The sequence below is a fragment of the Hathewaya histolytica genome, assembly GCF_901482605.1.
Lineage (GTDB): Bacteria > Bacillota > Clostridia > Clostridiales > Clostridiaceae > Hathewaya > Hathewaya histolytica.
This window is the reverse complement of sequence record NZ_LR590481.1, coordinates 2418597-2476267: the sequence shown is the minus strand read 5'-3', so window position 1 is coordinate 2476267 and position 57671 is coordinate 2418597. Positions and strand designations below refer to the sequence as shown.

Here is a 57671-nt window from a genome sequence, read left to right as displayed (position 1 = left end):
GTGTAGCGGTGAAATGCGTAGATATTAGGAAGAACACCAGTGGCGAAGGCGGCTTTCTGGACTGTAACTGACGCTGAGGCATGAAAGCGTGGGTAGCAAACAGGATTAGATACCCTGGTAGTCCACGCCGTAAACGATGGGTACTAGGTGTCGGGGTTTCAATACTCCGGTGCCGCAGTTAACACATTAAGTACCCCGCCTGGGGAGTACGATCGCAAGATTAAAACTCAAAGGAATTGACGGGGGCCCGCACAAGTAGCGGAGCATGTGGTTTAATTCGAAGCAACGCGAAGAACCTTACCTGGGCTTGACATCCCGAGAATCCTGTGGAAACATAGGAGTGCCCTTCGGGGAACTCGGTGACAGGTGGTGCATGGTTGTCGTCAGCTCGTGTCGTGAGATGTTGGGTTAAGTCCCGCAACGAGCGCAACCCTTGTTGTTAGTTGCTACCATTAAGTTGAGCACTCTAGCAAGACTGCCTGGGTAACCAGGAGGAAGGTGGGGATGACGTCAAATCATCATGCCCCTTATGTCCAGGGCTACACACGTGCTACAATGGTTGGTACAGAGAGAAGCAAGACCGTGAGGTGGAGCCAATCTCACAAAGCCAATCTCAGTTCGGATTGTAGGCTGCAACTCGCCTACATGAAGCTGGAGTTACTAGTAATCGCGAATCAGAATGTCGCGGTGAATGCGTTCCCGGGCCTTGTACACACCGCCCGTCACACCATGAGAGTTGGTAACACCCGAAGTCCGTGAGGTAACCGTAAGGAGCCAGCGGCCGAAGGTGGGATCGATGATTGGGGTGAAGTCGTAACAAGGTAGCCGTAGGAGAACCTGCGGCTGGATCACCTCCTTTCTAAGGAGAAATCGAGAAGGCTATCGCCTTTTCGTAGCGAGCACTTACTCTGTTTAATTTTGAGAGGTCAAACTCTTAAAACTATTAATAATTTAAAACTTTTGATTTTAAATTATCGAAAAATATGGGGGTATAGCTCAGCTGGGAGAGCACCTGCCTTGCACGCAGGGGGTCAAGGGTTCGAATCCCTTTATCTCCACCATATATGGGTCTATAGCTCAGCTGGTTAGAGCGCACGCCTGATAAGCGTGAGGTCGATGGTTCGAGTCCATTTAGACCCACCATTTTGTTCTTTGAAAATTGCACAATGAATAAATAAACTATAATTAACTGATTAATATAAATTAATTTAGTTACTCATGATAGGTCAAGTTAGAAAGGGCGCATGGCGAATGCCTTGGCACCAGGAGCCGAAGAAGGACGTGATAAGCTGCGATAAGCTGTGGGTAGCCGCACATAGGCTGTGATCCACAGATTTCCGAATGAGGAAACTCATATACCTAACGGTATATATCCTGAACTGAATACATAGGTTCAGGAGGGTAGACCCGGGGAACTGAAACATCTAAGTACCCGGAGGAAGAGAAAGAAAAATCGATTTTCTAAGTAGCGGCGAGCGAAAGGGAAAGAGCCCAAACCAGAAACTTGTTTCTGGGGTTGCGGACAGATCATAAACGTAGAGGCTATTGTAGTTGAAGTAAGCTGGAAAGCTTCACCATAGAAGGTAATAGTCCTGTAAACAAAACAAGAAGACTACAGATCTGATCCAGAGTACCACGAGACACGTGAAACCTTGTGGGAAGCAGGGAGGACCACCTCCCAAGGCTAAATACTACCTGGTGACCGATAGTGAAGAAGTACCGTAAGGGAAAGGTGAAAAGAACCCCGGGAGGGGAGTGAAATAGAACCTGAAACCGTGTGCCTACAATCGGTCGGAGCACTTTATATGTGTGACGGCGTACTTTTTGTAGAACGGGCCAACGAGTTACGATATGTAGCGAGGTTAAGCACTGAAGGTGTGGAGCCGAAGGGAAACCAAGTCTGAATAGGGCGAATTAGTTGCATGTCGTAGACCCGAAACCGAGTGATCTATCCATGGCCAGGATGAAGCGAAAGTAAAATTTCGTGGAGGTCCGAACCACGTTGGTGTTGAAAAACCATGGGATGAGCTGTGGATAGCGGAGAAATTCCAATCGAACTCGGAGATAGCTGGTTCTCCTCGAAATAGCTTTAGGGCTAGCGTCAGGTAATTAAGTAATGGAGGTAGAGCACTGAATGAGCTAGGGGGCTTCACCGCTTACCGAACTCTATCAAACTCCGAATGCCGTATACTTGTATCCTGGCAGTCAGACTGCGAATGATAAGATCCGTAGTCAAAAGGGAAAGAGCCCAGACCATCAGCTAAGGTCCCAAAGTGTAAGTTAAGTGGTAAAGGATGTGGGATTTCTAAGACAACTAGGATGTTGGCTTAGAAGCAGCCATTCATTTAAAGAGTGCGTAATAGCTCACTAGTCAAGAGATCCTGCGCCGAAAATGTCCGGGGCTAAAACTTACCACCGAAGCTATGGATGTACTATGTACATGGTAGAGGAGCTTTCTGCATTGGTTGAAGTCGTACCGAAAGGAGCGGTGGACGATGCAGAAGTGAGAATGTTGGCATGAGTAGCGAGAAATAGGTGAGAATCCTATTGGCCGAATATCTAAGGTTTCCTGAGGAAGGCTCGTCCTCTCAGGGTTAGTCGGGACCTAAGCCCAGGCCGAAAGGCGTAGGCGATGGACAATCGGTTGATATTCCGATACCGCCAAACTTCGTTTGACAAATGGGGTGACGCAGAAGGATAGGATATGCACACTGTTGGAGTGTGTGTTCAAGCACTTAGGCAGGCTAAGCAGGCAAATCCGTTTAGTCAATGCTGAGGTGTTACGAGGAGCGATTTTTTTCGCGAAGTATCTGATTCCACGCTGCCAAGAAAAGCCTCTATGGAGAAGTTTGGTGCCCGTACCGCAAACCGACACAGGTAGATGAGGAGAGAATCCTAAGGCCGGCGGAAGAATTGTTGTTAAGGAACTCGGCAAATTGACCCCGTAACTTCGGGAGAAGGGGTGCCTAGCGAAAGCTAGGCCGCAGTGAATAGGCCCAGGCAACTGTTTAACAAAAACACAGGTCTCTGCTAAAGCGTAAGCTGATGTATAGGGGCTGACGCCTGCCCGGTGCTGGAAGGTTAAGGGGATCTGTAAGCGTAAGCGAAGCAGTGAACTTAAGCCCCAGTAAACGGCGGCCGTAACTATAACGGTCCTAAGGTAGCGAAATTCCTTGTCGGGTAAGTTCCGACCCGCACGAATGGCGTAATGATCTGGGCACTGTCTCAACAACAAATCCGGTGAAATTGTAGTGCAAGTGAAGATGCTTGCTACCCGCAGTTGGACGGAAAGACCCCGTAGAGCTTTACTGTAGCTTAGCATTGAATTTCGGTATTGTCTGTACAGGATAGGTGGGAGACTTGGAAATACCTTCGTCAGGGGGTATGGAGTCATCCTTGGGATACCACCCTGACAGTACTGGAATTCTAACGAAAGGCCATGAATCTGGTCGTCGGACATTGTTAGGTGGGCAGTTTGACTGGGGCGGTCGCCTCCGAAAGTGTAACGGAGGCGCCCAAAGGTTCCCTCAGCGCGGTCGGAAATCGCGCGTAGAGTGCAAAGGCAGAAGGGAGCCTGACTGCGACACATACAAGTGGAGCAGGGACGAAAGTCGGGCTTAGTGATCCGGTGGTACCTCGTGGGAGGGCCATCGCTTAACGGATAAAAGCTACCTCGGGGATAACAGGCTGATCTCCCCCAAGAGTCCACATCGACGGGGAGGTTTGGCACCTCGATGTCGGCTCGTCGCATCCTGGAGCTGAAGTCGGTTCCAAGGGTTGGGCTGTTCGCCCATTAAAGCGGCACGCGAGCTGGGTTCAGAACGTCGTGAGACAGTTCGGTCCCTATCCGCTGCGGGCGCAGGAAATTTGAGAGGAGCTGTCCTTAGTACGAGAGGACCGGGATGGACTGACCTCTGGTGCACCAGTTGTCACGCCAGTGGCACAGCTGGGTAGCTATGTCGGGAAGGGATAAACACTGAAAGCATCTAAGTGTGAAGCCCACCTCAAGATTAGATTTCCCATGACGAAAGTCAGTAAGACTCCTTGAAGAACACAAGGTTGATAGGTGAGAGGTGTAAGTATGGTAACATGTGTAGCTGACTCATACTAATAAGTCGAGGACTTGACCAATATAGTTTTCATTGTGCAATTTTGAGAGAACAGTTCCTATAAAGAACAATTCTTTTATCAAAAAAATAGTTGACAAATTATTATGTTTAAAATATAATAATTTATGTCGAATAAATCCGGTGGTAATGGCGTAAAGGTAACACTCCTTCCCATACCGAACAGGCAAGTTAAGCTTTACAGCGCTGATGGTACTGCAGGGGAAGCCCTGTGGGAGAGTAAGACACTGCCGGGTAATATATACGGATCATTAGCTCAGTTGGTTAGAGCAACCGGCTCATAACCGGTAGGTCTGGGGTTCGAGTCCCTGATGATCCACCATATTTGGGGGTATAGCTCAGCTGGGAGAGCACCTGCCTTGCACGCAGGGGGTCAAGGGTTCGAATCCCTTTATCTCCACCAAAAAAAGTTATGATTTATCATAGCTTTTTTTATTTTTTGTCAATTTAGGCAGGAGTATATTTAATACCTAGAATAACTATTAATAAATAAATTTAATCACAATATATGCTAGGTATATTAATATTTTGTGGATAAGATGAATTTTAATGTGGATATTATTTATATTTAAGTTTTAATAATTTTATAAAGTAAAATCATATAGTAAGTAAGTTTTATAAGAAAATAAATATATATTAATTTTCTTATGGTGTATAATATGTTTTGTAGGATTGGAATATAAAATATAAGAGAGGAATTAAGCGATGAAGTATAGTGATATGGAATTTGGTAAAATTATAGAGAGAATAAATGAGTTATATAAAAAAAGTAAGCAGGAAGGGTTAACAGAAGAAGAGAAAATAGAGCAAAAAGATCTGAGAGAATATTATTTAAGTGTAATGAAAAACAATTTTAAATCACAACTATCTAAAGTTAAAAAGGTTCCTTCTAAAAATACAAATAAATTGAGGAACTAGGCATGAGGAAAAACTTTATAATAATATAAAAAATAACTCTTAAAAATACTAGATATAAATTTTTAAACACCTAAAGTTTAAGGGTGTTTTTTATATCTATTAATCTATTTATGAAATAATTTAAAGATAACTATACCTAGTGTATCAATATATATAAAGTAGGCCAAAATAAGAGTAAGATAGAGAAATATGAATATAACTTTATTAAATAGATTATCATAACAATATAATGAGTTTTAACAGTGATATAATAAAAAACGTTCCACAGAGGAATAGGAAACACGGTCAATACAACAAAATAAAAAAAGTGTTGACAAGATAAAAAACATCTGATAAGATGTAATAGTTGCTTGAAGAGAGCGACAAAAACGAAAGAAATTGGTCTTTGAAAATTAAACAGAGTAAGATAAAAGAACTCGCATTCTTTTGAGAAAAAGAAAAAACAATTCAAGTCAGTAAAATGCTTGAGCAAGTTGAAATCTCAATAGAAAATTGATAAGTGTAAGGAAACTCCTCAGCTAAGGCTGATGAGTAAAATACTGCACGAAACAGTTTCTAGCATTATTTTAAATTGAGAGTTTGATCCTGGCTCAGGACGAACGCTGGCGGCGTGCTTAACACATGCAAGTCGAGCGATGAAGTTCCCTTTGGGGAACGGATTAGCGGCGGACGGGTGAGTAACACGTGGGTAACCTGCCTCAAAGAGGGGGATAGCCTCCCGAAAGGGAGATTAATACCGCATAATATCTTTTTAATGCATGTTAGAAAGATTAAAGGAGCAATCCGCTTTGAGATGGACCCGCGGCGCATTAGCTAGTTGGTGAGGTAACGGCTCACCAAGGCGACGATGCGTAGCCGACCTGAGAGGGTGATCGGCCACATTGGGACTGAGACACGGCCCAGACTCCTACGGGAGGCAGCAGTGGGGAATATTGCGCAATGGGGGAAACCCTGACGCAGCAACGCCGCGTGAGTGATGAAGGTCTTCGGATCGTAAAGCTCTGTCTTCAGGGACGATAATGACGGTACCTGGGGAGGAAGCCACGGCTAACTACGTGCCAGCAGCCGCGGTAATACGTAGGTGGCAAGCGTTGTCCGGATTTATTGGGCGTAAAGCATGCGTAGGCGGATATTTAAGTGGGATGTGAAATCCCGGGGCTTAACCCCGGTGCTGCATTTCAAACTGGATATCTAGAGTGCAGGAGAGGAAAGCGGAATTCCTAGTGTAGCGGTGAAATGCGTAGATATTAGGAAGAACACCAGTGGCGAAGGCGGCTTTCTGGACTGTAACTGACGCTGAGGCATGAAAGCGTGGGTAGCAAACAGGATTAGATACCCTGGTAGTCCACGCCGTAAACGATGGGTACTAGGTGTCGGGGTTTCAATACTCCGGTGCCGCAGTTAACACATTAAGTACCCCGCCTGGGGAGTACGATCGCAAGATTAAAACTCAAAGGAATTGACGGGGGCCCGCACAAGTAGCGGAGCATGTGGTTTAATTCGAAGCAACGCGAAGAACCTTACCTGGGCTTGACATCCCGAGAATCCTGTGGAAACATAGGAGTGCCCTTCGGGGAACTCGGTGACAGGTGGTGCATGGTTGTCGTCAGCTCGTGTCGTGAGATGTTGGGTTAAGTCCCGCAACGAGCGCAACCCTTGTTGTTAGTTGCTACCATTAAGTTGAGCACTCTAGCAAGACTGCCTGGGTAACCAGGAGGAAGGTGGGGATGACGTCAAATCATCATGCCCCTTATGTCCAGGGCTACACACGTGCTACAATGGTTGGTACAGAGAGAAGCAAGACCGTGAGGTGGAGCCAATCTCACAAAGCCAATCTCAGTTCGGATTGTAGGCTGCAACTCGCCTACATGAAGCTGGAGTTACTAGTAATCGCGAATCAGAATGTCGCGGTGAATGCGTTCCCGGGCCTTGTACACACCGCCCGTCACACCATGAGAGTTGGTAACACCCGAAGTCCGTGAGGTAACCGTAAGGAGCCAGCGGCCGAAGGTGGGATCGATGATTGGGGTGAAGTCGTAACAAGGTAGCCGTAGGAGAACCTGCGGCTGGATCACCTCCTTTCTAAGGAGAAATCGAGAAGGCTATCGCCTTTTCGTAGCGAGCACTTACTCTGTTTAATTTTGAAGGACTAAAGTTCTTCAATTTTGTTCTTTGAAAATTGCACAATGAATAAATAAACTATAATTAACTGATTAATATAAATTAATTTAGTTACTCATGATAGGTCAAGTTAGAAAGGGCGCATGGCGAATGCCTTGGCACCAGGAGCCGAAGAAGGACGTGATAAGCTGCGATAAGCTGTGGGTAGCCGCACATAGGCTGTGATCCACAGATTTCCGAATGAGGAAACTCATATACCTAACGGTATATATCCTGAACTGAATACATAGGTTCAGGAGGGTAGACCCGGGGAACTGAAACATCTAAGTACCCGGAGGAAGAGAAAGAAAAATCGATTTTCTAAGTAGCGGCGAGCGAAAGGGAAAGAGCCCAAACCAGAAACTTGTTTCTGGGGTTGCGGACAGATCATAAACGTAGAGGCTATTGTAGTTGAAGTAAGCTGGAAAGCTTCACCATAGAAGGTAATAGTCCTGTAAACAAAACAAGAAGACTACAGATCTGATCCAGAGTACCACGAGACACGTGAAACCTTGTGGGAAGCAGGGAGGACCACCTCCCAAGGCTAAATACTACCTGGTGACCGATAGTGAAGAAGTACCGTGAGGGAAAGGTGAAAAGAACCCCGGGAGGGGAGTGAAATAGAACCTGAAACCGTGTGCCTACAATCGGTCGGAGCACTTTATATGTGTGACGGCGTACTTTTTGTAGAACGGGCCAACGAGTTACGATATGTAGCGAGGTTAAGCACTGAAGGTGTGGAGCCGAAGGGAAACCAAGTCTGAATAGGGCGAATTAGTTGCATGTCGTAGACCCGAAACCGAGTGATCTATCCATGGCCAGGATGAAGCGAAAGTAAAATTTCGTGGAGGTCCGAACCACGTTGGTGTTGAAAAACCATGGGATGAGCTGTGGATAGCGGAGAAATTCCAATCGAACTCGGAGATAGCTGGTTCTCCTCGAAATAGCTTTAGGGCTAGCGTCAGGTAATTAAGTAATGGAGGTAGAGCACTGAATGAGCTAGGGGGCTTCACCGCTTACCGAACTCTATCAAACTCCGAATGCCGTATACTTGTATCCTGGCAGTCAGACTGCGAATGATAAGATCCGTAGTCAAAAGGGAAAGAGCCCAGACCATCAGCTAAGGTCCCAAAGTGTAAGTTAAGTGGTAAAGGATGTGGGATTTCTAAGACAACTAGGATGTTGGCTTAGAAGCAGCCATTCATTTAAAGAGTGCGTAATAGCTCACTAGTCAAGAGATCCTGCGCCGAAAATGTCCGGGGCTAAAACTTACCACCGAAGCTATGGATGTACTATGTACATGGTAGAGGAGCTTTCTGCATTGGTTGAAGTCGTACCGAAAGGAGCGGTGGACGATGCAGAAGTGAGAATGTTGGCATGAGTAGCGAGAAATAGGTGAGAATCCTATTGGCCGAATATCTAAGGTTTCCTGAGGAAGGCTCGTCCTCTCAGGGTTAGTCGGGACCTAAGCCCAGGCCGAAAGGCGTAGGCGATGGACAATCGGTTGATATTCCGATACCGCCAAACTTCGTTTGACAAATGGGGTGACGCAGAAGGATAGGATATGCACACTGTTGGAGTGTGTGTTCAAGCACTTAGGCAGGCTAAGCAGGCAAATCCGTTTAGTCAATGCTGAGGTGTTACGAGGAGCGATTTTTTTCGCGAAGTATCTGATTCCACGCTGCCAAGAAAAGCCTCTATGGAGAAGTTTGGTGCCCGTACCGCAAACCGACACAGGTAGATGAGGAGAGAATCCTAAGGCCGGCGGAAGAATTGTTGTTAAGGAACTCGGCAAATTGACCCCGTAACTTCGGGAGAAGGGGTGCCTAGCGAAAGCTAGGCCGCAGTGAATAGGCCCAGGCAACTGTTTAACAAAAACACAGGTCTCTGCTAAAGCGTAAGCTGATGTATAGGGGCTGACGCCTGCCCGGTGCTGGAAGGTTAAGGGGATCTGTAAGCGTAAGCGAAGCAGTGAACTTAAGCCCCAGTAAACGGCGGCCGTAACTATAACGGTCCTAAGGTAGCGAAATTCCTTGTCGGGTAAGTTCCGACCCGCACGAATGGCGTAATGATCTGGGCACTGTCTCAACAACAAATCCGGTGAAATTGTAGTGCAAGTGAAGATGCTTGCTACCCGCAGTTGGACGGAAAGACCCCGTAGAGCTTTACTGTAGCTTAGCATTGAATTTCGGTATTGTCTGTACAGGATAGGTGGGAGACTTGGAAATACCTTCGTCAGGGGGTATGGAGTCATCCTTGGGATACCACCCTGACAGTACTGGAATTCTAACGAAAGGCCATGAATCTGGTCGTCGGACATTGTTAGGTGGGCAGTTTGACTGGGGCGGTCGCCTCCGAAAGTGTAACGGAGGCGCCCAAAGGTTCCCTCAGCGCGGTCGGAAATCGCGCGTAGAGTGCAAAGGCAGAAGGGAGCCTGACTGCGACACATACAAGTGGAGCAGGGACGAAAGTCGGGCTTAGTGATCCGGTGGTACCTCGTGGGAGGGCCATCGCTTAACGGATAAAAGCTACCTCGGGGATAACAGGCTGATCTCCCCCAAGAGTCCACATCGACGGGGAGGTTTGGCACCTCGATGTCGGCTCGTCGCATCCTGGAGCTGAAGTCGGTTCCAAGGGTTGGGCTGTTCGCCCATTAAAGCGGCACGCGAGCTGGGTTCAGAACGTCGTGAGACAGTTCGGTCCCTATCCGCTGCGGGCGCAGGAAATTTGAGAGGAGCTGTCCTTAGTACGAGAGGACCGGGATGGACTGACCTCTGGTGCACCAGTTGTCACGCCAGTGGCACAGCTGGGTAGCTATGTCGGGAAGGGATAAACACTGAAAGCATCTAAGTGTGAAGCCCACCTCAAGATTAGATTTCCCATGACGAAAGTCAGTAAGACTCCTTGAAGAACACAAGGTTGATAGGTGAGAGGTGTAAGTATGGTAACATGTGTAGCTGACTCATACTAATAAGTCGAGGACTTGACCAATATAGTTTTCATTGTGCAATTTTGAGAGAACAGTTCCTATAAAGAACAATTCTTTTATCAAAAAAATAGTTGACAAATTATTATGTTTAAAATATAATAATTTATGTCGAATAAATCCGGTGGTAATGGCGTAAAGGTAACACTCCTTCCCATACCGAACAGGCAAGTTAAGCTTTACAGCGCTGATGGTACTGCAGGGGAAGCCCTGTGGGAGAGTAAGACACTGCCGGGTAAATATTATTCCGAAGTAGCTCAATGGTGGAGCACTCGGCTGTTAACCGATAGGTTGGAGGTTCGAATCCTCTCTTCGGAGCCATATTTATTTTAAAATTGAATTTGATGTATATACCTAGTATTTAAATAATTTAAATACTAGGTTTTTTATATTTATGTTTATAATTTGTTGAATAAATTTACAATTAATCCTCTAATAATACAGTATAGTTGTTCTTATATATTACAGATAATAAAGACATATTTTAAATATTTTTGTTGGAGGTGAATTATAATGGCTAAAAAGGATCAACAAGCATCTTGGGAGAAAAAGAGGTATAAAGAAAAGCCTAAAAATGAAGTTCCACCTGTTCCTGAAATTCAAAACAAAAATAGAAAGTAATATGTAGTTAAAATTTGGAGGAATAATAATGTCAAAGTACTCTTTGGATATTTCAGGTAAGATAGATTTGAGCGACTATAGTATGATAGATGATTATATAAATGTAGTGGGAAATAATGATATACTTAAAATATCTATAGATAACTATGAAAAAGATGAAGTGGGAATAATATGTAGTATACTTGAAAATAAAGATTTTTCCATTGAGTCAAAAGGTAGTTCAAATAATGGTAAATATTATATTAGAGCAAGTAAGGAAATGTAATAAATGAAGTTATTATTTTTTATAAGTTAATAATTATATAGTTTTATATTAAAAAAGGGTGATATATTAATCTATTATATCATCCTTTTAAAAAAGTTTAGTTTGATATTTTATCTGTTTGTAAGGTGAAATAAAATTTAACGCCTAGGTTAGTATTTTCTATACCAAAGTTACTGTTATGAAATGAAAGAGTGTTTTTAACGATGGAAAGGCCTAGTCCTGTCCCCCCTAAGTATTTATTACGTGATTTATCTATTCTATAAAATTTTTCCCATATAAGATCTAACTCTTTTTCATCAATGGGATCACCTTCATTTTCTATATCTACTATTATTAGATGATCATTATTTTTCTCGTTATTTTTATTGAAGTAAGAAACCTTAATAAGTATAGTTGAGCTTTCATAAGAGTATTTTATAGCATTGTTTAATATATTATTTAAAACTCCTTCTAGCTTAAATTCGTCACCTAGTACTATGGTGTTTCTATCTATGCCAAATAATGTTTCTATTATTTTATCTTTATAAGTATTTTTATATTTTTTTTCCACCTTACATATTAAATCATATATTCTAAAAGGCCTTATATTAAGATCTATAAAACCAGATTCTAGCTTAGATAGTTCCAGCATATCAGTTACTAAATTGTTTAATTTTTTACTTTCGTCTATTATAACATCTATATAATATTTTTCATCTTCTTTATCTACAATACCATCTTTTAATCCTTCAGCATAACCTTCTATAAGGCTTATAGGAGTTTTTAATTCATGAGAAACCCCAGCAACAAAATCCTTTCTCATATTTTCTAGCTTTCTCTCATCTTCTATATCTTTTTTTAATTTATTATTAGCATCCTTAAGTTGATTTAATGTAGTATCTAACTTTTCTGATAAGAAATTTAGAGTATTTGCAAGATCACCTAATTCATCATTAGAATGTAAGTTACATTTTTCTGAGAAATCTAAATTTGACATTTTAGTTGCGATTTTATTTAAGGCTATTAGAGGATTTGAAATTATCTTTGAGTAAAAAAGAGACATAATAAAAATTAATATTATTACTATTAAATATGCATATATATAGTAAGTTTTAATAACTGATGAAGCTTCTCCAATGGGTTGGAGCGTGGACACAACAAAAATAATATCAATCAACTCATTATTAACAACTACTGGAGATACTACTACTAGATTATCTGTATTTAAAATGGGATTTTTAAATATAAAATTAACAGGTTTTTTATTTATGATTACATTAAAGTAGCTTTTTTCATAAGAAACCCAGTTTTTAATCGCCATAATTAGGACTTCATTACTATCTATATTTTTATTATAGGGAATTGATTTTCTTATATATTTTATAATCCCATTCTTATCTAAAATAGCTATTTGTGAGTTATTCTCATCCTCAAACTTATATGCATAGTTATACAATTCTTCATTAGAGCTTATATTTTCAGAATAAATTTTTTTAAAGTTTTCTACTTTTTTATTTAATCCTTTAGTTTTCTGTGTGTAGTAAAATTTCTCAAAGAATAAGCTTTGTGTAGCCATAAATATGGTTACAAGTGAAATTAAAAGTATGGAAGTAACTATGAAGAGTTTAAATTTTACACTTTTTTTATTCATTTTTAACACCAAACTTATAGCCAGATCCTCTAACAGTAGATATTAAATTAGATTTATGTTTTAATTTTTCTCTTAATCTCTTTATATGAGTATCCACAGTCCTAAGATCACCATAGTAGTCTATTCCCCATACATTATCCAGTAACATATTACGTGTAAGAACTAATTCTTTATTATTTATCATATATACTAAAAGATCAAATTCTTTTGGTGATAGTGTAATTTCTTCTCCATTAATTTTTACTTCTCTGGAATTTAAGTTAACAGTTAAATCATCAATTAATATATTACTATCATTACCACCTAAAGTTCCATTAACTCTTCTTAAAAGAGTTTTACACCTGGCAACTAAGACTTTAGGACTAAATGGTTTAGTAACATATTCATCTGCACCTAGTTCAAAGCCTAGGATTTTATCTTCGTCCTCACTTTTAGCTGTTAGAAATATTATAGGAATACTAGAGGTTTTTCTTATATGTTTACAGACTGTAAAACCATCCATATTAGGCATCATAATATCCAAAATTATTAAATTAGGAAACTCTTTATCTAATAAAGATAATGCTTCCTTTCCATCAGAAGCTTCAATGATTTCAAAGCCTTCTTTTTTAAAATAATCTCTCAAAAGTTTCCTCATCCTTATTTCATCTTCTACAATCATTATTTTAGGACTCAAAATATATTCACCTCCTGTAGTTTCTATTTTAAGTATATAATAAATAATATATAATAAAAAGCATAAGTTATAATTTGCCATTTGAATTGACAATAATTATTTCCTATATTAGAATAATACTTACTGTTATAACAAAAACTTGATGGGGAGGAGAAGGTATGATTAAGAAATTTACATCTTATTATAGGCCACATAAAAAGCTTTTCTTTTTAGATATTTTCTGTGCATTTTTAATAGCAATTCTTGATTTAATATTCCCTATGATAACTAGAAGGATATTACAAGATACACTGCCAAACAGAAATATAAGAGCACTGGTTATATTCTTGTTTATTTTAGTTATTATATATATTATAAAATATATATGTAGTTATTTTATAGAGTATTGGGGACATATTGTCGGTGTTAGAATCCAATATGATATGAGAAGGGATATATTTTCTCATCTTCAAAAGCTTCCTTTTAGTTATTTTGATAATCATAAAACTGGGCATATAATGTCTAGAATAATAAATGATTTAATGGAGATTTCAGAACTTGCACATCATGGTCCAGAAGATTTGTTTATATCTATAGTTATGATAGTAGGATCATTTATAGCTCTTTGTACTATAAATATAAATCTAACTCTTGTTATTTTTGCTTTTGTGCCTTTTATGGTTTGGTTCGCAATGAGTAAAAGGATAAAATTATCTAAGGCTTTTAAAGACGTTAGAGGTAAAGTAGCAGATGTTAATACCAGATTAGAAAATAGTATATCTGGTATTAGGGTGTCTAAATCCTTTGCAAATGAAGATTATGAAATGGAAAAGTTTGATGAGGGCAATCTTAAGTTTAAGAAATCTCGCTCTTTTGCGTATAAGTATATGGCAGAGTTTTACTCTGGAATAAGATTTTTAATTGATATTCTTCATGTTATAGTTATAGGCGCTGGAGGGTATTTTTATTTTGAGGGAAAAATAAATATGCCTGATATAGTTGCATATCTTTTATATATAAATTTCTTTATGCAACCTATAAGAAGACTTGCAATGTTTATGGAACAATATCAATCTGGAATGGCGGGATTTGGAAGATTTCTAGAATTAATGAACATAGAAGTAGAAGATAATGAAAAAGAAGGGGCCATAGAGCTTAGTAATGTAGAAGGAAATATAGAGTTTAAAGATGTATCTTTTAGTTATGGAGATAGTAAAGAGATCTTGAATAATCTAAATATTTATGTAGAAAAAGGAGAATCAGTGGCATTAGTTGGACCATCTGGTGGAGGAAAATCTACATTATGTCAACTTATACCTAGGTTTTATGAAGTAACTTCTGGTGATATATTTATTGATGGACATAATATAAAAGACCTAACACTGAAGTCTTTAAGAGAAAATATAGGATTTGTACAACAAGATGTATTTTTGTTTGCAGGCACTATAAATGAAAATATACTATATGGTAATCCTATGGCATCAGAAGAGGACATTATTAAGGCTGCAAAGAACGCAAATATTCATGAATTTATAATGTCATTACCAGAGAAATATAATACTTATGTAGGAGAAAGGGGTATAAAGCTTTCAGGAGGACAAAAACAAAGAATATCTATAGCAAGAGTATTTCTCAAAAATCCTCCAATACTAATATTAGATGAAGCAACTTCAGCTCTAGATAATGCAACTGAGCTGATGATACAAAAATCTTTAGAAGAACTATCTAAAGGAAGAACGACTTTAGTAGTAGCACATAGATTATCAACTATAAAGAATGCAGATAATATAATTGTTCTGACTAAAGAGGGTATATTAGAAAAAGGAAATCATGAAAAATTAATGAAAGAAAACGGAATTTATGCTAAACTATATAATGCACAGTTCAAAGGGTATATTCCCGATAATTTAGAGGAGTAAAATTTCTACCATGACCTTAATCTAAATTGCTATTTACTAAAAAATTCCAAAATGTTGCACAAATAAGAAGGAAAAAAATGGATTACATAGAATATTAATATTAAGTAGTAATATAAGTAATTTATTTTTTATAAAAGTTAATATAAATATCAATAGATGGGGGATCAAAATGATAAAGAGTAAAAACAGTTTAGAAGAATTACTAAAGGAGATGAAGAGCTTTACATATTATAAAGATAAGGATGAAATAGATGTCCAACTTAAAGAAAAAGATGGAGTTGCAATAAGATGCAATACACCAGGATATATAGAAATTAATATATTACAATATGATAAAGCAATCTCTTTCCTATACAGAGATAGGAAGTACATTAACCAATGTGTTTCCTTCTAAATTTAATAATTATACATAAAAGCATACTAAAGATTTAGTATGCTTTTATGTATAATTACTTACATTGTATAAGAAAGTAAAATTAAAATATTATAAGGGAGTGACGCATATATGCTTTGTGAAAGATGTAATAAGAATAGGGCAAACATTCATATTACTAAAATAGTAAATGGACATAAGTTAGAACAAAACCTTTGTGAAAAGTGTGCAAAGGAAGGTAGTGCCATAGGTTTTGGTAATGATTTAGAAGCTGAAAATTTATTTTCTTTTCCAAGTTTATTAGGCGGACTTGTTGATTATATAAGTAAAAGTCAAACAGCGCAATCACAATATAAGCAAGATTTGATATGTAAAAACTGTGGAACTTCATATAATGAATTTAAAAAAAATGGGTTATTAGGATGCAGTGTATGTTATGAGGAATTTTGTGATAACTTATTGCCTGTAGTGAAAAGAATTCAAGGTAATATAGAGCATGTGGGTAAATTACCGAAAAGTCAGGCAAAAGATATTGAAGATAGAAGGGTTTTGGTAAAATTAAAAGAAGACTTACAAAAATCTATAGCATTAGAAGAGTATGAAAAGGCGGCTGAGATAAGAGATAAAATAAGAAAAATAGAAAGAGAGGAATGGGAGGGATAATAAATGAAAAATTGGATAAAATCAGAAATAGAACAAGATGATATTATAATAAGTAGCAGGGTTAGATTAGCTAGAAATATAAAAGGAATACCATTTCCTCATAGATTGAATCCTTTAAAAAGTAAAGATATTATAGATAATATAGAAAATAACTTTAAGAAGGATGATTATAACTTTAATACAATAAAACTTTGGGAGAATAATGATTTTGATAATAGGATATATTTGGAAAAGCATCTAATTAGTAATAAACTTTTAGTCAATAAGGATAGAGCAGCTTTTATTACTAACAGTGATGAAACCATAAGTATAATGATAAATGAAGAAGATCATATAAGAATCCAAGCCATAAGTTCAGGTTTTAATCTCAAAGAGGTTTATAATCAGGCTTCTTTAGTAGACGATAAATTAGAAGAAAAACTGTCATATGCTTTTAGTGAAAAGTTAGGCTATTTGACATCATGTCCAACGAATTGCGGTACAGGACTTAGGGCATCTGTAATGATACATCTTCCTGCTCTTTCCATGGAAAAGGAAATGAATAAAATATTAAACTATTTAGCTCAATTAGGTATTACAATAAGGGGATTATATGGTGAAGGTTCGAAGATACAGGGAGATTTGTATCAAATTTCAAATCAAATAACTTTAGGACTTTCAGAAGAAGAAATAATTAATAATTTAACTGCTATAGTAGAACAGATAAAAAAGAGTGAGTTTACAGCAAGAGAAAAGTTATATACTAACTATAAATATGAATTACAAGATAAGATATTTAGATCTTTTGGCATATTAAAATCTTCAATTATTATGAGCTTTACAGAGATGTCAGAACTTCTATCAAATGTTAGAATGGGAATAGAACTTGGGCTTATAAATAATATCCCTCATAGCATAATAAACGAATTATTATTGAATTGTAGCCCTAGCTATATATCTAAAACTTTTAATGAAACAGATGAAAAATTTATTAATATAAAAAGAGCTGAAATCATAAAAGAAAAGTTAAAATTTTTATAGAGATATAACTCAGGAGGTGTTTTTTCTTATGATGTTTAATAAGTTTACAGAAAGAGCTCAGAGAGTTTTAATGAATGCTCAGCAATCAGCTGTAGAACTTAATCATGGATATGTTGGAACAGAGCATATCTTATTAGGATTATTACGAGAAGAGGATGGAGTTGCTAAATTATTTTTAAATAATTTCAAAGTAAATTATGAAGAAGTAAAAAATCTTATTGTAAAATACGAGGGTATAGGGGATATACCTATTTTAAGTAATGAGATTGCGCTGACACCAAGGACTAAAAGACTATTAGATATGAGTCTCTTAGAAGCTTCAAATTTAAAACATAATTATATATCTCCGGAGCATATACTTCTTGCGTTAATTAGAGAAGGTGAGGGGGTAGCATATACAATATTAAAAACTTTAAATATAGATTTTGAAAAACTAAGAATTGAAGTTATAGATTCCTTACAAGGCTACAATAATGGATCATCAAAGTCAGAGAGAAAAAGAACTTCAAATAAGACACCAACTTTAGATAAGTATGGTAGAGATTTAACTGATATGGCTTTAGAAGGGAAATTAGATCCTGTAATAGGAAGAGATGATGAAACACAAAGAGTTCTTGAGATATTATGTAGGAGGATTAAAAATAATCCTTGCTTGATTGGTGAACCTGGTGTAGGTAAAACAGCAGTGGCAGAAGGTTTAGCACAGAAAATATCACTTGGCAATATCCCTGAAATATTAAAGGATAAAAGAGTAGTTACACTAGATTTATCTTCAATGATAGCAGGATCAAAGTATAGGGGAGAATTTGAGGAGAGACTTAAAAAAGTTATGGAGGAGATTTATAAGGCAGGGAATATAATTCTCTTCATAGATGAGATTCACACAATTATAGGAGCAGGGGGAGCAGAAGGGGCTATTGATGCATCTAATATTTTGAAGCCTGCTTTAGCAAGAGGAGAAATTCAATGTATAGGAGCTACAACTATAGATGAGTATAGAAAGCATATAGAAAAAGATGCAGCACTGGAAAGAAGATTTCAACCAGTGGTCGTTGGAGAACCCTCAGTACAAGAGACACTTGAAATATTAAAAGGTCTTAGAGATAAGTATGAAGCCCATCATAGAGCTAAAATTACTGATGAAGCATTAGAAGCTGCAGTTTTTTTATCAGATAGGTATATTACGGATAGATATCTACCAGATAAGGCTATAGATTTAGTGGATGAGGCTGGATCTAAGGTAAGGATACAAAGTCTAACTGCACCACCGGATGTCAAGAATTTAGAGGCAGAATTAGAAAAAATAAATAAAGAAAAGTCTGATGCTGTGGCAGTTCAGGATTTTGAAAAGGCAGCTAGGTTTAGAGATAAAGAGGAAGAAATGAAAAAACAATTGGGCAATATTAAAAATAGTTGGGCGACTTTAAGTGAGTCTCAAGAAATATTGGTTACAGAGGAACATATAGCAAGTGTAGTTTCCAAATGGACTCATATACCAGTACAAAAGTTAACAGAAAAAGAGTCTGAAAAACTTCTCAATTTAGAAAATATACTTCATAATAGGGTAATAGGGCAAAATGAAGCTGTTAATGCTATTTCAAGAGCGGTTAGGAGAGCAAGAGTGGGATTAAAAGACCCGAAAAGACCAGTAGGCTCTTTTATATTTTTAGGTCCTACTGGTGTAGGTAAAACAGAATTATCAAAAGCTTTGGCAGAAGCTATGTTTGGTGATGAAAACAATATGATAAGAATTGATATGTCGGAGTATATGGAGAAACATTCTGTATCAAGGCTTATAGGTTCTCCTCCAGGATATATTGGCTATGAAGAGGGTGGTCAATTAACGGAAAAGGTTAGAAGAAAGCCTTATTCTGTGGTTTTATTTGATGAAATAGAAAAAGCTCATCCAGAGGTTTTTAATATTCTTCTCCAAATATTAGAAGATGGCATATTAACTGATGGTAAAGGAAAACAAGTTAATTTTAAAAACACCATAATAATAATGACTTCAAATGTGGGTGCAGCTACATTAAAAAAACAGAATACTTTAGGATTTGCATCTAGAAGTTCTACAGAAAGTGAACGAGAGTACGAAAAAATTAAAGAAAATATGATGGAAGATTTAAAGAGAAATTTTAGACCTGAGTTTCTAAATAGAATTGACGATATTATAGTATTCCATCCTCTAGGTGAAGATAATTTAAAAGAAATAGTAAAATTAATGTTAGATATGGTTATAAAGAAGGTAGAATCTAAGGAGATTTATTTACAATTTACTTCTGAAGCACAAAAACATTTAACAGAAGAGGGGGTACACTTAGAGTATGGAGCAAGACCTTTAAGGAGAGCTATAACTAAAATTGTAGAGGATAAGCTTTCAGAAGAGATATTAAGTGGAAATATAAAAAAAGGTGATAAGGTTGTTGTAGATTTTGAAAATAAGACTATAATATTTAAAGTTATAAAATAAGCTTTAATAGATTATTTTACTAAAGAATAGTCTCTTTAAAGGGACTATTCTTTTATTTAAGGTATAAAACATAGAATAATCGTACACTGATTAATTTAATTAATATAATATTAAATAAAAGCAATTATTTATTTAGAAATATTAAAAATCTATAGAAATAATTACATATAAAGTATATAATTTATCTTGTTGATAATAAACATTACTTAGGAGAGCTATGCAATGGCAAAAATTAAAACTAAATTTGTATGTCAAGAGTGCGGATATGAAACTTTAAAATGGCTCGGTAAGTGTCCAGAGTGTGGAAAGTGGAATACCATAACCGAGGAAAAAGAACAAAAACAGAGTACTAATTCTAGAGGAAGTATAAGAAGCAACTCGTTACCTAAGAGCATAATTAATATTAAATCTGGGGAATATGAGAGATTTAATACTAATATAAAGGAACTTAATAGAGTTTTAGGTGGAGGGCTAGTAAAAGGCTCTTTAACTTTAATATCAGGGGATCCAGGTATAGGGAAATCAACATTATTGCTACAAACAGCAGGAAATATAGCGAATGAATATGGAAAAGTTTTATATGTGTCTGGAGAAGAATCAGAAGAACAAATCAAAATGAGGGCTGATAGATTAAATATACATAGTGAGAATTTATTTGTATTATCTGAGACTAATATCGAAAATGTAGAATTTCAAATAGATCAAATTAAACCTGTGTTTGTAATAATAGATTCAATTCAAACTCTCTTCAAAGAAGCATTAACATCCGCTCCAGGAAGTGTTTCTCAAGTAAGGGAATGCTCTAATGATCTTATGAGAATTGGAAAGAGTAATAGCATACCTTTATTTATAGTAGCGCATGTCACAAAGCAAGGGGAATTGGCTGGTCCTAGAGTACTAGAACATATGGTAGATACAGTACTTCATTTTTCAGGAGAAAGAACTCAAGAATATAGGATATTAAGAACTATAAAAAATCGTTTTGGAACAACTAGTGAAATAGGTGTTTTTGAAATGAGAGGAGAAGGACTTATGGAAGTTTTAAATCCTTCCAAAGTGTTTTTAGAAGATACAAATTATAAAAAAGAAGGCTCTGCAGTTATTGGAATTGTAGAGGGTAGTAGACCTGTTCTTGTGGAAATACAAGCTTTAGTAAGTGAAACTAAAGCTATAATGCCAAGAAGAACCTCAGTTGGGGTAGATACACAGAGGTTAAATTTAATACTAGCGGTTTTAGAGAAAAAACTTAAAGTACCTTTTTACAATGCTGATGTTTATGTAAATATAGTAGGGGGATTAAATATAGATGGAACCTATGGTGACCTTGGTATAGCTATATCTCTTCTATCTAGTGTTAAAGATAAACCTATTATTCTGGAAAGGGCTTTAGTAATAGGAGAGGTAGGATTAACTGGGGAAATAAGACCAGTCGCTCATTGTGAAAAGATTGTTAATGAAGGTAAAAAATTGGGCTTTACAAATTTTATTGTGCCACAAAAGAATAAAATAAGTATAGATGATAACAATCAAATAAATATAATATATGTTAGTTCTCTTAGAGAATGCATAAGGAAAGTTTTTAATTAAAGGGTGAGTAATGTGAGATTAAAAAAAGATAAGGAACTTATGGATATACTTAGAGTTATGGCTCCAGGAACAGATTTAAGAGAGGGACTTGAAAATATTCTAAGGGCTAAGACCGGTGGACTTATAGTTATAGGTGATGGGGAAGAGGTATTGAGCATTGTAGATGGAGGTTTCAATATTAATGCCGAGTATTCTCCTGCATATGTGTATGAACTTGCGAAAATGGATGGCGCAATATTAATAAGTACAGATTTAAAAAGGATTTTATTTGCCAATACTCAATTAATGCCAGATCAATCACTTCAAACAGGAGAAACTGGAACAAGACATAGAACTGCAAATAGGGTGGCAAAACAAACAAGTGCCATTATTATTGCTATATCTCAAAGAAGAAATATAATAAGTCTTTATAAAGGAGATTTAAAATATGTAATAAGAGATACTAGTGTTATATTAGGTAAGGCTAATCAGGCTATCCAAACACTAGAGAAATATGTATCAGTTTTAGATAGAATAATGATAAATTTGAATTTACTTGAGTTTCAGGATTTAGTTACTTTGTTTGATGTAGTTACAGCCATACAAAGAATAGAAATGGTAATGAGAATAGTAGAAGAAATTGAAAGATACATATGTGAACTTGGAAATGAAGGAAGGCTAATATCAATGCAACTTAATGAATTAGTTAGAAATATAGAAGAAGAAGGAATGTTTTTAATTAGAGATTATTGTCAAAAAGATCTAGTTTACACGGATATTTATGTAGAGGTTCAAAAACTTTCTTCAGAAGAAATATTAAATCTAGAGATTCTATCAAAGGTATTAGGATATAATGGAGTACCTTTAGTGGATACATTAATATCTCCAAGAGGATATAGAATGATAAACAAAATTCCAAGAATACCTTCTAGTGTTATTGAAAATTTAGTTAAAAATTTTCATGAGCTTAAAAATATTGTTGAGGCTTCTTATGAGCAATTAGACAATGTTGAGGGGATAGGCGAAGCAAGAGCAAAGGCAATTAAAAATGGATTAAAACGATTAAGAGAACAATTTCTTTTAGATAGACAAATATAGCACAAGTGACTTGTGCTATATTTTAAATTTATAAATGTATAAGTTTTATACGTTACCTTAATGTATATTCTCCAAGGGTAACTATTTTATTAAGTTCTTTAATAAGTACATCGTAAAGGTTTATATCTATTAAATTACAAAGAGAAGTTATATAAAAAAGGTGATTTCCAAGCTCACTTTCAATTATATCCCTACAGTGATCACAAATTTCTCCATGTAAATGTGAATCTAAACTGATTTCTCCATTATCTAAAATATATTCTTGTTTTTTTGCAGTTATTTTTACACAACCACAATTTGTTACAGATTTGCAAACAGCTCTGTTAATTCTAGATTCAGACTCTTGAAGTTTGGTTAGAATATCTAATATACTTTTGTGTCTTATGAGACAATCAGATACTGAATTTTGAAATTCATCAAAAATAATATCTTTCAATAAAATCAACTCCCCTATAAAACTATTGTAGTCAATAACTAAAGAACAGTAAGTTGCAATTTCATATATTATGATAATGCAAATAGTATATTTTTCATAGGGGGATAAAGCTTGTTGAACAAAATATTAAAAAATTGAGTTTTTATTGAAATAGTTGATCGATTAATATATATTAAAATAAAAGCATAGTAAAACAAAAAATGTTAATAATTTTAAAGGAGGTGAAGTGGTTGCTAAAGAAAATTTTAAAAGTCCTGTTTACTTTAACTGGAGGAGTTACAGGATACATACTATCAGAACAAATTTTAAAAATGGAATTGATAAATAAAAATAATACACTGCTTTTTATAACTAATAATATGGCATATAAAGTTATATTTATGATATTGTTGTCTTTAGCATTTGCATTCATACTGTTTTTATTTTCACCTATTATTATTAATTATATTATTTCAGGTATAGAATATGTAGAAAGAATTCTACAAAAAAGGCCTGCTGGAGAAATATTATTTGGTACTGCGGGAGCAATAATAGGATTGATAATATCTACTTTATTTTTAAATCAACTTAAAACAGAATCAATATTATGGACCTTCTTAACAATTATAATAACCGTTATAGTTGTTGTAATATGTACAGATATAGCTGTTAGAAAAAGAGAGGATATATATAGTTTTTTTGTTAGCTTAAAGAAGACCAGTAGTTCAATTAAAGATAAAAAGAGCAAAAATAAGGGTACTTCTAAAGTGTTAGATACATCGGTGATTATAGATGGTAGAATACTTGATATATGTCAAACAGGTTTTGTTGAAGGTGTGCTTATAGTACCAGAATTTGTTTTAGAAGAGTTAAGACATATAGCAGACTCTTCTGATGATTTAAAAAGAACTAGAGGAAGAAGAGGATTGGATATATTAAATAAAATGCAAACTGAATTAAAACTTCCGTTAGAGATAAGTGAAACAGACTTTAAGGATGTTAAGGAAGTTGATAGCAAACTTTTAAAATTAGCACAATCTTTAAATGGAAAAGTAATAACTAATGACTATAATTTAAACAAAGTTGCTAAGTTTCAAGGTGTAGAAGTTCTTAATATAAATGAACTTGCTAATGCTATAAAGCCTATAGTGTTGCCTGGAGAAGAAATGAAAATCCAGGTAGTTAAAGATGGTAAAGAATCAGGCCAAGGCATAGGTTATTTAGACGATGGTACTATGATAGTGGTAGAGGGTGCTAAAAAACATATTGGTGAATTTATGGATGTCCAAGTAACATCAGTACTTCAAACAGCAGCTGGAAGAATGATTTTTGCTAAAAGAAAGAATAATTAGAAGGTGCATATAATGTTGAATTATGCAATTATACTTGCAGCGGGTAAAGGTAGGAGAATGAATAAAAATATAAATAAGCAATTTTTAAATTTACAACATAGACCTATTTTGTACCACACACTAAAAGTATTTGAATCTATTGAAGAAATTCACGGTTTAGTATTAGTTGCAAGTGATGAAGAAAAAGAATATTGTAAGAATGAAATAGTAGAAAAGTACAATTTTAAAAAGGTTAAGAATATCGTGTCGGGAGGAAATGAGAGGCAGGATTCTGTCTTAAATGGACTTCTTTGTTTAGAGAAGGAACCTTGTAATATTGTTATAATACATGATGGTGCTAGACCTTTTGTTACTGCTGAAATTATTAAAAGAGGAATTAGATATGCTAAGATGTATGGAGCCTCAGCATGTGGTGTTGGGGTTAAAGATACTATTAAAATTAAGAGTGAAGATAACTTTTCCGCTAAAACCCTAGATAGAAATATGCTATTTTCGGTTCAAACACCACAGTGTTTTATATATAATAAAATATTAGATGCACATAAACTAGCAAAAAAACAAGAAATTATTGTAACAGATGATACCTCTGTTATAGAATATATAGGAGATAAAGTTTACTTGTATGAAGGTAGTTATGATAATATAAAAATAACAACTCCTGAAGACTTAGTAATAGGAGAAAGTATATTGGAAAACTATACAAAATAAGATAACTTGTATAGTTTACAATTTTATTTATAATAAATAATACTTATATACAGGTAAAATAATTAATTGGACGTAATAGCTGTAGAATATTTATAACAAAGGAGTGGATTTAGTGAAGATATTTAATACTCTTACAAGAAAAAAAGAAGAGTTTGTACCTATTGAAGAAGGAAAGGTAAAGATGTATGTTTGCGGTCCTACAGTATACAATTTTTTTCATATAGGAAATGCAAGAACATTTATAATGTTTGATACTATTAGAAGATATTTAGAATACAGAGGATATGAAGTTGATTTCATACAAAATTTTACTGATATAGATGACAAGATGATAAAGAAAGCTAATGAAGATAGCATTACAATAAAAGAACTAGGTGATAATTTTATAAATGAGTACTATACAGATGCAGATAACTTAAACATTAAAAGAGCCACTATAAATCCTAGAGCTACTGAGTATATGAACGAAATTATATCCTTTGTTCAAGATTTAATAGTTAAAGGTTATGCTTATGAAGTTGATGGAGATGTGTATTTTGAAACTAAGAAGTTTCATGAATATGGTAAATTATCAGGACAAAATTTAGAGGAACTTCAGTCAGGTGCTAGAATTAGTATAGATGAGAGAAAGAAAAATCCAATGGATTTTGCTATATGGAAAAGTGCAAAACCAGAAGAACCTTACTGGGAATCACCATGGGGAAAAGGTAGACCAGGATGGCATATTGAATGTTCATGTATGTCACAAAAACTTCTAGGTGAAACTATTGATATACATGGTGGAGGCATGGATCTTACTTTCCCACATCATGAAAATGAGATAGCTCAAAGTGAAGGTAGAACTGGAAAATCATTTTCAAATTATTGGATGCATGTAGCGTATATAAATGTTGATAATAAGAAGATGTCTAAATCCTTAAATAATTTCTTAACAGCTAGAGATGCTTTAAAGAAATATGATTATGATGTAATAAGATTTTTTATGATGCAAGCGCACTATAGAAACCAACTGAATTTCAGTGAAGAACTTTTAGAATCTGCAAAATCTTCGGTAGAAAGAATATATAATACGATTTCAAATCTAGAGAGTTTAATGTTGGAAGTAGAAACTCAAAAACTAAGAGAAGAGGAAGCTAAAACTTTAAAATATATAGAAACATATAGAGAAAAGTATATTGAGAAAATGGATGATGATTTCAATACTGCAGATGGTATATCAGTAATATTTGATTGCATCAAAGAGATTAACACAAAGGTAGATAATAATTCATCTAAGGAGTTAATAGAAAGTTCTCTAAATCTTATAAGAGAAATGGGGCAACCTCTTGGAATACTTCAGAAATCTACCAAAGGTGATCTGGAAAAAGAAATAGAACAATTAATTGAGGAAAGACAAAAAGCTAGAAGAGATAAAAATTGGGCTCTTTCTGATGAAATAAGAGATAAGCTAAAAGGAAAAGGAATTGTTCTAGAAGATACGCCTCAGGGAGTTAGATGGAAAAAGATAAATTAGTATTGAGTAAAAATTTTAGTATGTATAAGAGAAAAAGAGATTATATAAGAATTATCTATATAATCTCTTTTTTTACACAAATAAAGCGAATGAAAATCATTTTCAATAAATATACTTTATGATATAATCTTTTCATTGGCAGAAATAATGTATTATCGCGGCAAACATTATTATAAAGCTATAAGGAGGCTAACTATGGCAAGATATACAGGGCCAAGATTTAAGTTATGTAGAAGATTGGGTGTAAATGTAACAGGACATCCAAAGGCAATGAAGAGAGCAACAAAGGAAAATAGTAGAGCAGGGAGAAAACTTTCTGACTATGGTAAGCAGCTTTTAGAAAAGCAAAAGATTAAAGCTTATTATGGGATTTTAGAAAAACAATTCTCAAGATACGTAGACAGAGCAATGAAGAGTAGAGGAGTTACTGGTGATGCACTTTTAAAAACTTTAGAGTGCAGATTAGATAACTTAGTATACAGAATGGGATTTGCTAATTCTATTAGACAATCAAGACAAATGGTTACTCATGGTCATATTCTTGTAAATGGTAAAAAGGTAGATATACCATCATTTGAGGTTGCAATTGGCGATGAAATATCATTAAGAGAGAAGTCTAGAAAAAATCAAATGTTCTCAGAAAATTTCCAGGAGCTTTCTAAATTTGCGGTTTCTTACATTGAGACAGATGTAAATTCATTTTCAGGTAAACTTATAAGATTACCTGAAAGAGAAGAGATACCTGTTGAAGCTAATGAACAATTAGTAGTTGAATTATACTCTAAATAATGTTTAGCTCATTTGCATAAACTGTTAACTAATTTATAAATTGTCGCAAAAATTGTTTTTACAATTACCGTATAGCCATGAAAAATATTAAATTAATCTCAATCCTACACATCCCCCCTTTTGAAAAAAAGGGGGATTTTTAATTTCTTCTTAACTTGACATACAGGTAAAAATAAACTATTGTAAGAATTAGGTTTATAAGAACATTATATTATAATCTGGGAGAAAAGTTTATGAATTTAAGTTTATTTGATACAAAATTAAGCAAGAGGGAAGCAGCTTTTTTAAATCCATTAGTTTTAGCATACATAGGAGATGCTGTATACGAAGTTGTAATTAGAGCATATATGATTAAAAATAACATGGATATGAATGCTCATAAACTTCATTTAAAAAGTATAGAATATGTAAAAGCAAAAGCACAAAGTGAATTTGTTAAAAAGCTTTTAGATGAATTAAATGAGGAAGAAATGTCAATATTTAAAAGAGCCAGAAATACTAAAAGTTATACTATTCCTAAAAATGCAGATCTTATAGATTATAAGATGGCAACAGGTTTTGAGGCATTAGTAGGATATCTATATATTACAGGCGAAGAAGATAGGTTAAAAGAACTACTAGATAAAATAGAGAAATAAAGGTTGAAGAGGTATATACATGATAAATAAAAAGAATAAGCAAAATAGAATTAAAAATAAGACAAAAGATAGTAATGTTAAAAATGAAAATAGAAAAGTGGATAATATAATTTCTGGAAATATAGTTGAAGGAAGAAATGCTGTAAGTGAACTTTTAAAAGGTGAAAAGACTATAGAATATATATTGATTTCTAAAGGTGAGATTAGCGGTTCTATAAAAAATATAATTAGGATAGCTAAAGAAAAAAAAGTTGTTATTAAAGAGGTTGATAAAAAGAAGTTAGATTCCATGTCTGAGACCAAAATCCATCAAGGTGTTATTGCAGTTACTACCGATTTTGAATATTCCACTGTAGAGGAAATTTTAAACTATGCTAAAGAAAAAAATGAAGATCCATTTATAATACTCTTAGATGAAATTGAGGATCCTCATAATTTAGGGTCTATAGTCAGAACTGCCGAAGTTTGTGGAGCGCATGGCATAATAATTCCTAAGCGAAGAAATGTAGGGGTAACACCAATTGTGTATAAAACATCGGCTGGAGCTGTAGAGCACATGAAGATAGCAAAAGTTACAAATTTGAATTCCTGCATAGATGAGCTGAAAAATAATGGCGTATGGGTTTATGGTACAGATATTCTAGGAAAATCATACTGTAATGAAGTAAACTATGAAGGGTCAGTAGCTATTGTGATAGGTAGTGAGGGAAAAGGTATGTCTAAACACACTAAAGAAAAGTGTGATGTGTTGGTTAAGATTCCGATGGTTGGTAGAATCAACTCCTTGAATGCTTCCGTGGCAGGGGGCATAGTTATGTATGAAATATTAAAACAAAAAATCAGCCGTGATAAAAAGTGAAAATAATCTTCGTAGATGGTTATAATGTTATAAATAGCTGGCCAAACTTATCTAAAATAAAAAAAGACAATTTTGAAGGAGCAAGACAGAAATTAATAGATATCTTGCAAAATTATGCTTCATATAAAGGGCATAAAATATTCCTTGTGTTTGATGCTCATCTTGTAAAGGGTGCGCTTGAGTACAAAGAAAGAATTGGTAATCTAATTATAATTTTTACTAAAAATGGAGAGACAGCTGATAGTTACATAGAGAGATCTGTAAATGAGGTTGGGAGAAAGTTAGATGTATGCGTTGTAACTTCGGATTCATTAGAACAACAATTAATATTTCAAAGAGGAGCAACTAGGAAGTCATCAATAGAGTTTTATCATGAAATAAACCAAATAAATAATAGAATTACAAACAAGATTAATTCAAACTATGCAGAGCAAAGGAATTTGATAGAAGATGAGTTAGAAGAGGACATTATAAATGTGTTAGAGAAAATAAGAAGAAGTGAATGAGTTATATTGACTAAAAAAATGTATGTTGTATAATGTAATTTGAATTCGTGTGTTGGTGTTGGAGGGATGGGTGTGAATAATTTGTTTAATTTTGTGGGACGGGATATGATGGAAAAACAATTTGAAAATATGTTAGATGAAGAAGTGGTTTTGGAAGCTAAAAATGGTGACAAATCTGCTCAAGAGTACTTAATAAATAAATATGAAAATTTTGTTAAATCAAAGTCTAAAGCATATTTCCTTATAGGTGCTGATAAAGAAGATATATATCAAGAGGGAATGATAGGCTTATACAAAGCTATAAGGGATTTTAAACCTGATAAATTAGCGTCCTTTAAGGCTTTTGCTGAGTTATGTGTAACCAGGCAAATAATTACCGCCATCAAGACTGCCACAAGACAAAAACATATACCACTTAATACATATGTATCTTTAAACAAACCTATATACGATGAGGAATCTGATAGGACTTTAATAGATGTTTTATCAAGTCTAAAGGTAACCAATCCTGAAGAACTTATTATTAGTAGAGAAGAAGTAAGCTCTATGGAAAAAGAGATAAGTGGAGTCCTTTCTGATTTAGAATTGGAAGTTTTGATGTCTTATCTTGATGGAAAATCATATCAGGAGATAGCTTGTGATTTAGATAGGCATGCAAAGTCTATTGATAATGCCCTTCAAAGGGTAAAAAGAAAATTAGAAAAATGTTTATTTAAAAAATGATTTAATTATTGACAAGAGTGAACAAAGGGAGTAAAATTAATAACTAGTTGTGATATAATTTAACTCATCTCTGTGTTTATATTAAAATATTAAAAAGGGCAGGATTACTCTAATAGAACTTAATATAAGCCCATGTAGCTCAGTCGGTAGAGCGTCACCTTGGTAAGGTGGAGGTCGTCGGTTCAATCCCGATCGTGGGCTCCAAGTGCTTTGTTTTTATATACAACACACCAGGATGAGTTTATTAAAAGAAAAATAACTTGTGTATTTTATATAAAAGGAGGAAAAAAACAATGTCAAAAGCTAAATTTGAAAGAAATAAACCGCACGTAAATATAGGAACAATAGGACACGTAGACCATGGTAAAACAACATTAACAGCAGCAATCACTTTAGTGCTAGCACAAAAAGGGTATGCAGAAGCATCAAAATATGATGAAATCGATAAAGCACCAGAAGAAAGAGAAAGAGGAATCACAATCAATACATCACACGTAGAATACCAAACAGACAACAGACACTATGCACACGTTGACTGTCCAGGACACGCAGACTACGTTAAGAACATGATCACAGGTGCAGCACAAATGGATGGAGCTATCTTAGTTGTATCAGCAGCAGATGGTCCAATGCCACAAACAAGAGAGCACATTCTACTAGCATCAAGAGTAGGGGTACAACATATAGTAGTATTCTTAAACAAAGCTGACATGGTAGATGATCCAGAACTATTAGAATTAGTAGAAATGGAAATCAGAGAATTATTAAGCGAATATGGATTTGATGGAGACGGTGCACCGATCGTAACAGGATCAGCATTAGAAGCAATAAACAACTTAGAAAATGATGAAAAGACAAAATGCATATTAGACTTAATGGATGAAATAGATGCATACATTCCAACTCCAGAAAGAGATACAGAAAAAGACTTCTTAATGCCAATAGAAGACGTATTCACAATCACAGGAAGAGGAACAGTTGTAACAGGAAGAGTTGAAAGAGGAATAGTAAAAGTTGGAGATGAAATCGAAATCGTAGGATTAAGCGATGAGTCTAAGAAAGTAGTATGTACAGGAGTAGAAATGTTCAGAAAGTTATTAGATCAAGCAATGGCTGGAGATAATATCGGAGCATTACTAAGAGGAGTACAAAGAACAGACGTACAGAGAGGTCAAGTACTTTCAAAACCAGGAACAGTAAAACCTCATAGAAAATTTGTAGGTCAAGTATACGTATTAAAGAAAGAAGAAGGTGGAAGACATACACCATTCTTTAATGGATATAGACCACAATTCTACTTCAGAACAACAGACGTTACAGGATCAATCCAATTACCAGACGGAGTAGAAATGGTAATGCCTGGGGATCACATTGATATGAATGTAGAATTAATTACAAAAGTAGCAATGGAAGAAGGATTAAGATTCGCTATAAGAGAAGGCGGAAGAACAGTAGGATCAGGTGTTGTTACTACAATAATCGAATAGTTAAAAAGTTTTATAAATAATATTGTAATTTATCTTTATTAATAGGACTGGTAAATTAACACCAGTCCTATTAAGAGTTAAAATAATCCAGAAGTTATACTACATAACAAATATCATAGTACTATACTTTGTTGACATGTGTATTAAGTTATGATAAATTATTTAAGTAACCTAGAAGAAAAACACTTTGTTCAAGGGTAGGAGGTGCAGCAAATGAGAGTTAAAGTAACATTAGCATGTTCAGATTGCAAGCAAAGAAACTATAGCTCAATGAAAAACAAGAAAAATAACCCTGAGAGAATTGAAATCAATAAGTATTGCAAGTTCTGTCATAAACATACATTACACAAAGAAACTAAATAGTTAACACTTTTCTTTGAATATTTTTGGGGATGTGAATATAATGTCTAATAATGAAAAAGGTAAAAATGAAATATCCTCTAACAACAAAGGTTTCATAAATTTTTTTAGAGGGCTAAAAGCTGAATTTAAAAGAATTACATGGGCCCCAAAAAAAGACGTTAAAAAGGCTACAGCAGCAGTTGTTAGTTTTTGTATTTTATACATGGTACTTGTAGGTACACTAGATGCTGTGTTTGTAAACTTATATAAGCTGATTTTTAAATAAGATTATTAGATATTCAAAGGAGGCAGGGACGGTTATCTAATGTAAACATAAAAGTCCCTTTTGATATGGATGAAAATAAAGTAAAATGGTATGTAGTTCATACATACTCTGGTTATGAAAATAAGGTAAAAGCTAATATAGAAAAAGTTGTTGAAAATAGAAGCTTACAAGAGTATATCTATGATATACAGGTTCCAGTGGAAGAACAAGTTGAATTAAAAGATGGTAAGAAAAAAGTTACTTTAAAAAAAGTTTTTCCAGGCTACGTAATGGTTAAAATGGTTATGAATGAGGAATCTTGGTATGTTGTTAGAAATACTAGAGGAGTCACAGGATTCGTAGGACCCGAGCCAAATAAACCAGTTCCCCTAACTGAAGAAGAAGTTAAAACAATGGGCATAGTTGAAAAGACACAAATAGAAGTTGACTTTAAAATAGGGGAAAGTGTTGAGATTACATATGGTCCATTAGAAAACCATGTGGCTGTTATCAAAGAAATAAACTTTGAAAAACAAAAAATAAAAGGTTTAGTTAATATGTTTGGCAGGGAAACACCTGTTGAACTTGAATTTAACCAAATAAAAAATTTAGAGTAAGGTACTTATATAAGACTTAAGTCTTATAATAAGTGGGAGGATGTAATAATCCGCATTACCACATTTCAGGAGGTGTAAACTCATGGCAAAAAAAGTTACAGGAATGATAAAGCTTCAGCTTCCTGCTGGAAAGGCAACACCAGCACCACCAGTTGGTCCAGCTTTAGGACAGCACGGTGTTAATATCATGGCTTTCACAAAGGAGTTTAACGCAAAAACTGCAAATCAAGCAGGAATGATTATACCAGTTGTTATTACAGTATATCAAGATAGATCATTCAGTTTTATACTTAAAACTCCACCAGCTGCAGTTTTAATTAAAAAAGCAGCTAAAATCGAAAGCGGTTCAGCTGAGCCAAACAAGAAAAAGGTAGCAAAGATTACAATGGCTCAAGTAAAAGAAATAGCTGAAATAAAAATGCCTGATTTAAATGCTTCATCTGTTGAAAGCGCTATGAAAATGGTTGCAGGAACAGCAAGAAGTATGGGTGTAGAAGTAACTGAATAAATTTAAATTTTATTCGTAAATTAATTTCGAAAAAAGTGGGAGGTAAAAACCGTTAATACCACAAAGGAGGACACTAGTATGGCAAAAAGAGGTAAAAATTACATAGAGAGTGCAAAGTTAGTTGATAAAAATGCTCTATATACACCAGCAGAAGCTTTAGAACTATCTATCAAAACTTCAAAGGCTAAGTTTGATGAAACAATTGAACTTGCAGTAAGACTTGGTGTTGACCCAAGACATGCTGACCAACAAGTAAGAGGTGCAGTTGTGCTTCCTCATGGAACAGGTAAAACTGTTAAAGTGTTAGTTTTTGCTAAAGGTGAAAAAGCAAAAGAAGCAGAAGCATCAGGTGCAGATTATGTAGGAGCTGAAGAACTAGTTGAAAAAATTCAAAAGGAAAACTGGTTTGATTTTGATATAGCTGTTGCTACACCAGATATGATGGGATTAGTAGGTAGAATCGGTAGAGTTCTTGGACCTAAAGGTTTAATGCCTAACCCAAAATCAGGAACAGTTACATTTGATGTTGAAAAAGCTATAAAAGACATCAAAGCTGGTAAAGTTGAGTATAGAGTTGATAAAACTGCTATAATCCACGTTCCAATAGGAAAAAAATCTTTTGGAACTGAGAAGTTACAAGATAACTTCAAAGCTTTAATGGAAGCTGTTATAAAAGCTAAACCATCAGCTGCAAAAGGACAATATGTTAAATCAGTAGCAATTTCAAGCACAATGGGACCTGGAGTAAAGGTTAACCCAGTAAAGGTCCTTGAATAAAATATATTGACTTAATTATAGAAATCTGATATAATGATTTCTGTTGTGAAAAGAGAATAAAGCTTATTCCGTAGACCGTAGGTGCTTAAAGTATAATGAGGTTACTCGCCTACCGAGGAAGAATTATATATATGTATATATAGTCTCTTCGTGTCTACGGAGAGACTTTAATTTTTATATAAGTAAAACTGTGAGGAGGTGGCACACAGTGTTAAATAAAAACAGACAATTAAAAGAAGCAAAGGTTCAAGAAATTAAGGGCAAGTTAGAAAAAGCTCAAGCAATCATCCTTGCAGATTATCAAGGGTTAAACGTTGAAGAAGATACTGAGCTAAGAAAACAATTAAGAGAAGCAGGCGTTGAATATAAGGTATACAAAAACACTTTAACTACATTAGCTTTAAAAGAGTTAGGTGTAGAAGGGTTAAATGAACACCTTGCAGGACCAGTTTCTATGGCTATAAGCTATGAAGATCCTACAGCACCAGCAAGAATCTTAAATGATTTTGCTAAGAACCATAAGAAGTTAGAATTAAAAGCAGGTATTGTTCAAGGCGAAGTTTACGATGTAAACAGCATAAAAGAACTTGCAACAATTCCTTCAAGAGAAGTTTTACTTGCAAAACTTCTTGGAAGCTTCAAAGCTCCACTATCAAACTTAGCGTACTTATTAAATGCTATTAAAGAGAAAAAAGAAGGCGAAACAGCTGAATAGTTTTTAGAAAATTTGGAGGTGTATTTATAATGACAAGAGAAGAAATGATTCAAGCTATAAAAGAAATGAGCGTTATGGAATTAAACGAATTAGTAAAAGCTTGCGAAGAGGAATTCGGAGTAAGCGCAGCTGCACCAGTAGCAGTTGCAGGAGCAGCAGGAGCAGCAGCAGGAGCGGCTGAAGAAAAAACTGAATTTGAAGTAGTATTAGCTAATGCAGGTTCACAAAAAATCAAAGTTATAAAAGTAGTTAGAGAATTAACTGGATTAGGCTTAAAAGAAGCTAAAGACATCGTTGATGGCGCACCTAAGACTTTAAAAGAAGGTATAGCTAAAGAAGAAGCTGAGAAAATGAAAGCTCAATTAGAAGAAGTTGGAGCTACAGTTGAATTAAAATAATAAAATAGGCCAAAAGGGCACTTTGTAAAAAGTGCCCTTTTTTAAAACTTGTTTATTTGACATTATTTATTCTCCATGGTAAAATAAATAATTGCATTGATTTATTAAAGAACGGTAAAAAATATACAATATATATACTTAAGTGGAAATAAGTAATGTACAATTGAATTTGTTACATTATTTTGGATATAATAGAGAAGATGAAGTTATACTTATATAAACAAATAAATTTTTGCCTATTTTACTTTAAACAAGGAGTGAAAGCCCATGGTACATCCTGTCCAAGTTGGTAAAAGAACCAGAATGAGCTTCTCAAAGGTTAAAGAAGTAACTGATATGCCTAACTTAATAGAAGTTCAACTTAATTCTTACAAATGGTTTTTAGAGGAAGGATTAAAAGAAGTATTTGATGACATTAATCCAATTCAAGACTATACTGGGAATTTAGTTTTAGAATTTGTTGATTATAGTTTAGAAGAAGAAAATGTAAAATACTTAGTAGAAGAATGTAAAGAGAGAGATTCAAACTATGCAGCACCATTAAAAGTTAGGGTAAGGCTTCGTAATAACGAAACTGGAGAAATTAAAGAACAAGAAGTATTTATGGGAGATTTCCCACTAATGACAGAGCAAGGAACATTTATAATAAATGGTGCAGAAAGGGTTATAGTAAGCCAATTAGTAAGGTCACCAGGTTCTTACTATAATTACACTGTGGATAAAACAGGTAAAAAGTTATATTCAGCTACTGTAATACCAAATAGGGGAGCATGGCTTGAATATGAAACAGACTCAAATAATGTAGTGTATGTTAGAATTGATAAAACTAGAAAATTACCTATTACTATATTAGCTAGAGCTATGGGATATGGTAGCGATAATCAACTTGTAGATTTCTTCGGAGAAGAAGAAAGATTAAGTGCTACAATTGAAAAAGATAACACTAAAACTGAAGAAGAAGCATTACTTGAGATATATAAGAGATTAAGACCAGGAGAGCCACCAACAGTAGAGAGTGCAAAATCTCTTATAGATGTATTATTTTTTGATGCAAAGAGATATGATTTGTCTAGGGTTGGTAGATATAAATTCAATAAGAAATTATCTATAAGCCAGAGAATAATGAACAATATTGCAGGTGAAAATATTGTAGATCCGAAAACTGGAGAAATTCTAGTTGAAGAGGGAATAAAAATCTCAAGAGAGATGGCTTTTAAAATACAAAATTTAGGTATAAACAAAGTAGAAATTAGAATTGAAGACAAGAACATAAGAGTTATTGGAAATAACTTTGTTGATATAAATGCTCACGTGGATTTTGATATCTCTGATTTAAATATAAAAGAGCTAGTTCATTATACTACTTTAAAAGATATATTAGATAATTTCACTGAAGAAGATCAAATTAAGGATGAAATTAAAAAGAATATAAGTAAATTAGTTCCAAAACATATTATAAAAGATGATATATTAGCCACAATAAGCTATGAATTAGGATTAGCATACGAAATTGGTGAAATAGATGATATAGACCATTTAGGAAATAGAAGACTTAGGTCTGTAGGTGAATTATTACAAAACCAATTTAGAATTGGTCTTTCAAGGATGGAGAGAGTAGTTAAAGAAAGAATGACTATTCAAGACCAAGAAGGAATTACTCCACAAGCATTGATAAATATAAGACCGGTTACAGCATCTATAAAAGAGTTCTTTGGAAGTTCACAGTTATCGCAATTCATGGATCAAACAAATCCTTTGTCGGAGTTAACTCATAAAAGAAGACTATCTGCATTAGGACCGGGTGGATTATCAAGAGAGAGAGCAGGATTTGAAGTAAGAGACGTCCACCATTCTCATTATGGAAGAATGTGTCCTATAGAAACTCCTGAAGGACCTAATATAGGACTTATTAACTCATTAGCTACTTATGCTAAAGTTAATGATTATGGATTTATTGAAACTGCCTATAGAATTGTAAAAGATGGAAGAGTAACTGATGAAATTAGATACTTTACTGCAGATGAAGAAGATGGTTATTTAGTGGCTAAGGCTAATGAAATATTAGATGAAGATGGATATTTCATAGATAAAAAAGTAGCTATTAGAGATAAGGAAGAGGTTCTAATAGTACCTAGGGAAGAAGTAGACCTAATGGACGTATCTCCTAGACAAATAGTATCTGTAGCTACAGCTATGATACCTTTCCTTGAAAACGATGATGCCAGCCGTGCATTAATGGGATCTAACATGCAACGTCAGGCAGTGCCATTACTTAAACCAAGTGCACCAATAGTAGGAACTGGTATTGAAAATAAGGCAGCGGTAGACTCAGGGGTTTTACCTAAAGCTAAAAATGCTGGAGTTGTGGAATACGTAAGTGCTAATGAAGTTAGAATTAGAAGAGATTCAGATGGCGCTGTAGATACATATAAACTCCTTAAATTTAAGCGTTCTAACCAAGGTACATGTATAAATCAAAGACCACTAGTTAGCAAAGGCGATGTATTAAAGGCAGGAGATGTAATAGCAGATGGACCATCTACTGATTTAGGAGAAATCGCATTAGGTAAAAATATAATTATAGGATTTATAACATGGGAAGGATACAACTATGAGGATGCTATGTTGGTATCTGAAGAGTTGGTTAGAGATGATATATTTACTTCTATTCATATTGAAGAATATGAAGCAGAGGCAAGAGATACTAAATTAGGACCAGAAGAAATTACTCGTGATATACCTAATGTTGGCGACGATGCCTTAAAGGACTTGGATGAGAGAGGAATTGTAAGAATAGGTGCTGAGGTTAGGGCTGGAGATATATTGGTTGGTAAAGTTACACCTAAGGGTGAAACAGAACTTACAGCAGAAGAAAGATTACTAAGAGCTATTTTCGGCGAAAAAGCTAGAGAAGTAAGAGATACATCTTTAAGAGTACCACATGGAGCAACAGGTATAATAGTAGATGTAAAAGTATTTACAAGGGAAAATGGAGATGAACTTCCTCCTGGAGTAAATAAACTTGTAAGATGTTATATAGCAGAAAAGAGAAAAATATCTGTAGGAGATAAGATGGCTGGAAGACACGGTAATAAAGGTGTAATTTCTAGGGTGTTGCCAGTCGAAGATATGCCTTTCCTACCAGATGGAAGACCAGTTCAGATATGCTTAAACCCATTAGGGGTTCCTTCTCGTATGAATATTGGTCAGGTTTTAGAGGTTCACCTTGGATGGGCAGCTCATCAATTAGGATGGCACATAGCAACTCCTGTATTTGATGGAGCTTCAGAGGATGATATAGCAGAACATCTTATTAAAGCAGGTTATAATGAAGATGGTAAAACTGTATTATATGATGGAAGAACAGGAGATCCATTCGACAATAAAGTAACTGTAGGTATAATGTATATCTTAAAACTTCACCATTTAGTTGACGATAAGATTCACGCAAGATCTACAGGACCATATTCATTAGTAACTCAGCAACCACTTGGAGGTAAAGCACAATTTGGAGGCCAAAGATTTGGTGAGATGGAAGTTTGGGCTTTAGAGGCTTATGGTGCTGCATATACTCTACAAGAAATACTAACAGTGAAATCAGACGACGTGGTAGGTAGGGTAAAAACATATGAGGCAATAGTTAAAGGTGAAAATATACCTGAACCAGGAGTTCCTGAATCATTTAAAGTTCTTATAAAAGAACTTCAAGCCCTATGTTTAGATGTAAAAGTACTTGATGATTCATATGATGAAATAAAAATTAAAGAGTTTGCAGCGGATGAGTCAGAAGACTTAGATGTTAATATCGAAGGAAAAGAAGATTCAAACTATGTTCCACCAGTAGAAGAAAATATAGAAGCTAATGTGGAATCTAATGAAGAATCTAATGTCACATCAGAAGAATCAGATGAACAATTTGAATATGATGATGATATATCTTTTGATAACCTTGACAATGAATTAGAATTAAATGATATAAATGATGAACACTAGTCTGAAGGGAGGATGTACCCTTGTTTGAATTAAATAATTTTGATGCTATTCAAATAGGATTGGCTTCACCAGAACAAATAAGAGAGTGGTCAAGAGGTGAGGTTAAAAAACCTGAAACAATAAACTATAGAACATTAAAACCAGAAAAAGATGGTCTTTTTTGTGAAAAAATATTTGGACCTATGAAAGACTGGGAATGCCATTGTGGAAAATATAAAAGAGTAAGATATAAAGGTATAGTATGTGACAGATGTGGTGTTGAAGTTACTAAGTCTAAAGTAAGACGTGAGAGAATGGGGCATATTGAACTTGCAGCCCCTGTATCTCATATTTGGTATTTCAAAGGTATACCATCAAGAATGGGATTAATACTTGATATGTCACCTAGATCTTTAGAAAAAATATTATACTTCGCATCTTATGTAGTTATAGATCCAAAAGAAACGTCTCTAATAAAGAAACAACTATTAAGTGAAAAAGAATATAGAGAAGCTGTGGATAAATTTGGATATAGTAGCTTTTTTGCCGAAATAGGTGCAGAAGCTATAAAAATATTACTATCAGAAATTGATCTTGAGTCTTTATCAGTAGAACTAAAGGAAGAATTAAAGACTAATACAGGACAAAAGAGAGTAAGAAGTATAAGAAGATTAGAAGTTGTTGAATCATTTAGAAAATCAACTAATAAACCTGAATGGATGGTAATTGATGTCATACCAGTTATACCACCAGATATCAGACCTATGGTTCAATTGGATGGTGGAAGATTTGCAACTTCAGACTTAAATGATTTATATAGAAGAGTAATAAATAGAAATAATAGACTTAAAAAATTATTATCTTTAGGTGCACCGGATATTATAGTTAGAAATGAAAAAAGAATGCTTCAAGAAGCAGTAGATGCGCTTATAGATAATGGTAGAAGAGGAAGACCTGTAACTGGGCCTGGAAATAGACCATTAAAATCTTTATCTGATATGCTTAAAGGAAAGCAAGGTAGATTTAGACAGAACCTACTAGGAAAACGTGTTGATTATTCTGGACGTTCCGTTATAGTTGTAGGACCAGAATTGAAAATGTATCAATGTGGTCTTCCGAAGGAAATGGCACTTGAACTATTTAAACCATTTGTAATGAAAAAGCTTGTTGAAATCGGAATTGCACATAATATTAAGAGTGCAAAAAGAATGGTTGAAAGGGTAATGCCACAAGTTTGGGATGTCTTAGAAGAAGTAATAAAAGACCATCCAGTAATGCTTAATCGTGCTCCGACGTTGCATAGATTAGGAATTCAAGCATTCCAACCTATATTAGTAGAAGGAAGAGCTATAAAATTACATCCGTTAGTATGTACAGCATATAATGCGGACTTTGATGGAGACCAAATGGCAGTTCACGTACCATTATCTGTAGAAGCTCAGGCAGAAGCTAGATTTTTAATGCTTGCAGCACATAATATATTAAAACCGTCAGATGGTAAACCAGTTTGTGTACCTACACAGGATATGGTACTTGGTTCATATTATCTAACTATGGATAGAGATGGAGCTAAAGGTGAAGGAAGAACTTTTTCTTCTCCAGAAGAAGTTTACATGGCATACCAATGTGGAGAGTTAGATCTACATTCTAAAATCAAGGTTAGAATTACTAAAGAAGTAAATGGCGAAAACTTAAAAGGAATTATAGCTACTACTCCTGGAAAGTTGATATTTAACGAATCTATACCACAGGATTTAGGTTTCATAGATAGAAGCAATCCAGAAAATATATTTAAATTGGAAATTGATTTCCTAGTAAGCAAAAAGAATCTAGGAAAGATTATTGATAAATGTTATTTGAAATATGGACCAACAGTAACCTCTATTATGCTTGATAAAATTAAATCTACAGGATATCATTATTCAAGTATAGGGGCGATAACAATATCTGTATCAGATATGATAGTTCCAGAATCCAAAAAGACATTACTTGCTGAAGCTGATGCTACTGTAGAAAAAATTGAAAAGATGTATAGAAGAGGCTTTATATCTGAGGATGAAAGATATGAGAAGGTAATAGATAAGTGGACTAAGACTACAGAAAGTGTTGCAAATGCATTAATGGATAGTTTTGATAAATTCAACCCAATATTTATGATGGCTGATTCTGGTGCGAGAGGATCTAAGAGCCAGATTAAACAGCTTGCAGGTATGAGAGGTCTTATGGCTAACCCGTCAGGAAAAATTATAGAACTTCCGATTAGAGCATCTTTTAGAGAAGGACTTAATGTACTTGAGTACTTTATATCTACACACGGAGCTAGAAAAGGTAATGCCGATACAGCACTTAAAACTGCAGACTCTGGTTATTTAACAAGAAGACTTGTTGATGTAAGTCAGGACGTAATAATAAGAGAAGAGGATTGCGGAACAAAAGATGGTTTCATTGTTACTGAAATTAAAGAGGGTAACGAATTAATTGAGAGCTTAACTGAAAGATTAACAGGAAGATATTCAGCACAAGATATAATACACCCTGAAACTGGAGAAGTTATAGTTAAATGTGATGATTACATGGATATAGAACTTGCTTCAAAGGTTGAAGAATCAGGTGTGAAATCAGTATTAATAAGATCAGTCTTCACTTGTAAATCAAAATTCGGTGTATGTTCTAAGTGTTATGGTATGAACATGGCAACTGGTGAGAAAATAAACATTGGAGAATCAGTTGGAATTATAGCAGCTCAGTCAATTGGAGAACCTGGAACTCAGCTTACAATGAGAACATTCCATACAGGAGGAGTTGCTGGCGCGGATATTACGCAAGGTCTTCCTAGAGTTGAAGAATTATTTGAAGCTAGAAAACCAAAAGGGCTTGCAATAGTGGGAGAAGTTTCCGGAGTTGCTAGGATAGAAGAAACTAAGAAGAAGAGAGTAGTAGTCATAACAGCTGATGATGGTGAAGAATATAGTTATGATATACCATTTGGATCTAGGTTAAAAGTTACAAATGGAACAAGAATTGAAGCCGGAGATGAAATTACTCAAGGTTCAGTAAACCCACATGACATTTTAAGAATAAAGGGTATAGAAGGTGTTAAAAACTATCTATTATCAGAAGTTCAGAAAGTTTATAGACTACAAGGGGTTGACATCAACGATAAACACTTAGAGGTTGTAGTTAGACAAATGACTAGAAAAGTTAAGATTGAGGAATCAGGAGATACTTCTTTACTACCGGGAACTTTGATAGATATTATAGAGTTCGACGCAGAGAATAGTAAAGCAGTAGATGAAGGTGGAAGTCCAGCTGAAGGAAAAGTAACTCTTTTAGGTATTACTAAGGCAGCGCTTGCTACAGATTCATTCCTATCAGCAGCTTCATTCCAGGAAACTACAAGAGTTCTTACTGATGCAGCTATAAAAGGAAAGATAGATCCACTAGTAGGACTTAAAGAAAATGTAATCCTAGGTAAATTGATACCGGCAGGAACTGGTATGACTAGATATAGAACTTTAAAAATAAGTACTGAGGATCAAGACGTAGAAGAACAAGTACAAAACCAATAAATAATAATTTATTGACATAAACAAAGTAAAATGATAAAATACACATTGTTGTAGACTATCATTTAGGACTATGACAATGTGTTTAATAAAATTAAGCATAATTAATCCTGGAGGAATAGTTATGTTCAAAAAAGATTCAAAAAAGATTATAGGGGTTAAGCAGTCTATTAAGGCTCTAAAAAACCTAGAAAGTTTATCTTATGTTCAAGTGTACGTAGCGAGAGATGCCGCGGAAAAGGTTATAAAACCTCTTCTAGAATTAGCTCAAAATAACACTTTAGATGTTATTTATATTCCTACAATGCAAGAACTGGGGGAAATATGTAATATAGATGTAGGAGCTGCAGCAGCTTTAATATTAGAGAATAATATTATTGATCTATAATTATTAAAGTTGTAAAAGTAAAATCTTAAAATAAAAGCACAGTATTGTAATTTATGAAAATATGAGGAGGTGTGCGTGTATGCCAACAATCAACCAATTAGTAAGAAAAGGCAGATCAACTGTAGCATATAAATCTGACTCACCAGCATTAAAAGAGTGCCCACAAAAAAGAGGTGTATGTACAGTAGTAAAAACTACTACACCTAAGAAGCCTAACTCAGCGTTAAGAAAAGTTGCTAGAGTAAGACTTACTAACGGATATGAAGTATCAGCTTATATCCCAGGTGAAGGACACAACTTACAAGAGCACAGTGTTGTATTAATTAAGGGCGGAAGAGTAAAAGACCTTCCTGGTGTAAGATACCACATTGTAAGAGGAGCTCTTGATTCTGCAGGTGTTAACAACAGAATGCAAAGCAGATCAAAGTACGGAACTAAAAGACCTAAGAAAAAATAGTTTCGTAAATTAGCAGTGCTGTAGCTTCACGTTTATATAAACTAACTGATGTCTTAATATTTAAAATGTCTCATAACACCTAGTAGAGAAAAATCTTTACATATAGATGGCGATATTTTAAGTATCGAGTACCTATGATCTAAATTAGAAATGTTTAAGGAGGGAAGTAAAATGCCAAGAAAAGGAACTATTAAAAAAAGAGAAGTTTTAGCAGATCCAATGTACAACAGCATAGTTGTATCAAAATTAATAAACTCTATTATGTATGATGGGAAAAAAGGTACAGCTCAAAAAATATGTTACAATGCATTTAACTTAATAGCAGAAAAGACTGGTAAAGACGCAATTGAGGTTTTCGAAGAAGCGATGAACAACATTATGCCTTTACTAGAAGTAAAAGCTAGAAGAATAGGTGGAGCTACATACCAAGTACCTATAGAAGTAAGACCAGAAAGAAGACAGACATTAGGAATCAGATGGCTACTAATTGCTACAAGAAAAAGAGGCGAAAGAGGCATGAGTGAGAAACTTGCTGCTGAATTAATAGATGCTTCAAACAACACTGGAGCAGCAGTTAAGAAGAGAGAAGATACTCACAAAATGGCTGAAGCTAATAAGGCATTTGCACATTATAGATATTAATACAAAAACTGTTTTGGTAGTCCAAAACAGTTTTCTAAAATTAAAAAATGAACATATTGAGAGGAGGAATAAAGTTGAGTAGAGAGTATCCTTTAGAGAAATTCCGTAATATTGGTATCATGGCTCACATTGATGCTGGTAAAACAACAACTACAGAGCGTATCCTTTTTTACACAGGGAGAACTCATAAATTAGGTGAGACTCACGAAGGTGCAGCAACTATGGACTGGATGGTTCAAGAACAAGAAAGAGGTATAACAATTACTTCTGCTGCAACAACTTGTATGTGGAAAGACCACGTAATAAATATAATAGATACACCAGGTCACGTAGATTTTACTGTTGAGGTTGAAAGATCTTTAAGAGTTCTTGATGGTGCAGTAGGTGTATTCTGTGCAAAGGGTGGGGTTGAACCTCAATCTGAAACAGTATGGAGACAGGCAGATAAATATAAGGTTCCAAGAGTAGCTTATGTTAATAAGATGGATATACTTGGAGCTGACTTCTATAGAGCAGTAAGAATGATGAGAGAAAGACTTCATGCTAATGCAGTTCCAATTCAATTACCTATTGGTAAAGAAGATAATTTTGTAGGTATAATTGACCTATTAACAATGAAAGCAGAAATCTACAAAGATGAATTAGGTAGAGAATATGAAGAAGCTGATATTCCAGCAGAAATGCAAGAAATGGCTGATGAATATAGAGCTTCAATGTTAGAATCAATAGCTGAGTTAGATGAAGAATTAATGATGAAATACCTTGAAGGAGAAGAATTAACTCTTGATGAATTAAAAGTTGCATTAAGAAAAGGTGTATGTAACAATGAGATAGTACCTGTTATATGCGGTTCTTCATATAGAAACAAAGGTGTTCAAATGATGATAGATACAGCTGTTGAATTCTTACCATCACCATTAGATATCCCTGCTATAACAGGAACTAATTTAGATGGTGAAGAGGTAGCTAGACACGCTTCAGATGACGAGCCACTAGCAGCATTAGCATTTAAGATTGCTACTGATCCATTCGTAGGTAGATTAGCTTTCACAAGAGTTTATTCAGGTATAATGACTAGTGGAACATATGTGTATAATTCTACTAAAGGAAAGAAAGAAAGAATCGGTAGACTTGTTAAAATGCACTCAAATCATAGAGAAGAAGTTGAAGAATTACGTGCAGGTGAATTAGGAGCTATCATAGGCTTAAAGAACACAACTACTGGTGATACTTTATCTTCTGAAGATTCTCCTGTTATCTTAGAAAGTATGGAATTCCCAGAGCCAGTTATCTCAGTTGCTATAGAACCAAAAACAAAAGCTGGTTCAGAGAAAATGGGTATAGCTCTTGCTAAATTAGCAGAAGAGGATCCAACATTTAAAACATTTACAGATCAAGAAACAGGCCAAACAATTATAGCAGGTATGGGTGAATTACACCTTGAAATTATAGTTGACAGATTACAAAGAGAATTTAAAGTAGACTGTAACGTTGGTAAGCCACAAGTTGCATACAAAGAAACTATTACTGAAGCTGTTAAAGCTGAAGGTAAGTTTGTAAGACAATCAGGTGGTCGTGGACAATATGGTCACTGCTGGATTGAAATGATTCCTCATGAAGGTGAATTCCAATTTGAAAATGCTATTGTAGGTGGAGTTGTTCCAAGAGAATACATCCCAGCAATACAAAATGGTATTGAAGAAGCATCTCAAAGTGGTGTAATAGCTGGCTATCCAGTTCTAAACTTTAAAGTTAAATTATTTGATGGATCATACCATGATGTTGACTCATCAGAAATGGCCTTTAAAATAGCTGGATCTATGGCATTTAAAAATGCTATGGCTAAGGCAAAACCAGTACTTCTTGAACCTATAATGAGGGTTGAAATTGTTGTCCCAGAAGAGTACATGGGAGATGTTATGGGTGATGTAAACTCAAGAAGAGGAAGAATTGAAGGAATGGAAGCTCAAGCTGGAGCTCAAGTAATAAAATCTATGATACCACTATCAGAGATGTTTGGATATGCAACAACTTTAAGATCAAGAACTCAAGGTAGAGGAAACTATAGCATGGAGTTTGCAGCGTATGAGCCAGTTCCAAAGAGTGTTATGGAACAAATTGCAGGAAGCAGAGAAAAGAAATAATAATTAATTATTTATAGTATATAAAAAATAAATTCCATTATAACGGTTACTATAAAGGAGGAAAAAAACAATGTCAAAAGCTAAATTTGAAAGAAATAAACCGCACGTAAATATAGGAACAATAGGACACGTAGACCATGGTAAAACAACATTAACAGCAGCAATCACTTTAGTGCTAGCACAAAAAGGGTATGCAGAAGCATCAAAATATGATGAAATCGATAAAGCACCAGAAGAAAGAGAAAGAGGAATCACAATCAATACATCACACGTAGAATACCAAACAGACAACAGACACTATGCACACGTTGACTGTCCAGGACACGCAGACTACGTTAAGAACATGATCACAGGTGCAGCACAAATGGATGGAGCTATCTTAGTTGTATCAGCAGCAGATGGTCCAATGCCACAAACAAGAGAGCACATTCTACTAGCATCAAGAGTAGGGGTACAACATATAGTAGTATTCTTAAACAAAGCTGACATGGTAGATGATCCAGAACTATTAGAATTAGTAGAAATGGAAATCAGAGAATTATTAAGCGAATATGGATTTGATGGAGACGGTGCACCGATCGTAACAGGATCAGCATTAGAAGCAATAAACAACTTAGAAAATGATGAAAAGACAAAATGCATATTAGACTTAATGGATGAAATAGATGCATACATTCCAACTCCAGAAAGAGATACAGAAAAAGACTTCTTAATGCCAATAGAAGACGTATTCACAATCACAGGAAGAGGAACAGTTGTAACAGGAAGAGTTGAAAGAGGAATAGTAAAAGTTGGAGATGAAATCGAAATCGTAGGATTAAGCGATGAGTCTAAGAAAGTAGTATGTACAGGAGTAGAAATGTTCAGAAAGTTATTAGATCAAGCAATGGCTGGAGATAATATCGGAGCATTACTAAGAGGAGTACAAAGAACAGACGTACAGAGAGGTCAAGTACTTTCAAAACCAGGAACAGTAAAACCTCATAGAAAATTTGTAGGTCAAGTATACGTATTAAAGAAAGAAGAAGGTGGAAGACATACACCATTCTTTAATGGATATAGACCACAATTCTACTTCAGAACAACAGACGTTACAGGATCAATCCAATTACCAGACGGAGTAGAAATGGTAATGCCTGGGGATCACATTGATATGAATGTAGAATTAATTACAAAAGTAGCAATGGAAGAAGGATTAAGATTCGCTATAAGAGAAGGCGGAAGAACAGTAGGATCAGGTGTTGTTACTACAATAATCGAATAGTTAAAAAGTTTTATAAATAATATTGGCCAATATAAATTTATGGGGGGAGAAATCCTCCCTTAATAAAGTAAATTAATATATAATAAAATAACAATAATAGTAAAATAATTTATGAGTTCATACATACTTTAATTTAAAATAAATTCCGTAAAAAATACTTGTCAAAAGTAAAGAAATATTGTATACTAAAGAAGTTGTATTGTGAAATCAATATGTTTGTACGTTAAATTTAATAAAAACTTTAGTGTAAATAAGAAATTATTTACTTTCATATTTTAAATTATGCAACACCCGGAACAGTTTATAACTGTTTTAAAATAAAAAATCATGAAAATTAGTAAAGGAGGGGAATCCAATGGCAACTGAAAAAATAAGAATAAGATTAAAAGCGTATGATAACAATCTTTTAGATCAATCAGCACAAAAAATTGTTGAAACAGCTAAAAATACTGGGGCAGGAGTAGCAGGTCCAGTGCCGTTACCAACTGAAAAAGATGTTGTTACAATATTAAGAGCTCCTCATAAGTACAAAGATTCTAGAGAGCAATTTGAAATTAGAACTCACAAGAGATTATTAGACATATTAAGTCCATCTCAAAAAACAGTTGATGCTCTAATGAGAATCGATTTACCAGCAGGGGTAGACATCGAGATTAAACTTTAATTTACAAGGTTTACTTTGAAATATTATGATCATTAGGTGATCCGCTAATATTAATAGGAGGTGCTTTAAATGAAAAAAGCAATATTAGGTAGAAAATTAGGTATGACTCAAATATTTGATGAAAATGGTAAAGTTGTACCAGTAACAGTTGTAGAAGCAGGTCCATGTGCTGTTATTCAAAAGAAAACAGTTGAAAATGATGGATATGATGCTATAAAAATCGGATTTGATGATAAGAGAGAAACTTTATTCAATAAACCGATGCTAGGTGAATTTAAAAAAGCAGGTGTAAATCCTAAGAAATTCGTTAAAGAATTAAGATTAGAAGACATAACTGCTTACGAAGTTGGCTCAGAAATTAAAGCTGATATATTTGCAGCAGGTGAGAAAATTGACGTTACTGGAGTTTCAAAAGGTAAGGGATTCCAAGGCGCAGTTAAAAGATGGGGTAACCACATAGGACCAAAGAGTCACGGTTCTAAATTCCATAGAGCACCAGGTTCTCAAGGAGGATCTTCTGATCCATCAAGAACTTTTAAAAATAGAAGAATGCCAGGTCATATGGGACACGTTAAAACTACTGTTTTAAACTTAGAAGTTGCTAAGATTATGGCAGATAAGAACATCATCCTTATTAAAGGAGCAGTTCCAGGTCCTAAAAAAGGATACATATTAATAAGAAATACAGTTAAACAACACTTTTAGAGAAAGGAGGAGGTTGTATGCCAACAATAGCTGTTTATAATAAAGAAGCCCAAAAAGTTGGGGAAGTTCAATTAAATGACAATGTGTTCGGTATCGAAGTAAATAATGAAGTTATGCATCAAGTAGTTGTTGCTCAACTTGCTAATAAAAGACAAGGAACTCAATCAGCTAAAACTAGATCAGAAGTTCGTGGTGGAGGAATTAAACCATGGAGACAAAAGGGAACTGGTAGAGCTAGACAAGGTTCTATAAGAGCTCCACAATGGATTCATGGGGGAGTTGTATTTGCTCCGAAGCCAAGAGATTATAGAATGGCAGTTCCAAAGAAAGTTAGAAGATTAGCATTAAAATCAGCTTTATCTTCTAAAGTATTAGAAAACAATCTTGTTGTTTTAGAAAGTCTTGAGTTAGAAGCTCCTAAGACAAAAGTAGTAACTGAAATGTTAAAGGCTTTTGAAGCTAAAAAAACATTGATTTTAACTGAAAATAACAATGAGAATGTATACAAATCAGCTAGAAACATACAAGGAGTAGAGGTACTTCCTGTTAATAATATAAATGTATATGACCTATTAAAGTACGAAAAAGTAATGGTAACTAAGGGTGCCGTTAACAAAATTGAGGAGGTGTATGCATAATGAAGCTAGTAAGCCATGATATTATAAGAAAACCAGTTATAACAGAAAAAAGTATGGCAGCAATGGCAGAAAAAAAATACACCTTTATAGTTGACATACATGCTAATAAATCTCAAATTAAGAGAGCTGTGGAAGATGTTTTCGCAGTTAAAGTAGAAGATGTTAAAACAGTAAGATACATTGGTAAGAACAAAAGAGTTGGAGTTCACCAAGGTAAAAAAGCTGATTATAAGAAGGCAATAGTTAAACTTACTGCAGATAGCAAAACAATTGAATTCTTCGAAGGAATTTAATTTACTAAAAAGCAATTATTGGCATAGGCCAGAAAAGCGTTTAAAAGGAGGGAAAAACCATGGCTTTAAAGAGTTTTAAACCTACAACACCTTCAAGAAGACATATGACAATGCCTACTTTTGAAGAAGTTACAACAAATAAGCCAGAGAAATCTCTTTTAGTGTCTTTAAATAAGACTGCTGGAAGAAACTCACAAGGTAAAATAACTGTTCGTCATCGTGGAGGCGGAGCTAAAAGAAAGTATAGAATAATAGACTTTAAGAGAAATAAAGATAATATTCCAGCTAAAGTTGCAACTATAGAGTATGATCCAAATAGATCAGCTTATATAGCATTAGTTATATATGCAGATGGCGAAAAAAGATACATAATAGCTCCTGTTGGATTAAAAGTTGGAGATGTAGTTGTATCAGGGCCAGAAGCTGACATCAAACCAGGTAACGCACTACCACTTATAAATATTCCAGTAGGTACTGTAATTCACAATATAGAATTAGCAGCTGGAAAAGGTGCTCAGATGGTTAGATCAGCTGGTGCATCAGCACAGCTTATGGCTAAAGAAGGTAAGTATGCTTTATTAAGATTACCAAGTGGTGAGTTAAGAAAAGTAAGAATTGAGTGTAGAGCTACAATTGGTACTGTTTCTAACTTAACTCATGAAATTGTTAATATCGGTAAAGCGGGAAGAAAGAGACATTTAGGAATAAGACCTCATGTAAGAGGATCTGTTATGAACCCTAATGACCACCCACACGGAGGAGGAGAAGGAAGAACACCAATTGGACGTCCATCACCAGTTACTCCATGGGGTAAACCAACTCTTGGATACAAGACTAGAAAGAATAAAAAGTACTCTGATAGACTTATTGTTAAGAGAAGAAAATAGTAGAAGAGAATTAACATTCTCTTCACCTATTATATAGATAGGAGGGAGGCACAACATGAGTAGATCAATTAAAAAAGGACCTTTCGTACAAGAAGCACTTATGAAAAGAATCCTTGAAATGAATAAAAATGATGAAAAAAAAGTTGTGAAGACTTGGTCAAGAAGTTCAACAATATTTCCACAAATGGTAGGGCACACAATAGCTGTTCATGATGGAAGAAAACATGTTCCTGTATATGTAAGTGAGGACATGGTAGGCCACAAGTTAGGTGAGTTCGTTATGACAAGAACTTACAAAGGTCACGTAGACAAAGAAAAATCATCAAAAGTTAGAAAATAGTCCGGAAAGGAGGCAATAAATAATGGAAGCTAAAGCTATAGCTAGACATATAAGAATGTCTTCAAGAAAAGTTGGCATAGTCTTAGACTTAATAAGAGGTAAAAACGTAAGAGAAGCAGAAGCAATATTAAAGTACACTCCTAAGGACGCAGCTGTTGTAGTTGGCAAAGTTCTTAAATCTGCAGTTGCAAATGCGGAGCATAATTGTAACTTAGATTCAAACAGATTGTATGTTGCAGAAGCTTATGCATGTCAAGGAACTACATTAAAAAGATTTAGACCTCGTGCACAAGGTAGAGCTTATAGAATAAGAAAAAGAACAAGTCATATAACTTTAGTAGTTAAAGAAAGAAACTAAAAAGGAGGGAAATGTAGTGGGTCAAAAAGTACATCCTCACGGATTAAGAGTAGGCGTAATTAAAGAATGGGATTCTAAATGGTACGCTGATAAAAAGAATTTTGCAGATTATCTAATTGAAGATAATAAAGTAAGAGAATTCGTTAAAAAAAGACATTATACAGCTGGTGTTTCTAAAATTGAAATTGAAAGAACAGCTAAAAAAGTTAAATTAAATATATATACAGCTAAGCCAGGAATGATAATTGGAAAAGGTGGAGCTGGAATAGAGGAATTAAAAGAAAGCTTAAAGAGTATTGTATCTGGAGATAAAAACGTTTTAATAAATATAGTAGAAGTTAAAACTCCAGAAGCGAATGCTCAATTAATGGCTGAAAACATAGCTTTACAACTAGAAAAGAGAATATCTTTCAGAAGAGCTATGAAACAAACTATTCAAAGAGCTATGAGAACAGGAATTAAAGGTGTTAAAACATCTTGTTCAGGAAGACTTGGTGGAGCTGAGATCGCAAGAGCAGAAGCTTATCACGAGGGAACAATTCCTCTACAAACTTTAAGAGCTGACATAGACTATGGTTTTGCTGAAGCAGATACTATCTATGGAAAAATTGGTGTTAAGGTTTGGGCATATAAAGGAGAAGTTCTTCCAGTTAAAAAAGTAGAAAAAAAAGTAGAAGCGTAATATAGCGAAATTATGATTCAGGAAGGAGGAGTCACATATGTTAATGCCTAAAAGAGTTAAACATCGTAAGGTTCAACGTGGCAGAATGAAGGGAAAGGCAACTAGAGGAAACTTTATTGCATATGGTGAATATGGATTACAGGCTACTGAATGTGGTTGGATAACAAGCAATCAAATAGAAGCAGCCAGAATAGCTATAAATAGATATGTTAAAAGAGGGGGAAAGGTTTGGATTAAGATTTTCCCTGATAAACCGGTAACAGAGAAACCAGCAGAAACACGTATGGGTTCTGGTAAAGGTTCACCAGAGTACTGGGTAGCAGTAGTTAAACCAGGTAGAGTATTATTTGAAATTGCAGGTGTAACAGAGGAACAGGCTAGAGAAGCTATGAGACTTGCATCACATAAACTACCTGTTAAGACTAAGTTTGTAACTAGAGAAAACTTTAAAGAAATGGGTGGTGAAAATCATGAAGGCTAGGGAATTGCAAGAGTTGAGAACACAAAGCACTCAAGAGTTAGCAGTTAAAATCAAAGATTTAAAAGAAGAGCTTTTCAACTTAAGATTTCAACTAGCTACTGGGCAACTAGAAAACCCTGTAAGAATTAGACAGGTTAAAAGATCAATTGCTCAAATAAAGACAGTTTTAAGAGAAAGCGAATTGAAGAGCCTAGAGCAGTAATAGCTGAAGGGAGGTAAGTTTAGTGGAAAGAAATTTAAGAAAGACTAGAATTGGTAGAGTTGTTTCTGATAAAATGGAAAAGACAATCGTTGTAGCTGTTGAAACAAAAGTACGTCACCCATTATACGGAAAAACAATGAATAGAACTACTAAAATGAAAGTTCATGATGAAAATAACGAAGCAAAAATTAATGATAAAGTTTTAATTATGGAAACAAGACCACTATCTAAAGATAAGAGATGGAGACTTGTTAATATAATGGAAAAAGCTAAATAGGTATTGAATTTCCTTATAGTTTGAAAGGAGGGTATTACACATGATACAACAGCAAACTAGACTAAAAGTTGCAGATAATTCTGGTGCTAAAGAAATTATGTGCATAAGAGTTTTGGGCGGTTCAAAAAGAAGATATGGTAATGTTGGTGATATAATAGTTGCAAGTGTTAAGAGCGCAACACCAGGCGGAGTTGTTAAAAAAGGTGAAGTTGTTAAAGCTGTTATAGTAAGATCAGTAAAAGGCTTAAGAAGAGCTGACGGATCATACATAAGATTTGATGAAAATGCGGCTGTTATAATTAAAGATGATAAACAACCTAAAGGAACACGTATTTTTGGACCAGTTGCTAGAGAATTAAGAGAGAAAGAATTCAATAAAATTATCTCATTAGCACCTGAAGTTCTATAATTGAGATAGGAGGTGGCTAAGTTGGCAAATAAGATTCATGTAAGAAGACAAGACACGGTAATAGTAATTTCCGGTAAAGATAAAGGTAAAATCGGAGAAGTTTTAGCAGTTCAACCTAAAAAAGGTAAAGTGCTAGTTCAAGGTGTAAACATAGTTACAAAACACGTAAAACCAAATAGACAAAACATGCAAGGCGGAATAGAAAAAGTAGAAGCTCCAATTTACAGCTCAAAAGTTATGTTATATTGTAAAAAATGTAGCAAGCCTACAAGAATCAGTCATAAGATTCTTGAAGATGGAACAAAAGTTAGAGTATGTAAAAAATGTGGAGAAACATTCTAAGCTTTGGAAGGAGGTTAAAATATGATGCCAAGACTTCAAGAAAAGTATAATAAAGAAGTAGTCCCAGCTTTAATGGAAAAGTTCGGTTATAAAAATATAATGGAAGTTCCTAAACTTGAAAAGGTAGTAATTAACATGGGTGTTGGTGAAGCTAAAGATAATTCTAAAGCTTTAGATTCTGCATTAACAGATTTAGAATTAATAGCAGGTCAAAAGCCAGTAACAACTAGAGCTAAAAAATCAGTTGCTAACTTCAAGTTAAGAGAGAACATGCCAATTGGATGTAAGGTTACATTAAGAAAGCAACAAATGAATTATTTCATGGATAAATTAATGAATATAGCTCTACCAAGAGTAAGAGACTTCAGAGGTGTTTCAGCTAAATCATTTGATGGAAGAGGAAACTATGCTCTAGGAATTAAAGAACAGCTAATTTTCCCTGAAATTGAGTATGATAAGATTGATAAATTAAGAGGTATGGATATTATCGTCGTTACTACTGCTAAGACAGACGAAGAGGCAAGAGAACTTCTAAGACTATTAGGAATGCCGTTCGTTAAGTAATAAGGAGGGAAGATTGTGGCACGTAAATCATTAATCGTTAAATGGCAAAGAGAGCCCAAGTTCACTACAAGAGCTTACACAAGATGCAGATTATGTGGTAGACCACACGCTGTATTAAAGAAATATGGAATATGCCGTATTTGCTTTAGAGAGTTAGCTTACAAAGGTCAAATACCTGGATGCAAGAAAGCAAGTTGGTAATATACCGATTTAGTATGAAAGGAGGCAAAAAATATGGGAATGACAGATCCTATTGCAGATTTACTTACACGTATAAGAAATGCTAATGTTGTTGGGCATGAAGTTGTTGAAGTACCGTCTTCAAACATTAAAAAATCTATAGTTAATATTATGTTAAATGAAGGGTACTTAAAAAACATGGAAGAATATAATGATGGTTCTGTTCCAATGTTAAGACTTACAATGAAGTATACTAAAGATAAGCAAAGGGTAATCACTGGTCTTAAGAGAATATCTAAGCCAGGATTAAGAGTATATACTTCTAAGGAAGAGATTCCACAAGTTTTAAGCGGGTTAGGAGTTGCAGTTATTTCAACTTCACAAGGAATCATGACTGATAGAGAAGCAAGAAAAGCAGGTATAGGCGGAGAGGTTATCTGCTACATTTGGTAGTTTGATGAATAGGAGGTGTAATTATGTCAAGAGTAGGAAGACTTCCAATAGCTATTCCTAACGGTGTAACAGTTACAGTATCACCAAGCAACGAAGTAACTGTGAAAGGCCCTAAAGGCGAATTAACAAGAAAAATGCATTCAGACATTAAAATAAATGTTGAGGATAATAATATAATTGTTACTAGACCAAGTGAGAATAAGTTACATAGAGCTTTACACGGAACAACTAGAGCTTTATTAAATAACATGGTAACTGGTGTAACAGAAGGATACCAAAAAGTTCTTGAATTAATTGGTGTAGGTTATAAGGCAGAAGTTAAAGCTAAGAAATTAGTTTTAAATTTAGGATATTCTCATCCAGTAGAAATTGATTCAGTAGAAGGTGTTACTTTTGAAACACCAGAAACAACAAAAGTTATCGTAAAAGGTATAGATAAAGAGTTAGTTGGATCAGTTGCTGCTGATATCAGAAAGTGGAGAAAACCTGAGCCATATCAAGGAAAAGGTATTAAGTACGCTGGTGAAGTTATCAGACGTAAAGAAGGTAAAACTGGTAAAAAATAATCGAAGGTTAACAATAGGTAGAAAGGAGTGAACTACTTATGTCTAATAAAAATGAGAGAGTAGCTGCTAGAATTAGACGTCATAAGAGAGTACGTTCAAAAGTTAGTGGTACAACAGAAAGACCAAGACTTTGTGTATTCAGAAGCGCTAAAAACATATATGCTCAAATTATAGATGATGCAGCAGGAACAACAATTGTTTCAGCATCAAGCTTAGATAAAGATTTCACATTAAAGGTAGGAAGCAATAAAGAAGCTGCTAGACTTATTGGCGAAATCATAGGTAAAAAAGCTATAGAAAACGGAATTGAAGAAGTAGTTTTCGATAGAGGTGGATATATATACCACGGAAGAGTTCAAGAATTAGCTGAAGGAGCTAGAGAAGCAGGACTTAAATTCTAGAGAGAAGGAGGGGAATTTATGAGAATAGATGCAACAACATTAGATCTTAAAGAAAAAGTAGTTAGCATAAATAGAGTTGCTAAGGTTGTTAAAGGTGGAAGAAACTTTAGATTCACTGCCTTAGTAGTTGTTGGAGACGAAAATGGGCATGTTGGTGTTGGTACTGGAAAGGCGACCGAAATACCAGATGCTATAAGAAAAGCTATAGACGATGCTAAAAAGCATTTAGTAAGTGTTGCAATAGTTGATACAACTATTCCACATAGAATTTTCGGTGAATTCGGTACTGGAAGAATATTATTAATGCCAGCTTCAGAAGGTACAGGAGTTATTGCTGGAGGTCCAGCAAGAGCAGTACTTGAGCTTGCAGGATTAAAAGACGTTAGAGCTAAATCTTTAGGTTCTAATAACCCAAGAAACATGGTTAATGCTACAATAAATGGATTATCAAATTTAAGAACGGCTGAACAGGTTGCCGAATTAAGAGGCAAAACTGTTGAAGAGATCTTAGGATAGGAGGGATTCCCTTGGCAAAACTAAGAATAACTTTGAAAAGAAGTTTAATTGGTAGAAAAAAAGACCAAATAGCTACAGTAAATGCTTTAGGTCTAAAGAAGATAAATGATATAGTAGAACAAAATGACACTCCTCAAATTAGAGGAATGATAAATAAAGTAAATTATCTCCTAGAGGTACAAGAAGCTTAATTTATATTTTTGATAGGAGGAGGTGCAAATATGAAATTACATGAACTAAGACCAGCAGAAGGAACAAAGAAGAACAAGAAAAGAGTAGGTAGAGGAACAGCTACTGGTTGGGGAAAAACAGCTGGTAGAGGTCAAACAGGACAAAACTCAAGATCAGGTGGTGGAGTAAGACCTGGATTTGAAGGTGGTCAATTACCTTTATATAGAAGATTACCTAAGAGAGGTTTTACTAACATATTCTCAAAGGAAATAGTTAGTATTAACTTAGATAAACTTAACGTATTTGAAAACGGAACAGAAGTTACTCCAGAGTTATTATTAGAAAATAGAATAATAAGAAAAATTAATGATGGAGTTAAGATTCTAGGAAATGGAAGCTTAGAAAAATCATTAACAGTAAAGGCGAATGCTTTCTCAAAAACTGCAGCTGAGAAGATTGAAAAAGCTGGAGGAAAAGTTGAGGTGATTTAGGATGCTATCTACCCTACGTAATGCCTGGAAAGTTCCTGAACTAAGAAAGAGAATGATATTTACAGTACTAATGATTGTCCTTTTCAGGATGGGGAATTTTATTCCTGTTCCTGGAATTGACAGTGCCAAAGTTGGTGCATTAGCTAACTCTAAAAATCTATTTAACTTTTATGATTTAATTTCAGGAGGAGCATTTAGTAGCTTTAGTATCTTTGCTATGGGTGTTACTCCATACATAAATGCCTCAATCATAATACAACTGTTAACAGTTGCTATTCCTAAACTTGAGCAACTTTCAAAAGAAGGTCAAGAAGGACGAAAGAAGATACAAGATTACACAAAATACTCTTCAATAGCCTTTGGATTCTTAGAGGCTTTTGGTATGTATGCTATTATAGGAAGAACTGGTGCAATTTTAAATCCATCGAAATTAGATGTCTTGTTAATAATTTTAACGATGACGACTGCATCAGTTTTCCTAGTATGGTTAGGTGAACAGATTACTGCTAAAGGAATAGGAAATGGTATTTCAGTA

57 protein-coding genes, 6 tRNA genes, 6 rRNA genes and 1 other annotated feature (2 of these 70 cut by a window edge) are annotated in these 57671 nt (G+C 34.6%); of the genes, 66 read left to right on the top strand and 3 right to left on the bottom strand.

Going from position 1 to position 57671, the window contains the following annotated elements; all coding sequences use genetic code 11:
* The 13 genes from FGL08_RS11950 to FGL08_RS11890 all read left to right on the top strand — a co-directional run.
* A 16S ribosomal RNA gene (locus FGL08_RS11950) occupies positions 1-859 on the top strand; it begins 656 nt to the left of the window's first position.
* A gap of 126 nt (positions 860-985) precedes the next feature.
* Positions 986-1061 (top strand) — tRNA-Ala (locus FGL08_RS11945).
* Between the two features lie 5 nt (positions 1062-1066).
* Positions 1067-1143, top strand: a tRNA-Ile gene (locus tag FGL08_RS11940).
* Between the two features lie 81 nt (positions 1144-1224).
* Positions 1225-4131, top strand: a 23S ribosomal RNA gene (locus tag FGL08_RS11935).
* Between the two features lie 115 nt (positions 4132-4246).
* A 5S ribosomal RNA gene (rrf, locus tag FGL08_RS11930) occupies positions 4247-4363 on the top strand.
* Between the two features lie 9 nt (positions 4364-4372).
* A tRNA-Ile gene (locus FGL08_RS11925) sits at positions 4373-4449 on the top strand.
* 5 nt (positions 4450-4454) lie between these two features.
* A tRNA-Ala gene (locus FGL08_RS11920) sits at positions 4455-4530 on the top strand.
* A gap of 317 nt (positions 4531-4847) precedes the next feature.
* Entirely contained in the window at positions 4848-5045 is a 198-nt protein-coding gene (locus FGL08_RS11915) for a DUF896 domain-containing protein (RefSeq protein ID WP_138211338.1), read from the top strand.
* A gap of 567 nt (positions 5046-5612) precedes the next feature.
* Positions 5613-7127 (top strand): 16S ribosomal RNA (locus tag FGL08_RS11910).
* A gap of 162 nt (positions 7128-7289) precedes the next feature.
* Positions 7290-10196, top strand: a 23S ribosomal RNA gene (locus FGL08_RS11905).
* A 115-nt stretch (positions 10197-10311) separates the two neighbouring features.
* Positions 10312-10428 (top strand): 5S ribosomal RNA (rrf, locus tag FGL08_RS11900).
* Together the 16S, 23S and 5S rRNA genes with 5 tRNA genes alongside form the textbook arrangement of a ribosomal RNA operon.
* 9 nt (positions 10429-10437) lie before the next feature.
* Positions 10438-10512, top strand: a tRNA-Asn gene (locus tag FGL08_RS11895).
* Between the two features lie 328 nt (positions 10513-10840).
* Positions 10841-11077, top strand: a complete 237-nt coding sequence (locus FGL08_RS11890) for a hypothetical protein (RefSeq protein ID WP_138210999.1) — start codon at positions 10841-10843, stop codon at positions 11075-11077.
* A 97-nt stretch (positions 11078-11174) separates the two neighbouring features.
* Here the strand turns inward: FGL08_RS11890 and FGL08_RS11885 are convergent, their stop codons facing one another.
* Positions 11175-12707 carry a sensor histidine kinase gene (locus tag FGL08_RS11885; protein WP_138210998.1) on the bottom strand — a complete coding sequence of 511 codons (1533 nt, stop codon included), beginning with the start codon at positions 12705-12707 and terminating at the stop codon, positions 11175-11177.
* Entirely contained in the window at positions 12700-13383 is a 684-nt protein-coding gene (locus FGL08_RS11880; RefSeq protein ID WP_138210997.1) for a response regulator transcription factor, read from the bottom strand. Before FGL08_RS11880 ends, FGL08_RS11885 begins: the two co-directional genes overlap by 8 nt.
* A 158-nt stretch (positions 13384-13541) precedes the next feature.
* On the opposite strand from FGL08_RS11880, the gene FGL08_RS11875 reads away from it, so the two are divergent.
* The 7 genes from FGL08_RS11875 (at position 13542) to disA (ending at position 22471) form a co-directional block, all read left to right on the top strand.
* Positions 13542-15281 (top strand): ABC transporter ATP-binding protein, encoded by a 1740-nt coding sequence (locus tag FGL08_RS11875; protein ID WP_138210996.1) that lies wholly within the window; start codon positions 13542-13544, stop codon positions 15279-15281.
* 169 nt (positions 15282-15450) lie between these two features.
* On the top strand, positions 15451-15675 hold the full coding sequence (locus tag FGL08_RS11870; RefSeq protein WP_138210995.1) for a hypothetical protein: 225 nt from the start codon (positions 15451-15453) through the stop codon (positions 15673-15675).
* Between the two features lie 111 nt (positions 15676-15786).
* Positions 15787-16317, top strand: a complete 531-nt coding sequence (locus tag FGL08_RS11865) for a UvrB/UvrC motif-containing protein (protein ID WP_138210994.1) — start codon at positions 15787-15789, stop codon at positions 16315-16317.
* A gap of 3 nt (positions 16318-16320) precedes the next feature.
* Positions 16321-17337 (top strand): protein arginine kinase, encoded by a 1017-nt coding sequence (locus tag FGL08_RS11860; RefSeq protein ID WP_138210993.1) that lies wholly within the window; start codon positions 16321-16323, stop codon positions 17335-17337.
* 28 nt (positions 17338-17365) lie between these two features.
* Positions 17366-19807, top strand: a complete 2442-nt coding sequence (locus tag FGL08_RS11855) for an ATP-dependent Clp protease ATP-binding subunit (RefSeq protein ID WP_138210992.1) — start codon at positions 17366-17368, stop codon at positions 19805-19807.
* A gap of 222 nt (positions 19808-20029) precedes the next feature.
* Positions 20030-21394, top strand: coding sequence for a DNA repair protein RadA (gene radA / locus FGL08_RS11850; RefSeq protein ID WP_138210991.1), 1365 nt, complete (start codon positions 20030-20032; stop codon positions 21392-21394).
* A 12-nt stretch (positions 21395-21406) separates the two neighbouring features.
* Entirely contained in the window at positions 21407-22471 is a 1065-nt protein-coding gene (disA, locus tag FGL08_RS11845; protein ID WP_138210990.1) for a DNA integrity scanning diadenylate cyclase DisA, read from the top strand.
* Positions 22472-22523: 52 nt separating this feature from the next.
* Here the strand turns inward: disA and FGL08_RS11840 are convergent, their stop codons facing one another.
* Positions 22524-22907 carry a nucleoside triphosphate pyrophosphohydrolase family protein gene (locus tag FGL08_RS11840; protein WP_138210989.1) on the bottom strand — a complete coding sequence of 128 codons (384 nt, stop codon included), beginning with the start codon at positions 22905-22907 and terminating at the stop codon, positions 22524-22526.
* A gap of 230 nt (positions 22908-23137) precedes the next feature.
* On the opposite strand from FGL08_RS11840, the gene FGL08_RS11835 reads away from it, so the two are divergent.
* The 46 genes from FGL08_RS11835 to secY form a co-directional block, all read left to right on the top strand.
* On the top strand, positions 23138-24238 hold the full coding sequence (locus FGL08_RS11835; RefSeq protein ID WP_138210988.1) for a PIN/TRAM domain-containing protein: 1101 nt from the start codon (positions 23138-23140) through the stop codon (positions 24236-24238).
* A gap of 9 nt (positions 24239-24247) precedes the next feature.
* Complete coding sequence (ispD, locus tag FGL08_RS11830; RefSeq protein WP_138211337.1) at positions 24248-24946, top strand: 2-C-methyl-D-erythritol 4-phosphate cytidylyltransferase; 699 nt, start codon at positions 24248-24250, stop codon at positions 24944-24946.
* Positions 24947-25058: 112 nt separating this feature from the next.
* Entirely contained in the window at positions 25059-26459 is a 1401-nt protein-coding gene (cysS, locus tag FGL08_RS11825; protein ID WP_138210987.1) for a cysteine--tRNA ligase, read from the top strand.
* A 195-nt stretch (positions 26460-26654) separates the two neighbouring features.
* Complete coding sequence (gene rpsD, locus FGL08_RS11820) at positions 26655-27248, top strand: 30S ribosomal protein S4 (protein ID WP_138210986.1); 594 nt, start codon at positions 26655-26657, stop codon at positions 27246-27248.
* Between the two features lie 233 nt (positions 27249-27481).
* The gene (locus FGL08_RS11815; protein WP_138210985.1) at positions 27482-27886 is read left to right on the top strand and encodes a Mini-ribonuclease 3; all 405 of its coding nucleotides are present in this window, start codon (positions 27482-27484) and stop codon (positions 27884-27886) included.
* 19 nt (positions 27887-27905) lie between these two features.
* Positions 27906-28745 carry a 23S rRNA (guanosine(2251)-2'-O)-methyltransferase RlmB gene (gene rlmB, locus FGL08_RS11810; RefSeq protein WP_138210984.1) on the top strand — a complete coding sequence of 280 codons (840 nt, stop codon included), beginning with the start codon at positions 27906-27908 and terminating at the stop codon, positions 28743-28745.
* Positions 28742-29251, top strand: a complete 510-nt coding sequence (locus FGL08_RS11805) for an NYN domain-containing protein (protein ID WP_138210983.1) — start codon at positions 28742-28744, stop codon at positions 29249-29251. Before rlmB ends, FGL08_RS11805 begins: the two co-directional genes overlap by 4 nt.
* Positions 29252-29356: 105 nt before the next feature.
* A complete protein-coding gene (gene sigH, locus FGL08_RS11800; RefSeq protein WP_243118020.1) occupies positions 29357-29974 on the top strand; it encodes an RNA polymerase sporulation sigma factor SigH in 618 nt (205 codons plus the stop codon).
* Between the two features lie 128 nt (positions 29975-30102).
* Positions 30103-30178 (top strand) — tRNA-Thr (locus tag FGL08_RS11795).
* A gap of 89 nt (positions 30179-30267) precedes the next feature.
* Positions 30268-31461 (top strand): elongation factor Tu, encoded by a 1194-nt coding sequence (gene tuf, locus FGL08_RS11790; RefSeq protein ID WP_138210969.1) that lies wholly within the window; start codon positions 30268-30270, stop codon positions 31459-31461.
* 213 nt (positions 31462-31674) lie between these two features.
* Positions 31675-31824, top strand: coding sequence for a 50S ribosomal protein L33 (rpmG, locus tag FGL08_RS11785; protein ID WP_138210981.1), 150 nt, complete (start codon positions 31675-31677; stop codon positions 31822-31824).
* 40 nt (positions 31825-31864) lie between these two features.
* Positions 31865-32089, top strand: a complete 225-nt coding sequence (gene secE, locus FGL08_RS11780) for a preprotein translocase subunit SecE (protein ID WP_138210980.1) — start codon at positions 31865-31867, stop codon at positions 32087-32089.
* A gap of 65 nt (positions 32090-32154) precedes the next feature.
* A complete protein-coding gene (nusG, locus tag FGL08_RS11775; protein WP_138210979.1) occupies positions 32155-32685 on the top strand; it encodes a transcription termination/antitermination protein NusG in 531 nt (176 codons plus the stop codon).
* 82 nt (positions 32686-32767) lie between these two features.
* Complete coding sequence (gene rplK, locus FGL08_RS11770) at positions 32768-33193, top strand: 50S ribosomal protein L11 (protein ID WP_138210978.1); 426 nt, start codon at positions 32768-32770, stop codon at positions 33191-33193.
* A 78-nt stretch (positions 33194-33271) separates the two neighbouring features.
* Positions 33272-33970, top strand: coding sequence for a 50S ribosomal protein L1 (gene rplA, locus FGL08_RS11765; protein WP_138210977.1), 699 nt, complete (start codon positions 33272-33274; stop codon positions 33968-33970).
* A gap of 50 nt (positions 33971-34020) precedes the next feature.
* Positions 34021-34150 (top strand) — a sequence feature (ribosomal protein L10 leader region).
* Between the two features lie 28 nt (positions 34151-34178).
* The gene (gene rplJ, locus FGL08_RS11760) at positions 34179-34685 is read left to right on the top strand and encodes a 50S ribosomal protein L10 (protein WP_138210976.1); all 507 of its coding nucleotides are present in this window, start codon (positions 34179-34181) and stop codon (positions 34683-34685) included.
* A gap of 29 nt (positions 34686-34714) precedes the next feature.
* Complete coding sequence (gene rplL / locus FGL08_RS11755) at positions 34715-35083, top strand: 50S ribosomal protein L7/L12 (protein WP_138210975.1); 369 nt, start codon at positions 34715-34717, stop codon at positions 35081-35083.
* 267 nt (positions 35084-35350) lie between these two features.
* A complete protein-coding gene (gene rpoB, locus FGL08_RS11750) occupies positions 35351-39076 on the top strand; it encodes a DNA-directed RNA polymerase subunit beta (protein WP_138210974.1) in 3726 nt (1241 codons plus the stop codon).
* Positions 39077-39096: 20 nt separating this feature from the next.
* Positions 39097-42624 (top strand): DNA-directed RNA polymerase subunit beta', encoded by a 3528-nt coding sequence (rpoC, locus tag FGL08_RS11745; RefSeq protein WP_138210973.1) that lies wholly within the window; start codon positions 39097-39099, stop codon positions 42622-42624.
* Positions 42625-42745: 121 nt separating this feature from the next.
* Positions 42746-43009, top strand: a complete 264-nt coding sequence (locus tag FGL08_RS11740; protein ID WP_138210972.1) for a ribosomal L7Ae/L30e/S12e/Gadd45 family protein — start codon at positions 42746-42748, stop codon at positions 43007-43009.
* Between the two features lie 79 nt (positions 43010-43088).
* Complete coding sequence (rpsL, locus tag FGL08_RS11735; protein WP_138210971.1) at positions 43089-43466, top strand: 30S ribosomal protein S12; 378 nt, start codon at positions 43089-43091, stop codon at positions 43464-43466.
* A 171-nt stretch (positions 43467-43637) separates the two neighbouring features.
* The gene (rpsG, locus tag FGL08_RS11730) at positions 43638-44108 is read left to right on the top strand and encodes a 30S ribosomal protein S7 (RefSeq protein ID WP_138210970.1); all 471 of its coding nucleotides are present in this window, start codon (positions 43638-43640) and stop codon (positions 44106-44108) included.
* A gap of 74 nt (positions 44109-44182) precedes the next feature.
* Positions 44183-46252 carry an elongation factor G gene (fusA, locus tag FGL08_RS11725; protein WP_171012064.1) on the top strand — a complete coding sequence of 690 codons (2070 nt, stop codon included), beginning with the start codon at positions 44183-44185 and terminating at the stop codon, positions 46250-46252.
* A 70-nt stretch (positions 46253-46322) separates the two neighbouring features.
* Positions 46323-47516, top strand: a complete 1194-nt coding sequence (gene tuf / locus FGL08_RS11720) for an elongation factor Tu (protein ID WP_138210969.1) — start codon at positions 46323-46325, stop codon at positions 47514-47516.
* Between the two features lie 355 nt (positions 47517-47871).
* The gene (gene rpsJ / locus FGL08_RS11715; RefSeq protein ID WP_138210968.1) at positions 47872-48180 is read left to right on the top strand and encodes a 30S ribosomal protein S10; all 309 of its coding nucleotides are present in this window, start codon (positions 47872-47874) and stop codon (positions 48178-48180) included.
* Between the two features lie 69 nt (positions 48181-48249).
* Positions 48250-48885 (top strand): 50S ribosomal protein L3, encoded by a 636-nt coding sequence (gene rplC / locus FGL08_RS11710; protein ID WP_138210967.1) that lies wholly within the window; start codon positions 48250-48252, stop codon positions 48883-48885.
* A 17-nt stretch (positions 48886-48902) separates the two neighbouring features.
* Positions 48903-49523, top strand: a complete 621-nt coding sequence (gene rplD, locus FGL08_RS11705; RefSeq protein WP_138210966.1) for a 50S ribosomal protein L4 — start codon at positions 48903-48905, stop codon at positions 49521-49523.
* Positions 49523-49816: a 50S ribosomal protein L23 gene (rplW, locus tag FGL08_RS11700; RefSeq protein WP_138210965.1), complete on the top strand. Its 294-nt coding sequence runs from the start codon at positions 49523-49525 to the stop codon at positions 49814-49816. The genes rplD and rplW overlap by 1 nt, the downstream gene beginning before the upstream one ends.
* 59 nt (positions 49817-49875) lie before the next feature.
* Positions 49876-50703, top strand: coding sequence for a 50S ribosomal protein L2 (rplB, locus tag FGL08_RS11695; protein ID WP_138210964.1), 828 nt, complete (start codon positions 49876-49878; stop codon positions 50701-50703).
* Positions 50704-50758: 55 nt separating this feature from the next.
* Positions 50759-51043 carry a 30S ribosomal protein S19 gene (gene rpsS, locus FGL08_RS11690; protein ID WP_138210963.1) on the top strand — a complete coding sequence of 95 codons (285 nt, stop codon included), beginning with the start codon at positions 50759-50761 and terminating at the stop codon, positions 51041-51043.
* Between the two features lie 22 nt (positions 51044-51065).
* Positions 51066-51401, top strand: coding sequence for a 50S ribosomal protein L22 (gene rplV, locus FGL08_RS11685; protein WP_138210962.1), 336 nt, complete (start codon positions 51066-51068; stop codon positions 51399-51401).
* Between the two features lie 16 nt (positions 51402-51417).
* A complete protein-coding gene (gene rpsC, locus FGL08_RS11680; RefSeq protein WP_138210961.1) occupies positions 51418-52083 on the top strand; it encodes a 30S ribosomal protein S3 in 666 nt (221 codons plus the stop codon).
* A gap of 37 nt (positions 52084-52120) precedes the next feature.
* Positions 52121-52564 carry a 50S ribosomal protein L16 gene (gene rplP, locus FGL08_RS11675; RefSeq protein WP_138210960.1) on the top strand — a complete coding sequence of 148 codons (444 nt, stop codon included), beginning with the start codon at positions 52121-52123 and terminating at the stop codon, positions 52562-52564.
* Positions 52554-52766 carry a 50S ribosomal protein L29 gene (rpmC, locus tag FGL08_RS11670; protein WP_138210959.1) on the top strand — a complete coding sequence of 71 codons (213 nt, stop codon included), beginning with the start codon at positions 52554-52556 and terminating at the stop codon, positions 52764-52766. Before rplP ends, rpmC begins: the two co-directional genes overlap by 11 nt.
* 22 nt (positions 52767-52788) lie before the next feature.
* The gene (gene rpsQ, locus FGL08_RS11665) at positions 52789-53043 is read left to right on the top strand and encodes a 30S ribosomal protein S17 (protein ID WP_138210958.1); all 255 of its coding nucleotides are present in this window, start codon (positions 52789-52791) and stop codon (positions 53041-53043) included.
* A gap of 40 nt (positions 53044-53083) precedes the next feature.
* The gene (rplN, locus tag FGL08_RS11660) at positions 53084-53452 is read left to right on the top strand and encodes a 50S ribosomal protein L14 (RefSeq protein ID WP_138210957.1); all 369 of its coding nucleotides are present in this window, start codon (positions 53084-53086) and stop codon (positions 53450-53452) included.
* A 21-nt stretch (positions 53453-53473) separates the two neighbouring features.
* Positions 53474-53794: a 50S ribosomal protein L24 gene (gene rplX / locus FGL08_RS11655; protein WP_138210956.1), complete on the top strand. Its 321-nt coding sequence runs from the start codon at positions 53474-53476 to the stop codon at positions 53792-53794.
* 21 nt (positions 53795-53815) lie between these two features.
* Positions 53816-54358 (top strand): 50S ribosomal protein L5, encoded by a 543-nt coding sequence (rplE, locus tag FGL08_RS11650; protein ID WP_138210955.1) that lies wholly within the window; start codon positions 53816-53818, stop codon positions 54356-54358.
* A gap of 15 nt (positions 54359-54373) precedes the next feature.
* Positions 54374-54559, top strand: coding sequence for a type Z 30S ribosomal protein S14 (locus FGL08_RS11645; protein ID WP_138210954.1), 186 nt, complete (start codon positions 54374-54376; stop codon positions 54557-54559).
* 33 nt (positions 54560-54592) lie between these two features.
* The gene (gene rpsH / locus FGL08_RS11640) at positions 54593-54991 is read left to right on the top strand and encodes a 30S ribosomal protein S8 (protein WP_138210953.1); all 399 of its coding nucleotides are present in this window, start codon (positions 54593-54595) and stop codon (positions 54989-54991) included.
* 23 nt (positions 54992-55014) lie between these two features.
* Positions 55015-55557, top strand: a complete 543-nt coding sequence (rplF, locus tag FGL08_RS11635) for a 50S ribosomal protein L6 (protein WP_138210952.1) — start codon at positions 55015-55017, stop codon at positions 55555-55557.
* A gap of 38 nt (positions 55558-55595) precedes the next feature.
* Positions 55596-55958 carry a 50S ribosomal protein L18 gene (gene rplR, locus FGL08_RS11630; protein WP_138210951.1) on the top strand — a complete coding sequence of 121 codons (363 nt, stop codon included), beginning with the start codon at positions 55596-55598 and terminating at the stop codon, positions 55956-55958.
* A gap of 18 nt (positions 55959-55976) precedes the next feature.
* Positions 55977-56474, top strand: coding sequence for a 30S ribosomal protein S5 (rpsE, locus tag FGL08_RS11625; RefSeq protein ID WP_138210950.1), 498 nt, complete (start codon positions 55977-55979; stop codon positions 56472-56474).
* Between the two features lie 11 nt (positions 56475-56485).
* The gene (rpmD, locus tag FGL08_RS11620; protein ID WP_138210949.1) at positions 56486-56665 is read left to right on the top strand and encodes a 50S ribosomal protein L30; all 180 of its coding nucleotides are present in this window, start codon (positions 56486-56488) and stop codon (positions 56663-56665) included.
* Between the two features lie 30 nt (positions 56666-56695).
* Positions 56696-57136, top strand: a complete 441-nt coding sequence (gene rplO, locus FGL08_RS11615) for a 50S ribosomal protein L15 (RefSeq protein WP_138210948.1) — start codon at positions 56696-56698, stop codon at positions 57134-57136.
* Position 57137: 1 nt separating this feature from the next.
* Positions 57138-57671, top strand: the beginning of a protein-coding gene (gene secY / locus FGL08_RS11610) for a preprotein translocase subunit SecY (protein WP_138210947.1). It continues 744 nt past the right edge of the window; only the first 534 of its 1278 coding nucleotides appear in the window; it begins with the start codon at positions 57138-57140; its stop codon lies beyond the right edge, outside the window.

Excerpts from the sequence above, each read along its gene's own strand:
- rpmG (WP_138210981.1), top strand. The coding sequence starts at position 31,675 with ATGAGAGTTAAAGTAACATTAGCATGTTCAGATTGCAAGCAAAGAAAC.
- rpsE (WP_138210950.1), top strand. The coding sequence starts at position 55,977 with ATGAGAATAGATGCAACAACATTAGATCTTAAAGAAAAAGTAGTTAGC.
- rpsG (WP_138210970.1), top strand. The coding sequence starts at position 43,638 with ATGCCAAGAAAAGGAACTATTAAAAAAAGAGAAGTTTTAGCAGATCCA.
- FGL08_RS11875 (WP_138210996.1), top strand. The coding sequence starts at position 13,542 with ATGATTAAGAAATTTACATCTTATTATAGGCCACATAAAAAGCTTTTC.
- rplB (WP_138210964.1), top strand. The coding sequence starts at position 49,876 with ATGGCTTTAAAGAGTTTTAAACCTACAACACCTTCAAGAAGACATATG.
- tuf (WP_138210969.1), top strand. The coding sequence starts at position 46,323 with ATGTCAAAAGCTAAATTTGAAAGAAATAAACCGCACGTAAATATAGGA.
- FGL08_RS11860 (WP_138210993.1), top strand. The coding sequence starts at position 16,321 with ATGAAAAATTGGATAAAATCAGAAATAGAACAAGATGATATTATAATA.
- rplN (WP_138210957.1), top strand. The coding sequence starts at position 53,084 with ATGATACAACAGCAAACTAGACTAAAAGTTGCAGATAATTCTGGTGCT.
- FGL08_RS11740 (WP_138210972.1), top strand. The coding sequence starts at position 42,746 with ATGTTCAAAAAAGATTCAAAAAAGATTATAGGGGTTAAGCAGTCTATT.
- rpsL (WP_138210971.1), top strand. The coding sequence starts at position 43,089 with ATGCCAACAATCAACCAATTAGTAAGAAAAGGCAGATCAACTGTAGCA.
- FGL08_RS11815 (WP_138210985.1), top strand. The coding sequence starts at position 27,482 with ATGAATTTAAGTTTATTTGATACAAAATTAAGCAAGAGGGAAGCAGCT.
- tuf (WP_138210969.1), top strand. The coding sequence starts at position 30,268 with ATGTCAAAAGCTAAATTTGAAAGAAATAAACCGCACGTAAATATAGGA.
- nusG (WP_138210979.1), top strand. The coding sequence starts at position 32,155 with ATGGATGAAAATAAAGTAAAATGGTATGTAGTTCATACATACTCTGGT.
- FGL08_RS11870 (WP_138210995.1), top strand. The coding sequence starts at position 15,451 with ATGATAAAGAGTAAAAACAGTTTAGAAGAATTACTAAAGGAGATGAAG.
- sigH (WP_243118020.1), top strand. The coding sequence starts at position 29,357 with ATGATGGAAAAACAATTTGAAAATATGTTAGATGAAGAAGTGGTTTTG.
- rplA (WP_138210977.1), top strand. The coding sequence starts at position 33,272 with ATGGCAAAAAGAGGTAAAAATTACATAGAGAGTGCAAAGTTAGTTGAT.
- rplD (WP_138210966.1), top strand. The coding sequence starts at position 48,903 with ATGCCAACAATAGCTGTTTATAATAAAGAAGCCCAAAAAGTTGGGGAA.
- radA (WP_138210991.1), top strand. The coding sequence starts at position 20,030 with ATGGCAAAAATTAAAACTAAATTTGTATGTCAAGAGTGCGGATATGAA.
- rplC (WP_138210967.1), top strand. The coding sequence starts at position 48,250 with ATGAAAAAAGCAATATTAGGTAGAAAATTAGGTATGACTCAAATATTT.
- FGL08_RS11865 (WP_138210994.1), top strand. The coding sequence starts at position 15,787 with ATGCTTTGTGAAAGATGTAATAAGAATAGGGCAAACATTCATATTACT.
- FGL08_RS11855 (WP_138210992.1), top strand. The coding sequence starts at position 17,366 with ATGATGTTTAATAAGTTTACAGAAAGAGCTCAGAGAGTTTTAATGAAT.
- rpsS (WP_138210963.1), top strand. The coding sequence starts at position 50,759 with ATGAGTAGATCAATTAAAAAAGGACCTTTCGTACAAGAAGCACTTATG.
- rplW (WP_138210965.1), top strand. The coding sequence starts at position 49,523 with ATGAAGCTAGTAAGCCATGATATTATAAGAAAACCAGTTATAACAGAA.
- rpmC (WP_138210959.1), top strand. The coding sequence starts at position 52,554 with ATGAAGGCTAGGGAATTGCAAGAGTTGAGAACACAAAGCACTCAAGAG.
- rplE (WP_138210955.1), top strand. The coding sequence starts at position 53,816 with ATGATGCCAAGACTTCAAGAAAAGTATAATAAAGAAGTAGTCCCAGCT.
- rplP (WP_138210960.1), top strand. The coding sequence starts at position 52,121 with ATGTTAATGCCTAAAAGAGTTAAACATCGTAAGGTTCAACGTGGCAGA.
- rplO (WP_138210948.1), top strand. The coding sequence starts at position 56,696 with ATGAAATTACATGAACTAAGACCAGCAGAAGGAACAAAGAAGAACAAG.
- rplV (WP_138210962.1), top strand. The coding sequence starts at position 51,066 with ATGGAAGCTAAAGCTATAGCTAGACATATAAGAATGTCTTCAAGAAAA.
- rplR (WP_138210951.1), top strand. The coding sequence starts at position 55,596 with ATGTCTAATAAAAATGAGAGAGTAGCTGCTAGAATTAGACGTCATAAG.
- rpsH (WP_138210953.1), top strand. The coding sequence starts at position 54,593 with ATGGGAATGACAGATCCTATTGCAGATTTACTTACACGTATAAGAAAT.
- rlmB (WP_138210984.1), top strand. The coding sequence starts at position 27,906 with ATGATAAATAAAAAGAATAAGCAAAATAGAATTAAAAATAAGACAAAA.
- rpsD (WP_138210986.1), top strand. The coding sequence starts at position 26,655 with ATGGCAAGATATACAGGGCCAAGATTTAAGTTATGTAGAAGATTGGGT.
- rplF (WP_138210952.1), top strand. The coding sequence starts at position 55,015 with ATGTCAAGAGTAGGAAGACTTCCAATAGCTATTCCTAACGGTGTAACA.
- FGL08_RS11890 (WP_138210999.1), top strand. The coding sequence starts at position 10,841 with ATGTCAAAGTACTCTTTGGATATTTCAGGTAAGATAGATTTGAGCGAC.
- secE (WP_138210980.1), top strand. The coding sequence starts at position 31,865 with ATGTCTAATAATGAAAAAGGTAAAAATGAAATATCCTCTAACAACAAA.
- FGL08_RS11885 (WP_138210998.1), bottom strand. The coding sequence starts at position 12,707 with ATGAATAAAAAAAGTGTAAAATTTAAACTCTTCATAGTTACTTCCATA.
- rpoB (WP_138210974.1), top strand. The coding sequence starts at position 35,351 with ATGGTACATCCTGTCCAAGTTGGTAAAAGAACCAGAATGAGCTTCTCA.
- FGL08_RS11915 (WP_138211338.1), top strand. The coding sequence starts at position 4,848 with ATGGAATTTGGTAAAATTATAGAGAGAATAAATGAGTTATATAAAAAA.
- rpsJ (WP_138210968.1), top strand. The coding sequence starts at position 47,872 with ATGGCAACTGAAAAAATAAGAATAAGATTAAAAGCGTATGATAACAAT.
- rplL (WP_138210975.1), top strand. The coding sequence starts at position 34,715 with ATGACAAGAGAAGAAATGATTCAAGCTATAAAAGAAATGAGCGTTATG.
- rplK (WP_138210978.1), top strand. The coding sequence starts at position 32,768 with ATGGCAAAAAAAGTTACAGGAATGATAAAGCTTCAGCTTCCTGCTGGA.